The sequence below is a fragment of the Pseudovibrio sp. Ad5 genome (genome assembly GCF_001623095.1).
Lineage (GTDB): Bacteria > Pseudomonadota > Alphaproteobacteria > Rhizobiales > Stappiaceae > Pseudovibrio.
The window spans coordinates 56650-111661 of the sequence record NZ_LMCH01000006.1; the positions used below are offsets into that span (position 1 = coordinate 56650).

The 55012-nt window shown below is 50.7% G+C and carries 55 protein-coding genes and 3 tRNA genes (2 of these 58 running past the window's edge); 29 read left to right on the forward strand and 29 right to left on the reverse strand.

Annotated elements, in window-relative coordinates; genetic code table 11:
• Window positions 1–422, reverse strand: the 5' end (the start) of a protein-coding gene (locus PsAD5_RS03735; protein WP_063291138.1) for a lipopolysaccharide biosynthesis protein. 1000 nt of this gene lie to the left of the window's left edge; 422 of the gene's 1422 nt are visible here — the first part of the coding sequence; its start codon is at window positions 420–422; the stop codon falls past the left edge of the window.
• A gap of 224 nt (window positions 423–646) precedes the next feature.
• Here PsAD5_RS03735 and PsAD5_RS28435 point away from each other — a divergent pair, with 224 nt between their 5' ends.
• The 4 genes from PsAD5_RS28435 (at window position 647) to PsAD5_RS03755 (ending at window position 6945) form a co-directional block, all read left to right on the forward strand.
• The gene (locus tag PsAD5_RS28435) at window positions 647–1603 is read left to right on the forward strand and encodes an ImuA family protein (RefSeq protein ID WP_063291139.1); all 957 of its coding nucleotides are present in this window, start codon (window positions 647–649) and stop codon (window positions 1601–1603) included.
• Window positions 1500–3056 carry a DNA polymerase Y family protein gene (locus PsAD5_RS03745; RefSeq protein WP_244272058.1) on the forward strand — a complete coding sequence of 519 codons (1557 nt, stop codon included), beginning with the start codon at window positions 1500–1502 and terminating at the stop codon, window positions 3054–3056. The genes PsAD5_RS28435 and PsAD5_RS03745 overlap by 104 nt, the downstream gene beginning before the upstream one ends.
• A gap of 69 nt (window positions 3057–3125) precedes the next feature.
• Window positions 3126–6479: an error-prone DNA polymerase gene (locus tag PsAD5_RS03750; protein ID WP_063291140.1), complete on the forward strand. Its 3354-nt coding sequence runs from the start codon at window positions 3126–3128 to the stop codon at window positions 6477–6479.
• A gap of 106 nt (window positions 6480–6585) precedes the next feature.
• The gene (locus PsAD5_RS03755) at window positions 6586–6945 is read left to right on the forward strand and encodes a TfoX/Sxy family protein (protein ID WP_063291141.1); all 360 of its coding nucleotides are present in this window, start codon (window positions 6586–6588) and stop codon (window positions 6943–6945) included.
• A gap of 77 nt (window positions 6946–7022) precedes the next feature.
• Here PsAD5_RS03755 and PsAD5_RS03760 read toward each other — a convergent pair whose 3' ends face one another.
• Together PsAD5_RS03760 and PsAD5_RS03765 are read right to left on the reverse strand one after the other, a co-directional pair.
• Window positions 7023–7451, reverse strand: a complete 429-nt coding sequence (locus PsAD5_RS03760) for a hypothetical protein (protein ID WP_063291142.1) — start codon at window positions 7449–7451, stop codon at window positions 7023–7025.
• A 572-nt stretch (window positions 7452–8023) separates the two neighbouring features.
• Window positions 8024–8503: a YchJ family protein gene (locus tag PsAD5_RS03765; RefSeq protein WP_208981591.1), complete on the reverse strand. Its 480-nt coding sequence runs from the start codon at window positions 8501–8503 to the stop codon at window positions 8024–8026.
• 102 nt (window positions 8504–8605) lie between these two features.
• Between PsAD5_RS03765 and PsAD5_RS03770 the strand changes: the two genes are divergently transcribed.
• Entirely contained in the window at window positions 8606–9718 is a 1113-nt protein-coding gene (locus PsAD5_RS03770; protein ID WP_063291144.1) for an FAD-dependent oxidoreductase, read from the forward strand.
• Window positions 9719–9793: 75 nt separating this feature from the next.
• Here PsAD5_RS03770 and PsAD5_RS03775 read toward each other — a convergent pair.
• Together PsAD5_RS03775 and PsAD5_RS03780 are read right to left on the reverse strand one after the other, a co-directional pair.
• A tRNA-Gly gene (locus PsAD5_RS03775) sits at window positions 9794–9868 on the reverse strand.
• 48 nt (window positions 9869–9916) lie between these two features.
• A tRNA-Gly gene (locus tag PsAD5_RS03780) sits at window positions 9917–9991 on the reverse strand.
• 775 nt (window positions 9992–10766) lie between these two features.
• Here PsAD5_RS03780 and PsAD5_RS03785 point away from each other — a divergent pair.
• From PsAD5_RS03785 to PsAD5_RS03805, 5 genes are all read left to right on the forward strand, one after another.
• Window positions 10767–11831, forward strand: coding sequence for a cytochrome-c peroxidase (locus PsAD5_RS03785; protein WP_063291145.1), 1065 nt, complete (start codon window positions 10767–10769; stop codon window positions 11829–11831).
• A 141-nt stretch (window positions 11832–11972) separates the two neighbouring features.
• The gene (locus PsAD5_RS03790; RefSeq protein WP_057463536.1) at window positions 11973–12500 is read left to right on the forward strand and encodes a prolyl-tRNA synthetase associated domain-containing protein; all 528 of its coding nucleotides are present in this window, start codon (window positions 11973–11975) and stop codon (window positions 12498–12500) included.
• Between the two features lie 120 nt (window positions 12501–12620).
• On the forward strand, window positions 12621–13619 hold the full coding sequence (trxA, locus tag PsAD5_RS03795; protein ID WP_063291146.1) for a thioredoxin: 999 nt from the start codon (window positions 12621–12623) through the stop codon (window positions 13617–13619).
• Window positions 13620–13662: 43 nt separating this feature from the next.
• On the forward strand, window positions 13663–14343 hold the full coding sequence (locus PsAD5_RS03800; RefSeq protein ID WP_063291147.1) for an LON peptidase substrate-binding domain-containing protein: 681 nt from the start codon (window positions 13663–13665) through the stop codon (window positions 14341–14343).
• A 33-nt stretch (window positions 14344–14376) separates the two neighbouring features.
• Entirely contained in the window at window positions 14377–14568 is a 192-nt protein-coding gene (locus tag PsAD5_RS03805; protein WP_057463533.1) for a Trm112 family protein, read from the forward strand.
• A gap of 66 nt (window positions 14569–14634) precedes the next feature.
• Here the strand turns inward: PsAD5_RS03805 and PsAD5_RS03810 are convergent, their stop codons facing one another.
• The 3 genes from PsAD5_RS03810 to PsAD5_RS03820 form a co-directional block, all read right to left on the reverse strand.
• The gene (locus PsAD5_RS03810) at window positions 14635–14955 is read right to left on the reverse strand and encodes a DUF167 family protein (RefSeq protein ID WP_063291148.1); all 321 of its coding nucleotides are present in this window, start codon (window positions 14953–14955) and stop codon (window positions 14635–14637) included.
• A 3-nt stretch (window positions 14956–14958) separates the two neighbouring features.
• On the reverse strand, window positions 14959–15249 hold the full coding sequence (locus PsAD5_RS03815; protein WP_057463531.1) for a YggT family protein: 291 nt from the start codon (window positions 15247–15249) through the stop codon (window positions 14959–14961).
• Window positions 15250–15494: 245 nt separating this feature from the next.
• Window positions 15495–16613, reverse strand: a complete 1119-nt coding sequence (locus PsAD5_RS03820) for an NAD(P)/FAD-dependent oxidoreductase (protein WP_063291149.1) — start codon at window positions 16611–16613, stop codon at window positions 15495–15497.
• Window positions 16614–16682: 69 nt separating this feature from the next.
• Between PsAD5_RS03820 and mnmD the strand changes: the two genes are divergently transcribed.
• The gene (gene mnmD / locus PsAD5_RS03825) at window positions 16683–17384 is read left to right on the forward strand and encodes a tRNA (5-methylaminomethyl-2-thiouridine)(34)-methyltransferase MnmD (RefSeq protein ID WP_063291150.1); all 702 of its coding nucleotides are present in this window, start codon (window positions 16683–16685) and stop codon (window positions 17382–17384) included.
• A 4-nt stretch (window positions 17385–17388) separates the two neighbouring features.
• On the opposite strand, the gene PsAD5_RS03830 is transcribed toward mnmD, so the two are convergent.
• Window positions 17389–18804, reverse strand: coding sequence for an L-serine ammonia-lyase (locus tag PsAD5_RS03830; protein WP_063291203.1), 1416 nt, complete (start codon window positions 18802–18804; stop codon window positions 17389–17391).
• A 443-nt stretch (window positions 18805–19247) separates the two neighbouring features.
• Between PsAD5_RS03830 and PsAD5_RS03835 the strand changes: the two genes are divergently transcribed.
• Together PsAD5_RS03835 and PsAD5_RS03840 are read left to right on the forward strand one after the other, a co-directional pair.
• A complete protein-coding gene (locus tag PsAD5_RS03835) occupies window positions 19248–20030 on the forward strand; it encodes a MipA/OmpV family protein (protein WP_063286087.1) in 783 nt (260 codons plus the stop codon).
• Between the two features lie 363 nt (window positions 20031–20393).
• Entirely contained in the window at window positions 20394–20777 is a 384-nt protein-coding gene (locus PsAD5_RS03840; RefSeq protein ID WP_084404294.1) for a L,D-transpeptidase, read from the forward strand.
• 571 nt (window positions 20778–21348) lie between these two features.
• Here PsAD5_RS03840 and PsAD5_RS03845 read toward each other — a convergent pair.
• Together PsAD5_RS03845 and PsAD5_RS03850 are read right to left on the reverse strand one after the other, a co-directional pair.
• Window positions 21349–22389, reverse strand: coding sequence for a patatin-like phospholipase family protein (locus PsAD5_RS03845; protein WP_063291152.1), 1041 nt, complete (start codon window positions 22387–22389; stop codon window positions 21349–21351).
• 53 nt (window positions 22390–22442) lie between these two features.
• Window positions 22443–23225: a 3-hydroxybutyrate dehydrogenase gene (locus PsAD5_RS03850; protein ID WP_063291153.1), complete on the reverse strand. Its 783-nt coding sequence runs from the start codon at window positions 23223–23225 to the stop codon at window positions 22443–22445.
• A 371-nt stretch (window positions 23226–23596) separates the two neighbouring features.
• Here PsAD5_RS03850 and ispG point away from each other — a divergent pair, with 371 nt between their 5' ends.
• Genes ispG through PsAD5_RS03865 form a run of 3 tightly spaced genes read left to right on the forward strand, consistent with a single transcriptional unit; the run spans window position 23597 to window position 26531 of the window.
• Window positions 23597–24874: a flavodoxin-dependent (E)-4-hydroxy-3-methylbut-2-enyl-diphosphate synthase gene (ispG, locus tag PsAD5_RS03855; protein WP_063291154.1), complete on the forward strand. Its 1278-nt coding sequence runs from the start codon at window positions 23597–23599 to the stop codon at window positions 24872–24874.
• Window positions 24875–25792, forward strand: coding sequence for a pyridoxal kinase (gene pdxY, locus PsAD5_RS03860; RefSeq protein WP_082596893.1), 918 nt, complete (start codon window positions 24875–24877; stop codon window positions 25790–25792). It abuts the gene before it with no gap.
• Window positions 25785–26531, forward strand: coding sequence for a DUF429 domain-containing protein (locus PsAD5_RS03865; protein WP_063291155.1), 747 nt, complete (start codon window positions 25785–25787; stop codon window positions 26529–26531). Before pdxY ends, PsAD5_RS03865 begins: the two co-directional genes overlap by 8 nt.
• Here the strand turns inward: PsAD5_RS03865 and PsAD5_RS03870 are convergent.
• From PsAD5_RS03870 to PsAD5_RS03885, 4 genes are all read right to left on the reverse strand, one after another.
• Window positions 26528–27352, reverse strand: a complete 825-nt coding sequence (locus PsAD5_RS03870) for an FkbM family methyltransferase (protein WP_063291156.1) — start codon at window positions 27350–27352, stop codon at window positions 26528–26530. The two genes, PsAD5_RS03865 and PsAD5_RS03870, sit on opposite strands and share 4 nt — an antisense overlap.
• Window positions 27353–27426: 74 nt before the next feature.
• Window positions 27427–28596 carry a L,D-transpeptidase family protein gene (locus PsAD5_RS03875; protein ID WP_063291157.1) on the reverse strand — a complete coding sequence of 390 codons (1170 nt, stop codon included), beginning with the start codon at window positions 28594–28596 and terminating at the stop codon, window positions 27427–27429.
• 242 nt (window positions 28597–28838) lie between these two features.
• Complete coding sequence (locus tag PsAD5_RS03880; protein WP_063291158.1) at window positions 28839–29795, reverse strand: acetyl-CoA carboxylase carboxyltransferase subunit alpha; 957 nt, start codon at window positions 29793–29795, stop codon at window positions 28839–28841.
• 177 nt (window positions 29796–29972) lie between these two features.
• Window positions 29973–30836, reverse strand: a complete 864-nt coding sequence (locus tag PsAD5_RS03885) for a DUF3108 domain-containing protein (RefSeq protein WP_084405906.1) — start codon at window positions 30834–30836, stop codon at window positions 29973–29975.
• A 339-nt stretch (window positions 30837–31175) separates the two neighbouring features.
• Here PsAD5_RS03885 and rpmB point away from each other — a divergent pair, with 339 nt between their 5' ends.
• On the forward strand, window positions 31176–31463 hold the full coding sequence (gene rpmB / locus PsAD5_RS03890; RefSeq protein ID WP_057463517.1) for a 50S ribosomal protein L28: 288 nt from the start codon (window positions 31176–31178) through the stop codon (window positions 31461–31463).
• Between the two features lie 69 nt (window positions 31464–31532).
• Window positions 31533–32135, forward strand: coding sequence for a VUT family protein (locus PsAD5_RS03895; protein WP_057463516.1), 603 nt, complete (start codon window positions 31533–31535; stop codon window positions 32133–32135).
• A gap of 105 nt (window positions 32136–32240) precedes the next feature.
• On the opposite strand, the gene PsAD5_RS03900 is transcribed toward PsAD5_RS03895, so the two are convergent.
• The 4 genes from PsAD5_RS03900 to PsAD5_RS03915 form a co-directional block, all read right to left on the reverse strand.
• The gene (locus tag PsAD5_RS03900; protein WP_063291159.1) at window positions 32241–33362 is read right to left on the reverse strand and encodes an esterase-like activity of phytase family protein; all 1122 of its coding nucleotides are present in this window, start codon (window positions 33360–33362) and stop codon (window positions 32241–32243) included.
• The gene (cobT, locus tag PsAD5_RS03905) at window positions 33359–35248 is read right to left on the reverse strand and encodes a cobaltochelatase subunit CobT (RefSeq protein ID WP_057463514.1); all 1890 of its coding nucleotides are present in this window, start codon (window positions 35246–35248) and stop codon (window positions 33359–33361) included. The genes PsAD5_RS03900 and cobT overlap by 4 nt, the downstream gene beginning before the upstream one ends.
• Before the next feature lie 10 nt (window positions 35249–35258).
• Entirely contained in the window at window positions 35259–36245 is a 987-nt protein-coding gene (gene cobS, locus PsAD5_RS03910) for a cobaltochelatase subunit CobS (protein WP_057463513.1), read from the reverse strand.
• A gap of 85 nt (window positions 36246–36330) precedes the next feature.
• Window positions 36331–36951, reverse strand: coding sequence for a J domain-containing protein (locus PsAD5_RS03915; RefSeq protein WP_057463512.1), 621 nt, complete (start codon window positions 36949–36951; stop codon window positions 36331–36333).
• A 131-nt stretch (window positions 36952–37082) separates the two neighbouring features.
• On the opposite strand from PsAD5_RS03915, the gene PsAD5_RS03920 reads away from it, so the two are divergent.
• Window positions 37083–37346 carry a BolA family protein gene (locus tag PsAD5_RS03920; RefSeq protein WP_057463511.1) on the forward strand — a complete coding sequence of 88 codons (264 nt, stop codon included), beginning with the start codon at window positions 37083–37085 and terminating at the stop codon, window positions 37344–37346.
• Between the two features lie 182 nt (window positions 37347–37528).
• Here the strand turns inward: PsAD5_RS03920 and PsAD5_RS03925 are convergent, their stop codons facing one another.
• From PsAD5_RS03925 to PsAD5_RS03935, 3 genes are read right to left on the reverse strand one after another with little or no spacing between them, the layout of a single operon-like run.
• Window positions 37529–38827, reverse strand: a complete 1299-nt coding sequence (locus PsAD5_RS03925) for an HlyC/CorC family transporter (RefSeq protein WP_057463510.1) — start codon at window positions 38825–38827, stop codon at window positions 37529–37531.
• Window positions 38824–39948, reverse strand: coding sequence for a 3-dehydroquinate synthase (aroB, locus tag PsAD5_RS03930; RefSeq protein ID WP_063291160.1), 1125 nt, complete (start codon window positions 39946–39948; stop codon window positions 38824–38826). Before aroB ends, PsAD5_RS03925 begins: the two co-directional genes overlap by 4 nt.
• The gene (locus PsAD5_RS03935) at window positions 39945–40568 is read right to left on the reverse strand and encodes a shikimate kinase (RefSeq protein WP_153041339.1); all 624 of its coding nucleotides are present in this window, start codon (window positions 40566–40568) and stop codon (window positions 39945–39947) included. Before PsAD5_RS03935 ends, aroB begins: the two co-directional genes overlap by 4 nt.
• 299 nt (window positions 40569–40867) lie before the next feature.
• Between PsAD5_RS03935 and PsAD5_RS27975 the strand changes: the two genes are divergently transcribed.
• Window positions 40868–41008: a hypothetical protein gene (locus PsAD5_RS27975; RefSeq protein WP_167550253.1), complete on the forward strand. Its 141-nt coding sequence runs from the start codon at window positions 40868–40870 to the stop codon at window positions 41006–41008.
• 7 nt (window positions 41009–41015) lie between these two features.
• Complete coding sequence (locus PsAD5_RS03940; protein WP_063291162.1) at window positions 41016–41939, forward strand: site-specific tyrosine recombinase XerD; 924 nt, start codon at window positions 41016–41018, stop codon at window positions 41937–41939.
• 70 nt (window positions 41940–42009) lie between these two features.
• Here the strand turns inward: PsAD5_RS03940 and PsAD5_RS03945 are convergent.
• A tRNA-Leu gene (locus tag PsAD5_RS03945) sits at window positions 42010–42094 on the reverse strand.
• A gap of 263 nt (window positions 42095–42357) precedes the next feature.
• Here PsAD5_RS03945 and PsAD5_RS03950 point away from each other — a divergent pair.
• On the forward strand, window positions 42358–42936 hold the full coding sequence (locus PsAD5_RS03950; RefSeq protein WP_057463507.1) for a YqaA family protein: 579 nt from the start codon (window positions 42358–42360) through the stop codon (window positions 42934–42936).
• A gap of 113 nt (window positions 42937–43049) precedes the next feature.
• The gene (locus tag PsAD5_RS03955) at window positions 43050–43577 is read left to right on the forward strand and encodes a disulfide bond formation protein B (protein WP_063291163.1); all 528 of its coding nucleotides are present in this window, start codon (window positions 43050–43052) and stop codon (window positions 43575–43577) included.
• 86 nt (window positions 43578–43663) lie between these two features.
• On the opposite strand, the gene ppa is transcribed toward PsAD5_RS03955, so the two are convergent.
• A complete protein-coding gene (gene ppa, locus PsAD5_RS03960) occupies window positions 43664–44200 on the reverse strand; it encodes an inorganic diphosphatase (RefSeq protein ID WP_057463505.1) in 537 nt (178 codons plus the stop codon).
• A 135-nt stretch (window positions 44201–44335) separates the two neighbouring features.
• Between ppa and PsAD5_RS03965 the strand changes: the two genes are divergently transcribed.
• The 3 genes from PsAD5_RS03965 to PsAD5_RS03975 all read left to right on the forward strand — a co-directional run bounded on the left by PsAD5_RS03965 (window position 44336) and on the right by PsAD5_RS03975 (window position 47143).
• A complete protein-coding gene (locus tag PsAD5_RS03965) occupies window positions 44336–44932 on the forward strand; it encodes a hypothetical protein (protein ID WP_063291164.1) in 597 nt (198 codons plus the stop codon).
• A 471-nt stretch (window positions 44933–45403) separates the two neighbouring features.
• A complete protein-coding gene (locus tag PsAD5_RS03970) occupies window positions 45404–45808 on the forward strand; it encodes a DUF2794 domain-containing protein (protein ID WP_057463503.1) in 405 nt (134 codons plus the stop codon).
• A gap of 99 nt (window positions 45809–45907) precedes the next feature.
• Entirely contained in the window at window positions 45908–47143 is a 1236-nt protein-coding gene (locus PsAD5_RS03975) for an MFS transporter (RefSeq protein ID WP_063291205.1), read from the forward strand.
• A 99-nt stretch (window positions 47144–47242) separates the two neighbouring features.
• Here PsAD5_RS03975 and PsAD5_RS03980 read toward each other — a convergent pair whose 3' ends face one another.
• The 4 genes from PsAD5_RS03980 to PsAD5_RS03995 form a co-directional block, all read right to left on the reverse strand.
• Complete coding sequence (locus tag PsAD5_RS03980) at window positions 47243–48355, reverse strand: cystathionine gamma-lyase (protein ID WP_063291165.1); 1113 nt, start codon at window positions 48353–48355, stop codon at window positions 47243–47245.
• A 232-nt stretch (window positions 48356–48587) separates the two neighbouring features.
• Window positions 48588–49868, reverse strand: a complete 1281-nt coding sequence (locus PsAD5_RS03985; RefSeq protein ID WP_063291166.1) for an MFS transporter — start codon at window positions 49866–49868, stop codon at window positions 48588–48590.
• Between the two features lie 109 nt (window positions 49869–49977).
• Complete coding sequence (locus PsAD5_RS03990; protein ID WP_057463499.1) at window positions 49978–50835, reverse strand: CPBP family intramembrane glutamic endopeptidase; 858 nt, start codon at window positions 50833–50835, stop codon at window positions 49978–49980.
• Window positions 50836–51018: 183 nt separating this feature from the next.
• A complete protein-coding gene (locus PsAD5_RS03995; RefSeq protein WP_063286064.1) occupies window positions 51019–51387 on the reverse strand; it encodes a group I truncated hemoglobin in 369 nt (122 codons plus the stop codon).
• Between the two features lie 370 nt (window positions 51388–51757).
• On the opposite strand from PsAD5_RS03995, the gene PsAD5_RS04000 reads away from it, so the two are divergent.
• From PsAD5_RS04000 to PsAD5_RS04010, 3 genes are all read left to right on the forward strand, one after another.
• Window positions 51758–52228 carry a DM13 domain-containing protein gene (locus tag PsAD5_RS04000; protein WP_063291167.1) on the forward strand — a complete coding sequence of 157 codons (471 nt, stop codon included), beginning with the start codon at window positions 51758–51760 and terminating at the stop codon, window positions 52226–52228.
• A gap of 363 nt (window positions 52229–52591) precedes the next feature.
• Window positions 52592–54418 carry a DNA helicase RecQ gene (gene recQ, locus PsAD5_RS04005; RefSeq protein ID WP_063291168.1) on the forward strand — a complete coding sequence of 609 codons (1827 nt, stop codon included), beginning with the start codon at window positions 52592–52594 and terminating at the stop codon, window positions 54416–54418.
• A gap of 118 nt (window positions 54419–54536) precedes the next feature.
• Entirely contained in the window at window positions 54537–54830 is a 294-nt protein-coding gene (locus PsAD5_RS04010; RefSeq protein WP_063291169.1) for a hypothetical protein, read from the forward strand.
• Here PsAD5_RS04010 and PsAD5_RS04015 read toward each other — a convergent pair whose 3' ends face one another.
• Window positions 54831–55012, reverse strand: the 3' portion of a protein-coding gene (locus PsAD5_RS04015; protein WP_063291170.1) for a permease. Its footprint extends 733 nt past the window's final position; only the last 182 of its 915 coding nucleotides appear in the window; the start codon falls outside the window, past its right edge; it ends in the stop codon at window positions 54831–54833.

The window sequence follows — 55012 nt, forward strand, 5'->3', positions numbered from 1 at the left end:
ATGGCTACACTGATTACTGCAATGGTTGTTGAGCTGAGCAATACAAGGAAACGGGCACTGAAGAGCAAGCCATTGAGAAGCTCGTGTTGCTTCTTCTCCAGATACTCTGGAATGAAACGCAGAAGGGAAACAGAAAACCCGAGCCCTGAAAATACGCTCAGTATGATGACGACCGTCCAGACAACAATGAAGATGCCGTATTCAGAGGCGCCCATCCAACGAGCCAGAAAGACCTGCATGATGTAGGCGAGTGCTGCGCTCCCGATGCGTAAGGCAAAAACGATCAATGCTGAGCGTCGTGCTCCTCCAGCCTCGCCTTTGCTGAAGAGAGTGCCGAGTATTTTTCCAAGAAGCGGCAGCAGTTTTGCATGAGTGCTGCGAGGTAAAAGCACTGCTGACCATTTGAGGAGGAGTTCTTGCACGCGATACGCCTTAATTATTTCTGGTCAATTATTACTAGTATGAAAATTAATATTTTCGGAATGCTGTTTTGTGGTGTTGTCGTGTTGATTGGTCCTTGAGTTAAAACAGAGGCTTAGCTGGGCCTTGAAGGCTCAGAAGCTTTTGTTCTGATACTCTCGCAGTTTTTGATGCTTGACTCCTGTGCGATTTGACGGAATCAATATTAGAACATATAGAGAACAAAATGAAATTTACCGAGAGTGATATGAACGCGAAAACATCGCAAATTGCAGAGCTGCGCCACCGCCTCGCGGTGTTAGAGGGACGCCTCCCTTCTACCGTGCAGCTTGCGCCGGTCCCTGCATCCGCCCAAACTGAGCAGGGACCGGCTCCTCTTGGTGAGGTGCTGAACGCGCACGCTATTCAAAATGATGTAACTGCTCAGAGAATTTTACTAGGCATTCCTAAGTTGGATGGATTATTTGGAAGAAAAGGTCTTCAGTGCGCTTCATTGCATGAATTTTATGCCAGTGAAATGAGACTTTCCGGGGCATTATCCGGTTTTTTGTGTGCTCTCCTGAGTTTGATGAGCAGGCAAAGAGATGGTGCTGTGCTGTGGGTTATTGATAGGGCTGTTCAACGAGAAACTGGTATTCCACACGCTCCGGGACTTGCTCAATTTGGTGTTGACCCAGCTCGTATTGTCTTTGTGCGCCCCAGAAAAACTGAAGAAGTTTTATGGGCGATGGAAGAAGGGGCGCAGTGCTCAACGCTGTGTGCTGTGGTTGGAGAGGTTGCAGGTTCTTTTAGGAGTTTTGATCTGACGGTTACGCGGAGGTTGGTTCTACGTGCAGAACAAACTGGCGTGCCTGTGTTTTGGGTGCGGCATGGTGCCCAAGCTGACCCAAGTGCTGCTTTAAGTCGTTGGCATATTGCGCCTATAGCCTCTCGTTTCTCAGGGGCAGTTCGTGCTCGGAAGGTTATGCCTTCTCGTGCTTTTGTTGGTAATCCAGGCTGGCGGGTGACCTTGGAGAAAAACAGAGATGGCCAATTAGGCTTCTGTGACTTGGAGTGGAACCATGCAAAACGCTGTTTTAATGAAGCGTCAACGTATTCTATGCCTGTGGTTCGCCGAATTAGCAACAGACCGAATTTGTCGGAGAGAGATAGGCGAGTTATGGCTTTGCGAACATGCAGCTAAGCCAATTGTCGCTTACCACAAAATTAAAAATGGTTACCGGCTGAGCTGCGTGAATATTGCAGCGGCGCAGGCTGGTTTGTCTGTGGGAGAGGCGCTTAGTGATGCGAGGGCGCGTGTTTCCGATGTGCAATGTGAAGAGGATATTCCAGAAGCGAATGAAGCGTTACTATCAGCATTGGCTGACTGGTGTGATCGCTATACGCCATTCGTGGCTACTACTGATCCAGATACGTTGTTGCTAGACATTTCCGGCTGCTCCCATCTCTTCAATGGAGAAGAGGCAATGCTCGAAGATTGCTTTAGTAGACTGAGAGTAAAAGGCTTTACTGTGTCTGGCGCAATTGCTGATACTGTTGGCGTTGCATGGGCTATTGCCAGAAATGGGGGAGGTGTTATCGAGCCTGGAGGACAACGGAATGCTTTGGAAACTCTGAGTGTTGAGTTGTTAAGAGTGGAAGAAAGTGTTGTGGCTGCTCTTTCACGTGTAGGTTTAACTGTAATTGGTGATTTATTAGGCAGGCCGCGAGCGCCTTTAGCAAGTCGTTTTGGTACAGACTTGGTTAAGCGATTAGATCAAGCTCTGGGGATGGAAGGGGAGCCAATCTCTCCCAGGCTCTTTACGCCGGACCTTGTTGTTGAAAGACGGCTTTTGGAGCCGATTGGACAGGAAGACAATGTCATTGCCGTTATTCAGTCACTCTCAGAGAACCTGCAGAAGGCCTTAGAGAAGCGTGAAGAAGGAGGACGGGCCTTTGAGCTGGTGTTGTTTCGAGTAGATGGTGTCGTAAACCGTCTTTCTGTTGGAACAAGTGGTCCGATACGTGCACCTGCTCTTATTCTGCGCCTTTTTAAAGAAAAACTGAAGACGGTTGGTGATGAGTTAGATGCCGGATTTGGTTATGATCTTATTCGATTGAGTGTCTTGGAAGCCCAATCATGTTCTGCCGCACAACTGAATTTAGAAGGCCGAAGTAATCAAGACGATGATCTTGCTGAGTTAGTTGATCGACTTAGTGCGCGTTTGGGCATAACTCAAGTTAGCTGTTTCTTACCATGCAACGAACACTTGCCTGAGGTGCAAAGCGCCTTGGTACCTGCGGCTACCGTCTGTGAAAGTGCTCTTTATTGGGCTGAAGCTGAAAATGACTCGAATAGTGACGTTCCGCTAGAGCATCCTTTGAGGATGTTGCCTCATCGGGAGCCTGTCGAGGCTGTTGCTATGGTTCCAGAAGGCCCTCCATTGCGCTTTCGTTGGCGTAAAGCTTCCTATGAAATTTCTCAGAGTGAAGGACCGCAAAGGATTGCTCCTCCTTGGTGGCGTAGTGAAGCAGGCATTCGTGATTACTATCGCGTCGAAGATCGAGAAGGTCGTCGTTTCTGGCTTTACAGAGAAGGTTTGTATGGCGAGCAGAATGAAGTACCTCGCTGGTATCTACAAGGTTTGTATGCCTGAGATGTGAGGCTGTTGAACTGTCATCTTTTGAAGCTAACTTTATATGGTGTCATCATGAGATCTCCCTTGATGCGCAGTTCCGGATATGCGGAGCTTTGCTGCGCGACGAATTTTTCATTTCTACGAGGTGCCTCACAACCTGAAGAGCTTGTTTTTACCGCTAAAAATATAGGCTTAACAGCTCTTGGTGTGTGTGACCGTAACTCATTGGCTGGTGTTGTGCGGGCTCATGTGGCTGCTGATACTGCAAAACTTCGTATGGTTACCGGAGTGCGCCTGTGTTTTGTTGATGGCTCTCCTGAAATTCTGTGTTGGCCAGTTGATCGTCAAGCTTACGGCCGTCTGACTAAATTGCTGACTGTCGGCAAACGCAGAGCTCCGAAGGGAGAATGTTATTTGCGCCTTGAGGATCTTCTGGCTCAGGGAGCGGGTTTTGTTATTGCTCCTATTGTGAAACAGTTGAAAAATGAAGCCAATCTTTTGAAGCTTAGAGCAGTATTGAAAGCATTATTCTCTGTTTTCGGGGAACAGGTTCGTCTCGCCGTTGCATTGACATACGGTGCGAGTGATAGGCGGTTTTTGTTGCAAATGATGGAGCTTGCTAATGAATGTAACATCCACATTCTTGCAGTGAATGATGTACTTTACCATGAAGCTGACCGACGTCCATTACAAGACATTGTGAGCTGTATTCGCCTGCACGAAACGCTGGGGAGTGCTGGTCAAAAATTAGAATCTAACGCTGAGAGATATCTGAAAACTTATGAGGAGATGACATATTTGTTTCAGGATTGTCCTGAAGCTCTAACGGAGTCTTCGAGAATTCTAGATGAGATAGATTTTAGTCTTTCAGAGTTGCGATATGACTACCCCAAGGAAGAAATAGCTTCAGGATTATCTTCTCAAGGAGAACTTGCGCGCTTAGCGGAGGAAGGTGCGCAGAAGCGATATCCTGATGGCATTCCTAAAAGTATAAGAGAGTCAATCGATTATGAGCTGAACTTGATCGATGATCTTGATTATGCCCCATATTTTCTGACAGTTCATGATATTGTAGAGTTTGCTCGCTCTAGGGGTATCTTATGTCAAGGGCGAGGTTCGGCAGCAAATTCTGTGGTGTGCTTTTGCATTGGAATTACAGAGGTCGATCCTAAGCGAGCTGGCTTATTATTTGAACGATTTATCTCTCCGGAACGTAGAGAGCCTCCTGATATTGACGTTGATTTTGAGCATGAGCGACGCGAAGAGGTCATTCAATATATTTATCAGAAATATGGGAGAGAGCGAGCAGGGCTTGCAGCGACTGTGATTACATACCGATCTCGTTCTGCTTTACGGGAAGTCGCTAAGGTTTTTGGCTTGTCAGAGGATGTGGCAGGAACTTTGTCCGGCACGATCTGGGGACGCTCATCTGGGGGCGGTAAAGAAGAGCAAGTGCGTGAGGCTGGTCTCGATCCTCAAGAAGCCGTTGTTGCTCAAGTGCTTAAATATGCCAAAGAATTGATTGGTTTTCCGCGTCATCTTTCTCAGCATGTTGGTGGCTTTGTTATTACTCACGGGCGGTTGGATGAGGTCGTTCCGGTGATGAATGCGGCAATGGAAGATCGGACTACCATTGAATGGGATAAGGATGATCTTGAAGCTCTTAGACTTTTGAAGATTGATGTGCTCGCTCTTGGAATGTTGACTGCTATCCGTAAGGCACTGGATTTATTGAAGGAAAAATATAATCGAGATCTAACAATAGCGACTCTCCCTCCTGAAGAGACAGATGTTTATGATATGATTTGTCGAGCAGATACCCTAGGGGTATTTCAGATTGAGAGCCGGGCTCAAATGAGCATGTTACCTAGGTTAAGGCCGCGTTCGTTTTATGATCTGGTAATCGAGGTTGCAATTGTACGACCTGGCCCAATTCAGGGTGATATGGTGCATCCATATTTGCGGCGAAGGCAAAAGAAAGAAGCAGTTAACTACCCCAAGGAAGAGCTACGAGATGTATTAGATAAGACACTTGGAGTTCCGTTGTTTCAAGAGCAGGCAATGAAAATTGCTATCGTTGCTGCTGGATTTACCCCAGGGGAAGCAGATCGCTTGCGACGCGCTATGGCAACATTCCGCCGTGTCGGAACTATTCAGACGTTTCAAGACAAGATGGTCGATGGAATGGTTGCTCGAGGCTATGAAAAAGATTTTGCAGAACGATGTTTTAAACAGATTGAGGGATTTGGTGAATATGGTTTTCCTGAGAGCCATGCGGCCAGCTTTGCGCTGCTGGTTTATGCCTCTTGCTGGTTAAAAGCGCGATATCCTGATGTGTTTTGTGCTGCCCTGCTTAATTCTCAACCATTGGGATTTTATGCCCCGGCACAATTGGTGCGAGATGCACGTGAGCATGGTGTCGATGTGCGTGAGGTGGATGTCAATCTCTCTGACTGGGATGTTGTTTTGGAGCCTGATGTGCAGGCATGGAGGCGTTTGCATCCGCGACATAAAGAGATGCAGGGCACTATTAAATCTGATCACGCAGTGCGGTTAGGTTTTAGAAATGTCAAAGGCTTAGCCGAAGCTGATATGAAGAAGCTTGTAGCTGCACGAGGTCGTGGATATGATTCTGTGCGAGATCTCTGGTTGAGGACTGATTTGTCGCGTTCCGTCATTGCCAAGCTTGCTGAGGCGGATGCGTTTCGGTCGTTGGGCTTGGATCGACGAGATGCTCTGTGGGCTGCGCAAGGGCTAGAAGCTGGTGGAGCAGCTGAAAGATTGCCTCTTTTTGATTGTGCCGACCTGCATGAATTGCGGCTGGAACCCGATGTTCATTTGCCGCCGATGCTGCTGGGAGAGCACGTTATGGCTGACTATCAAAGCCTTACGCTCTCCTTAAAAGGTCATCCGGTCGGTTTCGTACGGAAGTCGCTTGTGCAGTCTTGCGTTATTTTGTGCGATGAATTGAAAGATTTACGTGCTGGATGCAAGGTTTCTGTAGCTGGGCTCGTTCTTGTGCGACAGCGTCCGGGATCAGCGAAAGGAGTGACCTTCATGACGCTGGAGGATGAGAGCGGCATTGCTAATGTGATTGTCTGGCCTAAATGTTTTGAGAAGTATCGTGCATTAATATTGGGAACGCGATTTATAAAAGTCACGGGCCGACTTCAAAATTCAGAAGGCGTCATTCATGTAGTCGCGGAGCATCTAGAAGACATGACAGATTTGCTTGGGCAACTTTCAGCTGCAAAGTTTGACGATGCTGGCCTTGCTCATGCAGATGAAGTTCGTCGTCCAGTGATTGAGCTTGCTGCGAAAATCCAACCTGGACGAGGTTTGGCGGAGCTGGTGCGGGAAGTGCCTGAAGTGGCAAAAGATTATGCTGAACTTGCGCAAAAAGTGCGACGTACTTTGCCGAAAGGTCGAAACTTTCACTAAGCTACTTATCCTCTTCGCTGAAAAAGGGGGTATTTATGGAGTGAGAGGATCTGACTGCTTAATATTTTAGGGATGAGCCAAGTCGTTATTCAGGAGTAGAAATCTAGTGGCTTATGATGAGGAACTTGGTGATCGGCTTCGTGAGGAGTTGGAAGGCATTATGGGGATTTCGGAGAAGTGGATGATGGGTGGCCTGTGCTTTTTTCTGGATGGAAACATGCTGGCCGGGGCGCATCGTATTAAGAGTGAAGAGGCTCGCTTCATGTTTCGTGTTGGAAAAGACAATGAGGCTGAAGCGCTCGGCCGAGAGGGGGCTGAGATTGTTGAGCTTGGTGGTCGCCGAATGGGGGGATTGGTGTTTGTGGCTGCTGAGGTGTGTGATCAGGCGGCGCTTAGAGAATGGATTTCGCTCTGTATGAGTTTTGTCGCTGGACTGCCAGCCAAACAGTTGAAAGGAAAAGGCTGACGCAGGTTGATCATAATCTGATCGCCTTCAATGTCAGCGCCTTCATATGAGCGTCACAGCTTTGTCGGTTGCTGTTCTTATAGACGCGGGTCTTCGCAAATTTGGACGTCGCCTTTTAGTACTTTTTTGATTTCGTTGAAGGCTCGTTTCATGGTTGTGCCCTTGATCCAGCCAACGACCAACAACCGTAACCCAGGGTTCTTAGGGTGCTTTCCTGCGATGACTTTAACAGCCCAATATCGCCGTCCTGCAAAGCCAGGTTCAACGAGTTTGTAGGCGCGGAACTGTAAGTACTGGATTTCTGATAGGTTTTTTTTAGAAAAACTTTGTAATAGTGTTGTGCAATCTTGATTGGGCTTGCTAATTAGGACTAAAGATCCATCGTTTAAGTGTAGCTCCTTAGTAGATTCATAAATTTCACATCCGGATCCTACAGTATTAGGTGTGTTTTGTATTAGTGATCTCCACTTCATAAACTCCATTCTGTTTGCGTGAACTACGTTCATTTAGATGTTTCCTGATCGATACTCATATTTGTGTGACATACACATATGTACCGATAGTTTGAAATAGTTTTTTTTCTAATTTTAATAAGTTTGGATGTAACGAGGCTTGTCTGAACCTTATCGGCGTTCCGCTAACCCGTTACGCGAAGGCGCCTTTTCCCTACGGAATGTGATTGTTAATGAAGCAACTTAAAGATGTGGGAAACTCGTGCTGACATACCGGGAGTATCGCAGGAATATATGGAAACGATGTTTTCTTGTGTTGGCATCTTATGCTGCTAGCTGATGCAAAATATCTTGGTAAGCCTCAGGTTAGGTTCAATCATTGGTATGATGAGCTGAAAAGGGCTTGTGTGCAGTCGGTGAATGATAAGTCTGAGATCTCTGCTTTTAGACTTTCACGGAGAAGTTTGCCGACCTGGGTGAGGATCGGAACTTGCTTGTAGGGGGAGGTAAAGCCTTATCTGCATCGTGATATGGTTGTTACTGATGTAAGGCGCAGAGAAGTTGACTGTTGCTCTCGCAGCAAGACTGTTTTTACGCTCAGTCGATTTTGGATCAGGCTGTGAGGTTTAGAGGCGGCTGCCTTCTGCCATCGGTTCAACATAATACCAGCGGCCCTTGCGTTTTTTGAAGAGGCTCAGTTCTCTCTGTTCTCCGACTTGGCCATGGGCGAGGTATTTGGCGCAGAAGAGGACGCTGCCTTTTGCATCACCTAGTTGCCCCTTATCGGTGCCCAGAATCTCAAGCCCTATCCATTGAGTTTGGGCAGCATATTCTGCGACCTCAATTGAACTGAAGGTTTTTTGGTAGCGGGGCCACAATGTGTCTTTCAGGTAATCAATGTTTTTTGTGGCATAAGCGCTGTAACGTGAGCGCATGAGCTGCTCTGCAGTCTCGGGTAGGGCCTTGCCTTCCAGAAAAGGCTGGCAACAGATTTCAAAGTCTCTTCCTGATTTGCAAGGGCAAGGTGTTGTCATTGAATACCATCCTTTAGAGCTTGGAAGGCAGCTAAACGACAATTTTAAAGCCAGGTCAAGAAGGGCAAACAAGCTCCTCCAAGAGTGATTAAAGTTCGCCTTACTGGTTCAACGCTCCAACAGCGTCTTTTGCATAAGCTTGCAACAACAAGCCCTGTGTACGGTAGGATGGTAATGCAAAGAGGACGCATTCTGATTGTTGGGGCAGGGCCCAGTGGGTTGACTGCCGCAATTGAGCTGAAGCGACGCGGCTTTACGCCTCGTATCATTGATAAGAACTCGCGCCCTCACGCTCAATCTCGTGCCCTTGCCATTAATCCCCGCACCCTCCAAATCCTGCAGCCATCTGGTGTGGCAGACAAACTGCTGCAAAAGGGATGGCGGATGAATCATGTCCACTTTTGTGGACCAAGTGATGAGCTTTTAGAAGTTGATCTCTCAGACTTAGATGGGCCTTATAATTTTATGCTGGCCCTGCCGCAATATGAGACTGAAACTGTTCTTGAACGACATCTGACAGAGCTGGGAATACCGGTCGAGCGGGAGTGTGAACTCGTCAAGCTAGAGCAGAAGGATGAGGTCGTCACTGCAGTTATACAAACCAGTAGCGGTGACGAAGAGGTACTTCACCCACCCATGGTGATTGGGGCAGATGGTGCACACTCAATTGTGCGTTCGCAAATGGGGTTCACCTTTTCAGGCAGTTCGTATCCGCAAGATTGGGGGCTGGCAGATGTGGAGTTGGAACCGACGCTGACGATGGATGGGCCGACGATGTTTGACAGGTCACCAAATATCTTCGGTGTCATTCCCTTTTCTGCGACACGGGCGCGCATTGTTGCCGATCACTCTGATCCACTTGAGACTATGCCGCCGATTTTGAAAGTTATCAAAGTCAATTGGAAGTCGTCTTTCCGGATCTCTCACCGATTGGCCAATCTCTATCAGAAAGGGCGGGTCTTTCTGGTGGGAGATGCTGCGCATGTGCACTCTCCCTTTGGAGGCAGAGGGATGAACTTAGGGATTGAGGATGCTGCGTGGCTGGCGTGGCAAGTTTCTACCGGGCATACGCATCAATATATGTTGGATCGACGACCCGTTGCTGCGGAAGTTTTGAAGACGGTTGATACCGGCACACGGTTTTTAGCGTCAAACAACACAGCGATCCGTCTGTTCAGGCAAAAGTTTCTGCCGGTGTTGGGACGCACGGATTATTTCCAGGCCCGGTTCATGAATATTATGTCTGCTGAGAACACACCATTTCCTCCTTGGCTTGAAGAGGAATAGTTCGCCTAAAGCTCTGATAGAAATGAAGAACTGCAGATAACAAAAAACCGCCTTGCGGCGGTTGTTTTGTTTTTTTGGAGCGGGCGAGGCGATTCGAACGCCCGACCCTAACCTTGGCAAGGTTATGCTCTACCCCTGAGCTACGCCCGCATATCCAAAAAATTCCAACTTCGCGAAAACTCAGTTTCTTAGAGAAACTGGAGCGGGCGATGAGATTCGAACTCACGACCCTAACCTTGGCAAGGTTATGCTCTACCCCTGAGCTACGCCCGCATCTGTTTCGCTAGAGCCGTTTGTTGCGGCCCCGTCGGTGAGGTGGGAGCTATATGACAAAAGCTCGGGGTGAATGCAACAAGGAATTTGAAATTCATTGTGGGGTTTCTCAGAGCTTGTGGATGTGGAGGTCGTGAAGTTCCTCATAAAAAATATTATATAACAATAAGATAGATGGTTTTTTAGAGTTGTTTGATCGTTGTGGAAATAATTGCACTCGAGTAAAATAACCTATGTGATTTACTCCGAGGTCGTGGATGGGCTGCATGAAACAGAAACAGGTTCCCTCATATATCTCAATAAGATCAGGAATTTTTTTAATCACATTCAGAATGAGCATTAGCGAGCGTGGCTAAGAACAACATCCAGACGTCGTCAAGATCACAATTTGTAATTGGGGGCAGTATGTCGCAGTCGTGTATTAGTATATTCTAAGAGAATGTTTTGAGGGTGAAGTACATGCCCTTGAGAAACGTAAGTTGCACGCGGTCAAAGCTCTCAATTTTTTGTCTATATTAGAGTTATTCTAAGTGTATGGAGGGACGCTTCGTGTATGTCTTGTGATTATAATTCTCGATATTTGTAGTATTAGTAAGTATCGGTGGAATTCGTATTTCAAGTATTTTTTGTATATCTCAATATATTAGATGATGACTTTGCGTTTTAAGCTGATGAAATTTTTGATATCACCATAGTAAATGTCAAGCGGTTGCATCAATGTGCTTTTGTTTGTAGTGATTCTAAACTCCATTATCTCGTGATGATGGAGGATTTCATGCGAGCAATAATTAAGACATTGATTGGCGCATCTGTTTTCAGCATGGCTGTTCAGGGAGGAGCTTTTGCTCAATCTGAGTTGCTGGAAGAGGCGCGTTCTTACTTCAAGCCGATCCCGCACGCTGTACCCAGTGTTAAAGACAACACGATTACCCGCGAAAAAATTGATCTTGGGCGACAGCTCTTCTTTGATCCGCGATTGTCGCTTTCGGGATTGCTGTCGTGCAACAGTTGCCACAATCTCGGCATGGGTGGGGATGATAATCTGGAAACATCCATCGGCCATGGATGGCAAAAGGGGCCTCGTAACGCACCCACCGTGTTGAATGCTGTGTTCAACCTTGCCCAGTTCTGGGATGGTCGTGCAGAGGATCTGAAAGAGCAAGCCAAAGGCCCGGTGCAAGCTGGTGTTGAAATGGCTAGCACGCCAGAGCGGGTTGAAGCTGTTCTGAACAGTATGCCGGGATACACTGAGCAGTTTTCAAGAGCATTCCCAGGTGAGGAGTTACCAGCGAACTTCGACAATATGGCGAAGGCAATTGAAGCGTATGAGGCAACTTTGATTACGCCTGCTTCCAAGTTTGATCTGTTCCTTGAGGGTAATGAAAATGCTCTCAATGCGCAGGAAAAGCAGGGACTGCAGGTGTTTATGGATACCGGGTGTGCCGCTTGTCATGGCGGTGTGAACATTGGTGGTGAGGGGTACTATCCATTCGGCGTGGTTGAAAAGCCGGGTGCAGATATTCTTCCAGTCAATGACAAAGGCCGGTTTGCTGTTACTCAAACTGCCGAGGAAGAATACGTTTTCCGTGCTTCACCGCTCCGCAATATTGATCTGACAGCTCCTTACTTCCATTCTGGCAAGGTTTGGGATTTGAAGCAGGCGGTTTCTATTATGGCCAGCTCTCAGCTTGGTGCTGAGCTGAGTGAAGAAGATATTGATGCAATTACTGTTTTCCTGAAGACCCTTACCGGAGAACAGCCAAGCGTTGAGTACCCAATTCTGCCAGTTCGGACCAACACCACACCACTCCCTGATCCGTCAGTCATGACGGCTCACTAAGCAAACTATTCGCCCTCGGTTTGCTAGAGGCAGGCGGTTCTTATGGACCGCTTGCCTTTTTCTATAGGTGGCTTAAAACGGTGCAGCATTTATGTGGCAAACACTTGGTTTGCCTCAGAGACTTGGGAGAGGTCGTTCTACATGCCAGCAAGCCGTTCACAACTGATATCTTTCTTGGAAGACTTGAACATTCCGGTTTCTACTATTGATCATGAACCGGTTTTTACGGTTGCTGAATCTGCTGATCTGCATGAGCGTATTCCAGGTGGGCACACCAAGAATCTCTTCCTTAAAGACAAAAAGGGTAATCTCTTTTTGGTCGTGGCCCTTCATGATGCTACGATAGATCTCAAGAAGATTTCGAGCATCATTGGTGCATCTGGTCGTGTTTCTTTCGGCAAAGCTGATCTTCTTGAAGAGGTGCTGGGTGTTACTCCAGGGTCCGTCACGCCGTTCTCTCTGATCAATGATCGGGAAGCACAACGCGTGTCCGTGGTGTTTGATGCAGATATGATGGAGCAGGAGGTTCTGAACTTCCATCCATTGCTAAATAACGCTTCAACGGCGATTTCAGCGGAAGGTCTGATGGTGTTTGCCAAGGCATGTGGGCATGATGCCAATGTGCTTGCGGTTTCTGCAGAGGCGCAGAAAGTCACTGAAGATCTATAAAAACTGGGTGATCGCCAATTGTAATTGGTCTCATCTAAGACCATTTTAGGCAGCAGTTAGAGATTTTGATATGAGGAGCGCTGGTATGAGCAGCTCCCGGTTCAGTAAAGGGTCAAAATAATGAGTGGATCCGGTTATTCCGTAGGTGGCAGCTTTGGTGGCTCCCTTGGCGGTGGATATGGCGGCGGTTATCAGACCAACACACAGGCTGGCGCGGCATCTCCATCTGCAGCTCCGGCAGCCAATGCTGCTGACTTGATTGTTGATACGACCACTCAAACCTTTGTGCAGGACGTAATTGAGGGCTCCCGTAATCAGGTGGTCCTCGTTGATTTCTGGGCGCCTTGGTGTGGTCCTTGTAAGCAGCTTACGCCGACGCTTGAGAAAGTCGTCAAGGAAGCGAATGGTGCTCTCAAGCTGGTGAAGATGAACATCGAAGATTATCCGGAAGTTGCCGGTCAGATGGGTGTTCAGTCGATCCCGGCAGTGTTTGCGTTTAAAGGTGGCCAGCCTGTTGACGGGTTTATGGGTGTGCAGACCGAAGGTGAAATCAAAAAGTTTCTCGATCGTATTGGCGTAAACATTGGTCCAAGTGATCTGGAAGTGATGCTTGAGAAGGCTGATGAGCTTCGTGATGCTGAAGGGTATCCAGAAGCTGCACAGCTTTACGGTAGCGCGCTTTCTATCGACGCTGGCAACGTGCAGGCGTTGTGTGGGCTTGCTATGTGCTATCTGGCGCTTGGTGAGAAAGACCATGCAAAACAGATGCTCGATATGATTCCGGAAGATGAGCAGAACTCCCAGCATTTTGCAGCAGCCAAGGCTGCGCTTGAACTCGCTGAGCAATCTGAAGGGCTTGATGACCTTGCAGAGTTGCGTGAGCGTGTAGAAGCCAATGCAGATGATCATCAGGCTCGTTTTGACCTTGCGCTCGCTTTGGGTGGCAAAGGGGATAAAACTGGTGCTGTTGATGAGCTGATTGAGATTATTCGCCGTGACCGTGAGTGGAATGAAGATGGCGCGCGCAAGCAGTTGCTGCAGTTTTTTGAAGCCTGGGGCTTCAAAGATGCAGGTTCTGCTTATGGTCGCCGTAAACTCTCCTCAATTTTATTCTCGTAATCTAGGCCTAATGATAAGAGCGGAGAGCACTTAAGTGGCCTCGATGACTGTTGGAAATGCGACCTACGCAGGTCTGGATGATCTGCCGCAGGTTGTGCCGTTGTTTGTTTTGCCGGGAGCTATCTTGCTCCCGCGCTCCCACATGCCTCTCAATGTTTTTGAGCCGCGCTATACGTCGATGATCGACAGTGCTTTGCGTACTGATCGCATGATTGGGGTAATTCAGCCGCAGTTTGAAACCAGTGATGATGAATTGGCCGGTAGGCCAAAACTTTGCACTGTTGGCTGTATGGGGCGCATTACAGGGTTTCAGGAAAGTGGCGATGGCCGCTATCTGATTACGTTGTCTGGCGTTTCTCGCTTTGTGCTTCGTGGTGAACTGGAAGAGCGTGCCCCGTTCCGTCGTGGTCACGTTGATGCGACCCGCTTTGCTGGTGATTTGACGACCGGTATCGGAGAAGATGATGTCGATCGAGATCTGCTGCTTTCAACGCTCAAAGAATATTTGAGTGTGAATGACCTTGAAGCGGACTGGGATAGCGTCAATTCTGCCTCGACCGAGGTATTGGTCAATGCGTTGTGCATGATGAGTCCTTATGGACCGAAAGAGAAGCAGGCTCTGTTGGAAACAGAGAATCTGAAAGTGCGCGCGGATACGCTCATTGCGCTGGCTGAAGTTGAGCTGGCACGTGGCAATGGTGGTACTGGCAGCACGCTTCAGTGATGCAGGTAACGACAAAAGATGAATGAGGGCTCTATGAGCGAATTTGAAGCGCCACAGCTGGACCGTCGGCTTTTGGAGCTGTTGGTTTGTCCTGTGACGAAGACAACGCTTGAGTACAATCCTGAGAATCAGGAGCTGGTCTCCCGCGCTGCAAAGCTGGCCTACCCAATTCGGAATGGAATTCCGATTATGTTGGAAGAAGAAGCGCGCAAGCTTGAAGACTAAAACGTATCCATGAGAACTGATGTGGGTTCTCTGATCGGGGTTACGTACAGAACTTATCTTTGAAGGCTAGGAGAGATGATCTTCTAGCCTTTTTTGCAGCTCTTGTGGTTCGCCGTGAACACGTAGTGTTTTTATGCGGGCGGTGGAACCTGCAATCACTTCTGCCGATGATTTGGGAACAGAGAGTGCTTTCGCAAAAAGGGTAGCAACGGCTTTGTTTGCAGCGCCTTTTTCTGGCACTGCGCGAACGCGCGCCATCACGAGTGGTCGGCCATCGGACTGCTCGCCTATCTTTTCAATTTGATCTTTGGAGGATCTGGGGGTGAGGCGGACGGTAATGAGAATTCCGTCAGCCTGCAGTTTCCAAGGGCGTTCTTGTTCAGCCACTACTTAAAATACGTAGGGATAAACGTAGAGGCCGATGATGCGCTCAATAAGGAAAATGCCGAGCAGCAGCACAATCGGAGAAAGATCCAATCCACCCATTGCTGGTAGGAACCGGCGGATAGGGCGCAGGAGCGGTTCGGTCAGATTGTAAAGTGTCTGACCGATCATCGCGATGAACTGATTGTTTGAGTTCACCACGTTGAACGCATAGAGCCAGGAGAAGATCACATTCGCAATAATGACCCACGTGTAAAGATTTAGGATGATGAAAACGACATCAAGAATAGCGCGCATGGACTGGTTAAACTCCAAGTTTGCGAAGATGAACTAGCTGAATTGCTTCCCTGAAGACAGAGCTTGGGAAACAGAGTTGTTCCTCATGTAACTTTGAACTGAGGCACCTGCAAGGTCCAGCATGCCTCATTTTTCTATATTTTGAGCTAATTTCACGAAGCGGTACCTGAAAAAGTACCAATTAGCAGGGGGCGTTTGCCCTGAAACTGATAGGGCAAACAATTTTTGTTCTTATCTCGCATGCTCTAGCCAAAATGGAAGGCTGGCTTAAAGCTCTCTGGCAAGTGGATTGTCTGGTCTTGTTCAGGGAACATTTCCTGCATGAGGCAGGCGGCTATGCGGTGAGAAATGGCATAGGAAATTTTGAAGCCACCAGTTGCCACCCATGTTTTGTCTTTGCCTGGAATGAGGCCGACCAAAGGGTCCCGTTTTTTACATTTTGGACGGATCCCTGCCCAACGGGTGAGGATTGGCGCGTCTTTCAATGAAGGGCAAAAGCCAACTGCCTTGGAGAGCATGGTTTGAATGTCTGCCTCTACTGGTTCTTTACTGGTCCACTCCTGCTCGGAGGTGGAGCCGATAGCAACAGTGCCATTGGCATGTGAGACAACATAAATTCCGTTGTCATAGATAACCGGGAGAGGTTTGTCGGCCTTATATTCGAGCAAAAGGGATTGACCTTTCACACCCATGCCGATGGGTTTACCTGCGATCTTACTGAGTGGTTCGAAACCTTCATAACCTGCTGACAAGACAACGCGATCAGCACTCAGGCTTTCACCATTGCCGAGTGAAACGGTGCCTGTAGTCTCATCAAAGCCGAGATACTCGGTGTGTTCCATGATGTCGATGCGTGTTTCCAGAAGGGTTTTGAGAGCTGCAGAGACAAGACGCGGATTGGCCCGTGCTGCCAAGGTGTCCCAGATGATGCCAAGTGGAGCGGCTTCTGGTGTGAGCCAGTCATTGAACGGTGTTTCTTTCACCACATTGAAGGTGAAGCCAGTTTCATCGCTTCTCCAGCGCTGCTTGCTTTCTTCAACGCGGGAGAGAGCATGTTCGAGCTTGGGTTCGGTGTAAAGCGGGATCAGGCGACCAGCACGGCTGTAGCCAACAGAAAGGCCCGTAGCCTCTTCCAGCTCTTCCACGATATCGGAGAGTTCGATCAGTGCATCCAGCTGGAACTGCTTCTTGTCATTCCATTTACTCGGTACATGGGGCATCAACGCACCAACAAGGCCAGCGCTGGCGCCCGATGCGATGGTGTTTTTTTCCAGAAGAGCGACTTTCAAGCCTTTTCCGAGTGCGGCTTTGGCGACGCTAAGTCCGAAAATTCCCCCTCCAACAACAACTATATCGTAGGTCATGTTTTTTTATTTCCCAGGTTGGGGTATAAGCCCAGACCGATTTTTACGTTAGAGATTTGGCTTAGACATATGACAGAGCGCCCAAAATTGGAATGGGATGATGCGAATGTGCCTTATGCGTCGCAGTTTGGAGATACTTATTACTCCAAAGCCGGTGGATTAGGCGAAACGCGCTACGTATTTCTGCAGGGTAATCAACTCCCTGAACGCTGGGTGGGTGCACAGTCTTTTACTATTGCTGAACTGGGATTTGGAACCGGGCTTAATTTTCTCGCCACGTTGGAATTACTTCTGAGTTTGCCGGAAGCAGAGCGGACCAAGCTGACTTACGTTTCGTTTGAGCTGTATCCGATGGAAGCTGCGGAGATTGAGAAAGCGCTGTCGCCATGGCCCGAGCTCAAAGGGCTTAAAGACAAGCTGTTGGCTGCATGGAAGCCTCAGCCGGGTTGGAATCCAATCACCATTGATGGTGTGCGACTGCTGCTGGGTGTTGGGGATGCTCGTGAGATGTTGCCAACCCTGTCTATACCCGTTGATGCCTGGTTCCTTGATGGCTTTAATCCGGCACGGAACCCAGAGCTTTGGGGGCGAGATCTTATGCTTGCTGTTGGAGAGAAAACCGCTATTGGCGGGACTTTCGGGACATACACCGCGGCAGGTTGGGTGCGCCGAAACCTGCAAACGGCAGGTTTTGAGGTTGAGCGTATCAAAGGCTATGGCACAAAACGCCAGATGATGGTGGGGCAGAAAACTGCCACCACCGCAACCTGAGTAATCAGCATTCTGGCAGGTTGACTGCCAGACCACCTTTGCTGGTTTCTTTGTATTTGTCGTTCATCTCCACGCCAGTCTGGCGCATGGCTTCAACGCAGTTGTCCAGCGGCATGTAGTGGGAGCCATCTCCACGCAGAGCGAGTGAAGCTGCTGAGACTGCCTTGATAGCGCCGAGGCCATTGCGCTCGATGCATGGCACCTGAACGAGGCCTCCGACCGGATCACAGGTCATGCCAAGGTGATGCTCCAGAGCGATTTCAGCGGCGTTTTCAATTTGCTCGTTGGTGCCGCCAAGAGCTGCGCAGAGACCTGCTGCTGCCATTGCTGCGGCGGAGCCAACTTCGCCCTGACAACCAACTTCAGCGCCGGAAATAGAAGCATTGTGCTTGATTATGCCACCAACAGCTGCTGACGTGAGCAGGAAGGTTTTGATGCCTTCATCGTTGCTGCCCGGACAATGCTCGCGGTAATACTTGACGGTTGCCGGGATAACACCTGCTGCACCGTTTGTTGGTGCAGTGACAACTTTGCCGCCCGCTGCGTTTTCTTCGTTTACGGCCATTGCATAGACTGAGAGCCAGTCGTTGGCGACGTGCGGCATGCTCATGTTATTGCCGCGTTCGTCTTCCAGCTGTTGTTTGATTGCAGCTGCGCGACGCTTGACTGTAAGGCCACCTGGTAGCTCGCCTTCAGTATTCAGGCCGCGCTCCATGCATGCGTTCATCACATCCCAGATCTGCCAGAGCTTGCTGTCCAGTTCTTGTGGATCCAGAGAGGTGATTTCGTTGGCGCGCTTCATCTCAGCAATGGTTTTGCCGGATTTTTGTCCCATCTCCAGCATTTCTTGCGCTGTAGCAAATGGATAAGGCATGCCTTTAATTTCGTCGGGAGCCTGATCACCTGACGCTTCTGCTGCTTTCAGGCGGTCCAGTTCTTCTTCGGTCAATACGAACCCGCCACCGATGGAATAGAATGTTTCCTGAAGGTGCAGGCGGTCTTGGGCATCGTAAGCTTCGATCACCATACCATTTGCGTGGCCTGGCAGGTTTTTCTCGAAATCGAAGATAACGTCTTTATCGGGATCGAAATCCAACTCTGGCAGGTCAGCAAGATGGAGCTTCTTTTCTGTTGCGATCTGTTTTTCGAGCGCCTCTGCTTCATCCGGGTCCAGAGTTTCAGGCGTGCAGCCTGCAAGTCCCAGAATAACAGCTCTGTCTGTGGCATGGCCTTTGCCTGTCCAGGCGAGTGAGCCATGAAGAGTGCAGCGCAATCTCTTAGGTGCACCTGCGCCGGGCCATATGCGCCGGCCGTCTCTCAATTCATCCAGGAAACGTGCGGCGGCGGTCATCGGTCCCATTGTGTGGGACGAAGACGGACCTATACCGATCTTGAAAATTTCAAAGACGCTGAGAAACATGTGTTTGGCACCTTTCAGATGGCTGGGGCGTTGTTTTTGTTTCATTAGGATAGAGAACAGCCACTATCACTGAATTTTCTAGGAATAATCGTCATAGCCTCTGAAACCAAGAGGATTATTTTTCCGGATATTTGAAATTGACGTTGCGTTTGTCCCGATACTGCAGAATTTATCTGTTCTGCTCGGAGGCTTATTGATTCAAAAAGATTTTTTTGGCACCGATTTACTGAAAGGATTGAAGAAAACGCTTTGGTTTCACGGGGAATTGATGGACTTGTTTTACTCAGTCAATGTGAATTGAGATGAAAAAACTACTAGTTGTTGAGTTTTATGATGCCAATGGGCAACAGTCTGTAGAAAACTCCTGAAACTGCAGGTCTCCAAAGTGACTTAAAACGTATATCATAGGTGGTAATTGCTTTTTCCCGATCAAGGCTGCACCTATGACCGCCTCTCTTCGTATTCTCGCAGGCTTAGCGCTTGCTTCCGTTTCCAGTCATGCGCTGGCAGAAGATAGTTTTACGCCTGGTGATTTGACTGAGGAGCAAGCCAGCAAGAGATATGTCGTTGATATTGGCGTGGCTGGTTTTGTGAATCCCAAGTATGACGGTGCGGATGAATACATAATCTATCCGCTGCCACTGATTGCGTTTTCGCGGTTTTACCTGCCGGGCTTCGGTCAGGTGAAAGAGGGCGAAACACAGGGCCTCTTCATCTATCCGTCTTTTGGTTTTGTGGGTGAGCGTAATCCTTCAGATTCTTCCTCTTTGACAGGGACAACTCGTGTGCCTTGGGCTGGTGAGGTTGGTCTTGGTGGTGGCTTCCGTCATGATTGGTTCCGTGCATTCATCGAAGTGCGCCACGGTTTTAACGGTCACCGCGGCTTTGTTGGGCGCGCTGGAATTGACGTGATCACCGAAGTTACAGATCGCTTGACGTTTGTATTCGGTCCGCGCGTTGATGCTGCTGATGGTTCATACATGAACACCTATTTCAGCGTTGCAGCAGGCACTCCATTCGGTCCATACACCGCAGAAGGTGGTTTCAAGAGCGTTGGTGGTGTTGCGCGTGCGAGTTATGCGCTGACTGACAGCATTGGGCTGCACCTACAAGGTGGCTATGACCGTCTGATTGGTGAAGCTGCAGATAGCCCGATTACGCAGAACGACAATATGTGGTCTGTTGGATTTGGTGCGACCTATCGGTTTGCTTGGGATATGTTCTAGGTAACCAGAGCATCGAATAGACTTGATGAATGAAGCCCGGAAGGATCTCCGGGCTTTTTTATTTGCTGCATGCACTGTGAGTTCTCATTGACTGTGCCGTGAATAAAGCAATGTTTGAAGTGAAGCTTTGTGTATATTCATGAATAACAAAGTATGCATGATGTATTGGTATTGAGAGTTATATTACCTCAGTATTGAAGTATCCCTTCTGTGAGATCGTTAATAATACCCTTAGAATAAGTCGATGACAGACTCCTGCGGGTGCGCATGCTAATTCACCTAAAGTATTGCGTTGAGTGAGGGGGCTTCAGTATGCGTACAATAATTACTATATCAGGACTTCTGTTTATCTGTTTATTGCTTATGGTTCCGGCCAAGGCATCCTCCACTAAAGTGTTGGCTAAGATTGATATTTCCGAGCAAAGGATGCGGATCTTCGTGGATGGGAAGGTTCAGCATTCGTGGCCTGTTTCGACGGCCCGGCGGGGATACAGAACGCCAGTGGGCACCTTTAAGCCAACGCGAATGCACAAACGGTATTTCTCCCGTAAGTATAACGGGGCACCGATGCCTTACTCTGTGTTTTTCTATAAGGGGTATGCCATTCATGGAACGGATGTGGTTAAGCGCTTGGGTGCGCCTGCCTCACACGGTTGCGTGCGGTTACATCCGAAAAACGCCAAGAGATTGTTCAGTTTGATTCAGGCAAATGGCCGATCAAACGCAAGGATTGTAATTGTGAATTAGTGAACACGCTTTACGTGCAGCGCTGAACATGATGTGATATCGGTCAAATAAGGCCCTTTACCCTTGCGAGCGCGTGGGTTCCTTACTAAATCAAGGGCTAAGAGATGTGCTTGAAGGCTTGTGAGCGGAAGAAGCAAGTCGGGTCGCAAACGCCTGCTCCTTCCGCTGTAGCGCTGAATACGCATAACTCAACAATCAGCGTGTCTTTCCTAACGCTAAAATCTTGCCAAAAGGTTGGCACGCTGATTTTTTTGAAAGACTTTTTTAGGGATAAAACGATTTTTTCTGAGAGTTGTGTGTCGGGAGGATGCATTGCCCAAAGAAAAAGAGGGCTTTGAATACACGCTCAAAAACCCTCTTTATATTCTCTAAAGCTGATTACGCAGTACCTTGATATCAGCTGCTTATTTAAAAGCAAAAGCTGTGCCAGTTTTGCGATAAATTTTTGGCACAATATCTGGGGTGGCTGCGCTTCGTCTCTCCAACATGCGGGTTAATTTAACAGGTTGCTTACCTATGCTGCGTCGCAATTTGCAATGCGGTTTGGGAGTGTTAACCTTTGCGTTCAGGTCTAGTTAAACTCGTGGTCCAGGTTCAGCGTGCTTCGTTTGCCAATGCTGTCGTAATTGTCGTGCGCCCACTTCTTTGCAGCCTGGCGCCCAATGTCGTGCAAAAGTTCTACAAATTCCCACTGGGCGTTTACCTTGGATGAAGCTCCGAAAGGGGCGAGATCTTTTGTTGCTTCTATTCTGTGCATGTAAACGCGGGTGTATTCGTTCGAATCAAGACGACCTTCATCAATGAGCCGTGTCACAAACTCAATTGCGCGAAGCTCGCGCAGCAGAGTTGAGTTGAAGGTGATCTCATTCATGCGCTCTGAGATTTCCTGAGCGGTGTGCGGAAGTTCAACTCTCTCAACCGGATTGACCTGAATAAGAAGTACGTCGGTAGAGCCACCGTGTTGGAATAGTGGAAACAAAGGCGGGTTGCCCATAAAGCCGCCGTCCCAATAGGCCTCGTCGCCAATTTCTACCGCTTGATACATATGCGGCAAGCAGCCTGACGCCATGAGTGAATCAAGGGTGAGTTCTTCCTTTGCAAAAACTTTGATTTTTCCGGTTCGAACATTGGTCGCGGCGACATAGACCTGCATCTGGTCGCAACTTCGCACACGTTCGAAGTTGATTTGCTCAGCAACGAGGTCGCGGAGTGGATTATAGTTGATTGGGTTTAGTTGGTAGGGAGACATGACGCGAGAAAGCAGGTCCCATGCCAGATATGTCGGAGAATTGTCCATGCTCCAATTGCCACAATAAACATCCATTGGGCTGCGTTGGAACGGACTGGTCTCTGCAGCTGTGCTGACGGATTTCCAAAAGCGGGCGAGGGCATCTCTTGCGCCTTGCTGCCCGCCTTCAACGAGGCCATCGGCCATGACGGCTGCATTCATGGCACCTGCGCTTGTGCCTGAGATGCCAGTGATCTCCCAATCTTCGTTTTCAAGGAGCCAATCCAGAACGCCCCAGGTAAAGGCGCCGTGTGCGCCTCCACCTTGTAAGGCCAGATTGATTTTCTTTCGTTCTTTTTTCGCTGTCTTCCGAGTAGTCGCCATATGGACCTCCATGGGCCGCTTGGAAAAGAAAACTCCGGGAAATCATCTGAGCGTTATTGTGCTGTCCAGCCGCCGTCCATTGGCAAGAGAGTGCCGGTGATTGAAGCGGCTGTATCAGAGCACAAGAACACGGCTAGGCCGGCAACCTGATCGACTGTCACGAACTCTTTGGTTGGCTGAGCAGCGAGCAGGACTTCTTTTTTCACCTGCTCCTCAGTCATATTACGAGCTTTCATGGTGTCAGGGATTTGCTTTTCGACGAGCGGTGTCCAGACATAGCCGGGGCAAATGGCGTTCACTGTGATGTTGTTTTCTGCAACTTCCAGTGCAACGGTTTTGGTTAAGCCAGCGATGCCGTGCTTTGCAGAAACGTATGCCGACTTGAATGGAGATGCTACCAATGCGTGAGCGGACGCGGTGTTGATGATGCGACCCCAGCCTGCTTTGCGCATGTAAGGCACGGCGGTGCGGATTGTGTGGAATGCGGAGGACAGGTTGATCGCGATGATGGCATCCCATTTGTCGACCGGGAAATGCTCAATGGCTTCAACATGCTGAATGCCTGCATTGTTGACGAGGACATCGACTGAACCGAGGGATTTAACCGCATCGTGGATCATTGCGTGAATTTCATCAGGCTTGGTCATGTCGGCTGATGAGTACACGCATTTTACACCGAAGTCGGATTCGATTGCAGCGCGCTCTTTCTCAATGGCATCGGCATCGCCAAACCCATTGATCATGATGTTGGCACCTTGCTCTGCCATTGCGCGAGCGTAAGCAAGGCCGATGCCTGATGTGGACCCAGTGATTACAGCGGTTTTTCCTGAGAGCATTTCGAGTCTCCTGCCCAAATGTATTGAAAAAAGAGTTGGTGTGAGCTTGCGCCACTTTTTAGTCTGGTTGCATTAGCAAAAAGCATAGTTGTTTAGCGTGCAGTGCAAAAAGGTCAAAACTGACCGCCGATCTGTCTTTTGTCCTTAATGGAAGGTTAGAGATGAATGCATTGCGTCAAAAGTCGCTGGCTATTTTCAGTAGGCTGATGATGGAGTGGACCTAGCATCATTCTGAGGAGAGGTTTATTGTGAAATCTTGGGGTGCATGATGGCATCTTGAGATGACATCAAACTGAATTGAGCGTGCGCTAAAAAGTTGACAGCGCGGGCTGCATGCTGCACTTGCTTGCCTAAAGATTTATCCCAGTGGAATGATCATGACTGACAAGAGCCAAACCTATATTTCTTCCCCGTTTCCGCGCCGTCGTTCTGTGGCTGTAGACGTTGGTGGGGTTATTGTTGGCGGCGAAGCGCCTGTTGTTGTGCAGTCCATGACGAACACCGACACCGCTGACATAGATTCAACGGTTGCGCAGGTTTCTGCTCTGGCGCGTGCCGGGTCCGAGCTGGTTCGTATTACGGTTGATCGTGATGAAGCTGCTGCAGCTGTTCCACGTATCAAAGAGCGTCTGGACCGGATTGGGGTCAATGTTCCGCTCGTCGGAGATTTTCACTACATCGGACACAAGCTGCTGGCAGATCATCCTGATTGTGCTGAAGCGCTTGATAAGTACCGGATTAATCCGGGAAATGTTGGCTTTAAAACTAAAAAAGACAAGCAGTTTGGCCAGATCATCGAAATGGCGATGAAGCACAATAAGCCTGTGCGTATTGGTGTAAACTGGGGCTCTCTGGATCAGGAACTGCTGACACACCTGATGGATAAAAACCAGGAGGAAGGCTCTCCGCTGACCGCGCAACAAGTGATGCGCGAAGCGATTTGCCAATCTGGTTTGTTGTCTGCTCAGCGTGCTGAGGAATTGGGGCTTGGTCGCGACAAAATCATTTTGTCTGCGAAAGTCTCACAGGTTCAGGATTTGATTGCCGTTTATACGGATCTGGCACAGCGTTGCGATTATGCCCTTCACCTTGGTTTGACTGAAGCTGGTATGGGCACAAAGGGCATCGTGGCGTCCTCTGCTTCCATGGGTATTCTGCTTCAGCAGGGCATCGGCGACACCATTCGTATTTCGCTGACACCTGAGCCGGGTGGGGACCGCACGCGTGAAGTGCAGGTTTCTCAGGAACTGCTGCAGACAATGGGTTTCCGCAGTTTTGTGCCTATTGTTGCTGCGTGTCCGGGGTGTGGACGTACGACCTCCACAGTCTTTCAGGAACTGGCTCAGGACATTCAGGCGCATATCCGCGAGAGTATGCCGAAGTGGCGTGAGCAATATCCGGGTGTTGAAGAACTCAACGTTGCTGTCATGGGCTGCATCGTGAACGGTCCTGGTGAGTCCAAGCATGCTGACATCGGTATATCTTTGCCCGGTACTGGTGAAACACCTGCTGCACCTGTGTTTGTTGATGGTGCTAAAACTGTTACTCTGCGTGGGCCGAACATTGCTGATGAGTTTAAGGCGATGGTTCTGGATTATATCGAGAAACGTTTTGGTACTGGCGTTTCATCTGAACACGAGATTTCCTAGATGTCGCTTGAGCGGTTTGTCAAAAAAGTAGAACACAAAATCAGAGAAAGCGCTCCGAAGGAAAAGCCTTCGGTTCTGGTGATCTCTTCACAGGTTGTCAGCGGATGTGTTGGCATGCGCAGTGCTGTTTTTGCACTGGAGCGCATGGGCTTTAATGTCTGGATGCTGCCTACGATTGTTCTGCCATGGCATCCGGGACAAGGTGCTGGTGAACGTATTTCGGCCAGTGAGGAAGCTTTCGAGCATATCGTTGAACAGATTTGCGCTAGTGATCGTTTGAGCACTGTGAAGGGTGTTATTTCTGGCTACATGGCAAATGCGGCTCAGGTTTCTGATGTTGCGAAGATTGTGCAGGAAGTGAAGGCTCGTAATGATGATGCGGTCTATCTGTGCGACCCGGTCATTGGTGACAAAGGTGGTCTTTATGTTGCCGAGCCGATTGCTGAAGCTATTCGTGACCAACTGTTACCGCTTGCTGACGTGATTACGCCAAACCGTTTTGAGCTCGCTTGGCTCAGCGGGTTTGGTACTGAAATGGAAAATGAAGCTGTTGCGGCAGCGCGGACGCTGCAAGTGGAGCGGACGATCATTACATCGTCGCCAGCAATCCGGCGTAATTCCATTTCCAATTTGCTGGTTGGGCCGCGTGGTAGCCTTGCGATTGAACATGCGGAAGTGCAGGGCGCACCGCATGGCACTGGTGACTTGTTGGCAGCGCTTTATCTGGCTCGCAGCCTGAGTGGGCAGAGTGATGAAGAGGCATTGAAGAAAGCGACAGCTTCAACGTTTGAGTTGGTCGCGCGCTCTGTCAAAGTTGGTTCTGATGATTTGCTTTATGCTGAGCACCAAGATCCGCTTATCCAACCTATGGCGCTTGTGAACACTCGCCGCGTGGTAGAGGCGCCTGAACGTGCCTGAAGCAGTGGCAGTTGATCCCGTCTGTGTGGCTGGGGTTGACGGTTGCAAAGCAGGTTGGATTGCCGTTTTCCGCTGGGTTGCCTCAAACCGTGCAGCTGAAGTGCAGATCTTTCCTCATTTTGCAGATTTGCTGGCCTCTGAGCATGAGCCGCATAAAATTGCGGTCGATATGCCGATCGGGCTGCCGGAGAAGATTGGCAGCAATGGTCGTGGGCCTGAGAAAGCAGTTCGTCCTCTTTTGGGTATGAGGCAATCAACGGTGTTTTCCATTCCCGCCCGGGCTGCGATCTATTGTGAGGATTATCGCGAGGCTTGCTCTGCTGCACTGGCGCATTCAACACCACCCAAAAAAGTATCCAAGCAAGCGTTCCATATCTTCCCAAAAATTCGGGAGATTGATCAGCTCATGACGCCTGAGTTGGAAGCGCGGGTGTATGAAGTTCATCCTGAGGTGGCATTCTGGCGCTTAAACGGGCAGGAGCCCATTGCTATTCCTAAGAAGGTCAAGGGAAGCAGCTATCCTGCGGGCTTAGATGCGCGGAGAGATTTGCTTGTGCAGTTTGGCTATGTAGCGAGCTTTTTGGACCAAAAACCGCCCAAAGGTGCCGCTCGGGATGATTTGATGGATGCTTCTGTGAATGCAGTTATTGCTGAGCGGTTGCTGTATGGCCATGCAGAGCCATTTCCGGCTGACTTCGGGCGAGATGAACGCGGTCTGCGCATGGCAATCTGGGCTTAGGTGTCGTCAGGTTCACGGCTTGCCAGTACGTCCAAACGTGGTTCATGGCCAACTCTCTTAAAGCTTTTGAACCCTTGCTCCTCCAGAAGGTTTTTGAGCATGTTTGGATCAGACCATCTGACATCTCTCTCATAGAAAATTGATTGAACTCGAGGAAAGAAGCTTGTCTTGATGAGCTCTTTAATCACGGTTTCTTCATGCCCTTCAGCATTGAGTTTGACCACGATGTCGATTTCATCGGTGATCATCTCATCTAACTGCTGGGCAGAGATGGTTTGAATTTCTTCGGTTTTTTCGTCTGAATGCACGGTGTTCTGGCTGAGGGATGCGCCGCCGCTATGGGTTTTGCTGAGGAATATCTTAGCTTGGCCAGTGTGGTCGGAGACTGCTGCCTGCACTGCCTTTATGCGAGATGTAGCAAGGTTTAGCTCAATGTTTTGTTCCAGTAATTGGAATGTGCTGGCAACAGGCTCGAAAGCTATGACTTGCTTGCAGTTCGTATTTTGAGCTGCAAGCAGGCTGAAGAGGCCTTGATTTGCGCCGATATCCAGCATGATGAAAGGTTTTTCATAGTCGACAAGATAGCTGGTGAGGAATGTGCCGTAACCACCTTCGCAGCACATGCGGAATGTGGCGTCGAAGACATTGGGTGTGAGTTCAACACCATACCTTGTCAGAATGCCAGAGGAGAGGCCTAGTCGCACACCCCAGGACATTGGAATGTACTTTATGTAATAGCCAAGGAGCCCACGTAAGTGGCGGCGTTCGTTGATGTACTCTTTGCTGTGGTACTTTCCAAAGAAGGTTTTTGAGCCTGGCATTTGCCTAACCTGACTTGTTGATCTTCATTGAGACCAGCGTACATAAGTCAGGCTAGGTTTCGATTAACACAACGTCACAATTGCGGTTTGATGCGTGGTGCAGGGGCGGCTGGGTATGGATTTACGACCTCTGCAACGATCTTCTTCTCTTCACCAACACGACTGTTAGAGAACAGGGATGTGAAGTAGCTGAAAGCACGTTCTGATTCAGAAGCTTTTTGCGGTGCTGGGGATGGTTCCTCAGATGCCAGCGCTAAAACTTTTGCAGCTTCTACATTCACAGGCGTTGCGTTTGGTGCTTCTGCTTTTGCGACGTCAGTTGTTGAGGTGCCACCAAAGAACGCTGCAATCTTTTCTTTGCGGCGTTTACTGCTTTCCATAGCGATCTGGATCTCAGCGGTTTCGCGTGCATCCCGGGTTTGCTTTTCTGCTACTGCCACCGCGATGTGCTCAGGCACTGTGTAGGCAGGGCAAGCGCCGCGTGCATTGAATTTGGTTCCGCGTGTGTCTGCCTTCGCGTTGAAGACATATTCTTTTTCACATACTTCAATGGATGGTGGGCGTTTGGTGACTTCAAAGTGATCATAGCCACGCTTCAGCATACGCCAGAATTCATAATGCTTGGAACTTGCGTTCTTGGCCATGTTGTCCGGTGTCATGCGGAATGGGAAGGCCTGAACCTGAAACTTTCTCTGACCGCCAAGGAAGCTATCGCGACCAAGAGAGTAGATATCTGCAATCTGCTCGTCCGTCATGGCGTAACACCCGCGAGAAGAGCAGGCACCATGGACCATCAAGTTTGAGCCTGTGCGGTCATGCGCGCGGTCAAACTTGTTTGGAAAGCCAAGATTGAATGCGAGATAGTAAGAGGAAAACGGGTTCATCAGGCCCGGAGTGACTTCGTAGAAGCCTTCTGGTGCCTGCCGGTCGCCTTCCTTAATCTTCGGGCCGAGTTTGCCAGACCATTTGCAGATCTCATAGGTTTCCAGCAAAGCATACTGGCCTGATTTGGTCTGTTTCCAGATCTCCAATTCAGACTCTTGCTTGAACAGACGAACCATGATTGGAGACTTGAGCTCCATATCCTTGGATTTCATTCTGTTGGAAAGGCTTTTGCTCACAGGTTGCTGATGCTTCTCAGCGCCAAACTCTGTTCCCTGACAAGCGGCTAGCGTTAAAGCCAGCGCAAGCGCAGCAGCACGCTTTACGTTCTTGCCAGTCTCTCCCTGAAACACTCTAATCATGTGCTTGACCCACCATGCTGGGGCTAGTTTGCCCGAACCCCAATCTCGACTCGATACTAAGACTATCTGGGTTAAGGTTGATCGAATCTTACCACAGATCATTCTCTCTGAGATTGTGGGGTATTCCCCAAGATGCACTTTCCCCCGAGTTTGATTGGATCAAACAAAAAAGGCATCAGATATACTTCTGATGCCTTTTATAAAAAATTTAGTGGATACCCACAATAAATCCTAGGTTCGAATCAACCGAGTTCACGACCTATGCGTAAGAACTTCTCGCGACGCTGCTTCTTGAGCTCGTCTGCAGAGAGACCAGCCATCTTACTCAAAGCGGTTTCAATCGAGTTGCCTGCGCGATCAATTACGATCTCTTTTGCGCGGTGAGCACCACCGATTGGCTCTTTGATGATCTCATCAATGACGCGGAAGCTGGAGAGGTCTTCTGCAGTGATCTTCATGTTGGTTGCCGCGTCTTGTGCACGGGTGCTGTCGCGCCAAAGAATGGATGCGCCTGCTTCCGGTGAGATCACGGAATAGATGGAGTGCTCCATCATTGCTACATGGTTGGTGGTTGCAATTGCAATCGCACCACCAGAGCCACCTTCACCAATAACGATGGAGATGTTTGGAACGCCAAGACCGAGGCACATGTCAGTTGAGCGTGCGATCGCTTCTGCCTGACCGCGCTCTTCAGCGCCAATTCCTGGGTATGCACCTGCAGTGTCCACAAAAGAGACAACAGGGATGTTGAAACGGTTTGCCAGTTCCATAATGCGGACGGCTTTACGGTAACCTTCCGGACGTGCCATGCCGAAGTTATGCTTCAGGCGGGTCTCGGTGTTGTTACCTTTTTCCTGACCAAGAATAGCGACTGACTGTCCGCGAAAACGGCCGAAACCTGCAATAATTGCGCAATCCTCGGAGAACTTCCGGTCACCGGCAAGAGGTGTGAAATCTGAGATCAAGGTGTCGATGTAGTCCAGCGCATGCGGACGGTCTGGATGGCGAGCCACCAGAGTTTTTTGCCAAGGCGTCAAGCGGGAATAGATGTCGCTGAGTGCCTGATCTGCTTTTTCCTGAAGACGGGCAATCTCGTCTTCCACATCAACCGCTTCCCCACCTTCAGCCAGGATTTTCAATTCCTGTACTTTACCTTCAAGGTCAGCAACTGGTTTTTCGAATTCGAGGTAACTGCGCATATTGGATATTCACTCGTAACAATCAGCGGGCTTGACCCGCCGACTAAAAGGCGTTGGAGCGCGCTATAATTTTGGCGCGACACTGGCGACAGCTGGGTCATCTGTCAAGGCTTTGCATCACAAATGTGGGTGTTTGAACCCCTTCAGACAAGAAGGTTTGGGATTAAAGTGCAAATCCTATCTGGAAGCTGTTTTTTTGCGAAGTCCTGACGTTTGCGGCATATTGAGTTCTGCTGCTTCCAGGACAAGTGTACCTGTCGATGTCGGAATGGAGACCTTGTAAGGAATAAGAATACGGGTGTTTCCGATCGGTGCGAGCCATGTCTCAATGTTTGCGTTTTTGGCCAGATACTGAACAGCCTTTTTCTCTGGACGATGTCCAGCAACAGGCTCCCAGCGTGCGGAACAGACGACAACCGGACCGTTGTAGCCTTTGCCTGAGACTTCACGCACTTCTTTGAACTTCATATTGATATTGAAGCGCGCCCAGCCATCATAAATTGGCAGTTTGCGATTACATACTGATGGATCAAGCACTTTTGAACGGGACGGTGCGCGTACAATCGCTGCACTTAACGGGTCCATCGCATTGAGCTTGTGCTTGCCAGTGACCTTAACGCGGGTCTTGGACGGTTTGTATTTTGGAGTGACCTGGGTTGTGCGGACATGGCCAGACCCCTGACCGAGATTGACATAAAAATCTCGGTTGGATGCACGAGAGGCCATGGTGTAGGTGCTTGGAAGGACTTTTGCGCCTTTCATCCACCCGGTCGCGTGTGCGCCGCCTTTGCCTGTGGAGAAGAGGGTTCCAATGCCAGCTGGCTCCATACCCACTTTTGCGGAATAGGCGTTCTCTCTGAGGATAAGCGATAAGGAGCCTTTTGCCACAGTGAAGCCTGCATAAGAAATATTGTAGACACCGCCGAGGCGCTCTGTTTTCCCCAGAGCAGCTGTGGATAGTGTGCCAAATGAAAGTGCTGCGACGGCTATTACGCTCGATTTGCCAAGAAAATTGCAAACCTTAGAAACTGTTACTCGCACGATACTGTACCTCCGCAGCCGCAGACATTCGCGCCTGACAGCCTGAGAACTCAGGAAACTGAACAAAAAATTCAAACTCATTGAAATATGAAACTACCTAAACATGGTAACACGGTGGTTAAGAGATGTGAGTTTGTTCGAGTTTTGATTGAAAAATGGGCTTCGAACAGGCAAATAGGCAGCAAAGCCTTGACGAATTCTGCTGTACTAATTATAGCAAGCCAACTTTTCCGTACAGGGCCGGAGGTGGTTCCGCGTGACCGTGGTGTCCGCGACCTGCCGGTTTTAACAGAATGCGCCCAAAAATGAGGGCGCCTACAAATTAAAAGGGTGACCCTCATGGCACGCCGCTGCGAACTTACCGGTAAAGACGTGATGACCGGCAACAACGTGTCTCACGCAAAAAACAGGAGCCGTCGTCGGTTCTTGCCAAACCTTTGTAATGTTTCCCTGATGAGTGAAACTCTCGGCGAAACTTACAAACTGCGTATCTCTGCACACGCTCTGCGTTCTGTTGAGCACCGCGGTGGTTTGGACGCATTCTTGGCGAAAGCAGTTGAAGCTGAGCTTTCTCCTAAAGCGCGTTTGCTGAAGACCGAAATCAAGCGTCGTCAGGCAGCTGCTTAATCACATCATTCTTGAAAGGGATTGAACGTGACTAAGTCGAATACTGCTCGACCACTGGCTCTTGCCATTATGGCAATGACCACAGTGGTCGTTGCTTCGAATTACCTTGTTCAATTCCCTGTTCAGGGAATGTTCGGGGCTGTTAATCTAGCAGACCTGCTTACTTGGGGTGCATTCACTTATCCAGTGGCATTCCTTGTAACTGATTTGATTAACCGACAGTTTGGTCCTGCTGCTGCACGCAAAGTCGTGTACGCTGGCTTTGCTGTTGCAGTTGCTCTTTCTATCGTTTTGGCAACACCACGCATCGCAATTGCGTCAGGAAGTGCATTCCTGATTGCTCAGTTGCTGGACGTGACTGTGTTCCATCGTCTTCGTGATGGTCGTTGGTGGAAGGCGCCTGTCGTCTCTTCTACACTCGGCACCATGCTCGATACCGCGCTGTTCTTTAGCCTTGCTTTTGCTACACAGTTTGCGTTCTTGGGTTATCACGATGCGTTTGCGGTAGAAGTTGCACCATTGTTTGGTGTGTTTGCTCTGGAAGTTCCTCGTTGGGTTTCCTGGGCGATTGGTGACTTCAGCGTAAAGATCATAGTTGCGATGAGCATGCTTGTTCCATACCGCATCGCATTGGGAGTAATCGGCGCGGTACCTGCTTCGCAGCGCGGATAAGCTGTTCGTTTGAAAAGAATTTTAAAAGGCATCGGATTTGGTTCCGGTGCCTTTTTTTTGTTTTTGGGATTGAATGTCGGTGCAGCTTACAAAGACAGTAGTCGTTTACCGAGGCTTCGGTTTTGGCGCTGGGACGATCTTTGCCTCTTTGGGCGCACGAACGAATGGCTCTCTGAAAGGTTCGTTGTCCGTCAGGATGAAGCGCAGCAGCAAGGTGCGCTGCAAGAATGAGCGGTTATCATCTGACATGAGGGACAGGACTGTCTCTCCAAAAGCGTTCATGTGAACGCTCAGAGCTTCCATATTATCAATCTGATAACTGAAATCAGCGGTCAGGAGCGTTTTGCCAGTATGGAGATGGTCTGGTCGCAGGTTGGCGCCATCCAGCTGCCTGATGCGCATCCCAAGGCCTTCTGAGAGGTTGAACAAACGCTCCAGGATCAAGAGATCGCCATTGGGAAGAAAGGCAGCATCTGTAACATCGTAGTTGCCTTGTTTTCCTATCCAGAATTTCCCCGGTCGCGGGCCACCGATGATCCACGCTGGTCTGTTGTGCTTCAGAGACTTCCCGCGTTCGGCAATAGTTATGATAGCGCCGGAGAGTGGAGAGTTGGGAGGGGCGACGGCCACAGATTCAAGGCTCTTGTTCTTTGCCAAACCTCGGATCTCTTTGGGAATCAACAGGTGCTTAGCGCGTTCTTCGCCTGTTTTCAGGTTAAGCGGGTATGACATGATCCCGCCTTTTCCTTCATGGCTGACGAAAATGCGAGGTGTGTTGGCTGAGCCGCCAATGCTCAGACCTTCTGTGTCGGCTCTGTAGGTGCGTTTGAGCTTTCTGCCCTTGCTATCCAGCAGGGTTGCTGTTTCCGCGCCCAGCAGCTTGAGAGGCTTTCCTCGGCTGGTCTGGGATAGTTCGCCGCGCAGCCAGTGGCCGCGATCTGAGATAGCAATGATGTCTGAGCCACTGTTGAGCGTCAGCAAGCCGGAATAGCCGCCGAAGCGACCGTTTGAGCTGCTGAGTTCAAGGCCACCAAGAAACATGAGGGGGCCGTATTGCTCTGCTCGGGTACCAGAGAACTTGAAGCGGTTGATTTCCTTGGAGCGGACTTTCATTGGCTGAAAGCCGCTCTGCTGTGCGGTGCTCTCGCTGAAAGGCAAAGAAGCAGCGACTGCGGTTGTTACCGCTGCCGCTGCTCCTGTTAGCAAAATGCGTCGTGTTAATTTCATCGGCGTCCGTGACGTCTACCGCGATCCTGACCGCTGTTTTCATCAAACAAATCAGCAAGCTGATCAGTCATCGCGCCAGCCAGTTCTTCGGCATCTACAATTGTTACCGCACGTTTATAGTAGCGGGTCACATCGTGGCCGATACCGATTGCGATCAACTCGACCGGAGATCTGTTTTCAATCTCAGCAATCACGCTGCGCAGGTGTTTCTCCAGATAGTTGCCTGGGTTCACTGAAAGCGTGCAGTCATCTACTGGTGCGCCATCGGAGATCATCATCAGGATGCGACGACGTTCCGGACGTGCAAGCAAACGCTTGTGTGCCCAGTCTAAAGCCTCTCCGTCGATGTTTTCCTTTAGCAGGCCTTCGCGCATCATCAGGCCGAGATTGCGTTTGGCGCGGCGCCAAGGGGCATCTGCGGATTTGTAGATGATGTGGCGCAGATCGTTCAGGCGTCCCGGATTAGACGGTTTGCCATCCTTGAGCCAAGCTTCACGAGATTGGCCGCCTTTCCACGCTTTGGTGGTAAATCCGAGGATCTCCACCTTCACGCCGCAACGCTCAAGTGTACGTGCCAGAATGTCGGCACATGTGGCTGCCACGGTGATCGGACGACCGCGCATAGAGCCGGAATTGTCGATCACCAGAGTGACTACGGTATCGCGGAACTCGGTGTCGTTTTCCCATTTGAACGCAAGCGGCTGTAGTGGATCTATGACTACGCGATGGAGGCGGGCACTGTCGATAATGCCTTCTTCCAAATCAAAATCCCATGACCGGCTCTGCTGCGCCATCAGTTTACGCTGCAGGCGGTTGGCTAGTCGGGACACCGCACCAGACAGAGAGGCCAGCTGCTTATCGAGGAAGCCGCGGAGACGATCCAGCTCTTCCTGATCGCAGAGGTCTTCTGCTGCAATGATCTCGTCGAAAGCTTGTGTGAAGATGTGATAGGCATCAGCAGACGGCTGATTGCTGAAGGGATGGTCCCGGCGTTCCTGTTCGCCCGGCTCTTCAGCCTGATCGGACATATCCTCTTCGGACATATCCTGCATCTCGCTGTCGACGCCTTCGGTTTCGCCGCTTTCCTGCTCTTCGCCGGAAAGTTCCATCTCTTCAGGAGCGCCTTCTTGCTCACCCTGATCTTCCTGCATGTCACCAGAGTTATCAGAGCGATCATCCTGGTCCTGCTGGCTTTCGTCGTTGTTCTCGTCGTCGTCCTCTGGTTCTTCTCCCAGCTCATCAGCCATATCGAGAGAGGTGAGAAGATCACGCATCTGCTTGGCGAACGCGATCTGGTCATCCATGCGGGTGACGAGTTTGTTCAGATCATGATCAGCTTTTTCTTCAACGAAAGGTCTCCAGAGGTCCACCATGCGCTGTGCGCTTTTGGGGATCTCGCGGCCCGTCAGACGTTCGCGTACCAACAAAGCGATGGCATCCTGCATCGGAGCTTCGTCTTTGGTGGTGACTTCTGCGAAGTTAGCTTTGAAGTAACGATCCTCAAGCATGGCGTCGATGTTGTCGCCAGCGCCCGGCATACGGACAGCACCAAGGGCTTCAACGCGGGCTTGTTCGACCGAGTTGAAGATAGCGCGTGCGTTTTCGCCTTGAGGAATGTGCTTGGTGTGAACAGCTGGATCATGACAAGCAAGGCGCAGAGCCATGGAGTCACCCAAACCGCGGGTAACGGCGACTTCTTCCTTTGTCATCGTGCGGGAAGGTTCCGGCAGACGGATGCGTCCGCTGGTCATTCCCGGTTTATCCGGTGAAAAAACAACCTCCAGCTCAGGCTCGCCTGCGATGGCTCTGACTGTAGAGCCCATCGCTTGCTTGAATGGCTGGCTGGCAGGTTTGTTCTTGGCTGAGGAGTTGCTGGTACCTGCCATGTAACTCCCCTTAACTCATGACGATGTTTGCCGCTGATTCAGGAAGATCTTCCCCGAAACAACGCTGGTAGAACTCAGAAACCAGCGCTTGCTCGGTATCGTCACACTTGTTCAGGAAGGTCAGGCGGAATGAGAAACCGATATCGCCAAAGATTTCAGCGTTTTCTGACCATGTGATCACTGTACGTGGGCTCATCACAGTGGAGAGCTCGCCGTTCATGAAAGCGCTACGGGTCATGTCTGCAACACGAACCATCTTGGAAACGATAGAGCGACCTTCTGCACCACTGTAGTGTGGAGACTTCGCCAGAACGATCTCAACTTCGTTGTCGTGAGGCAGATAGTTTAGCGTGGTCACGATAGACCAGCGGTCCATCTGGCCCTGGTTGATCTGCTGCGTACCATGGTAGAGGCCGGATGTATCACCAAGACCGACGGTGTTCGCGGTTGCGAACAGGCGGAATGCCGGATGTGGATTGATCACGCGGTTCTGATCGAGGAGGGTCAAGCGCCCGGAAACCTCAAGAACACGCTGGATCACGAACATCACGTCTGGACGGCCTGCGTCGTACTCATCGAAGACAAGCGCGACATTGTTTTGAAGGGCCCAAGGAAGGATGCCGTCCTTGAACTCGGTGACGGTGTGACCGTCCTTCACAACGATTGCGTCTTTACCAACAAGGTCGATACGAGAGATGTGGCTGTCGAGGTTTACGCGCACACAAGGCCAGTTCAGGCGGGCTGCGACTTGCTCGATGTGAGTTGACTTACCTGTTCCGTGGTAGCCGGAGACCATCACACGACGGTTTTTTGCAAAACCTGCCAGGATTGCGAGAGTCGTTGCGCGATCAAACAGATAGTCTGGATCGATATCAGGGACATGTTCGTTTGCTTCAGCGAAGGCTTGCACTTCCATGTCGCTGTCGATGCCAAATACTTCACGTACAGAAATTGTTTCGGTCGGTAGGGTTTGAGCGGTTTGCATCGTATCTATCATTTTTCCTCCGCGGCCCCACGTCGAAATCGGGGTAATGAAAATCTAAAAAATTCTAAGAGATCCGGGAACTGGTCAAACGTATGACCTAGCAATAACCGGATTTCTTGAGCACGTTGTAGGCCTGAATAATCTCGCGCAAGCGGTCTTCCGAAGAGCGGTCGCCACCATTGGCATCAGGGTGATGAATCTTTACCAGCTCTTTATAGCGAGTTTTTATCTCGGCGCCACGGGCGGTTACCCGAAGGTTCAATGTTTCAAATGACCTTTTCTCAAGTGCCAGCACCTTACGTTGCGGTTCCTGAGGTTGGCTGCGTGCTCCGGTGGCGCCAGCGAAGATGTTGTGCGGGTCGTTGACGTCTTCGCCACCGATGTTTGTACGGCTTCCATCGCGGGCATTCGCGGCGTCTGCCTGCGAGTTTACGCCCATTTTCCAGGTGGGGCGATGTCCTGTCATGCTGTCGCGCTGGTAGCTGCGAACACTGTCATCGTCCATGCCGGAAAAATAATTATACGATTTGTTGTAGGCCTTTACGTGGTCTACGCAAAAATGAAAGTACTGGCCTTCCCGATCGCGACCTTTCGGTGCTTTATGGGTGCCGGGCTGGTCGCAACCGTCCCATTCGCACTTTGGGCCTTTTGAGCTTGTGGTGCGTTCTTTGCCGGGTTTTACGCGAATGCTGTCGAAAATGGAGGATGCTTGCTTCATTTTTCGGTTTTCAGTTGCCTTGCGATTGGGTTAGCACCTGCCATAAAGCAGGTAGCCGACATAAATAGAAAAAAGTGACCCTGTTAGGCAAGGCCTTGACGACGGTTTCCTACGTGAGAGATATAGAAAACATGAGCACAAGAGACATCATGATCACTAAACTGGAAGCCGCGTTTAAGCCGCAGCTTCTTGAAGTCACCGACGAATCCGAGAGTCACCGCGGTCACGGCGGCTGGCGCGAGGGTGGACAAACCCACTTCCGGATCAAGATCATATCCACAGCCTTTGAGGGTATGTCCCGCGTCGCTATGCATCGTGCAGTAAACGAATGCGTGGCTGAAGAGATCGCCGGAGGCATTCACGCGCTTGCCATTGAAGCCAAATCTCACACGTAATTGGTTCTTACAGTAATTGGTACATTGGCACAGCTAAATCAATGCGGCAAATGGCTAGTACGTTGCAGGTGCTCGTGTTTTACCCGTTTGCGTTGTTATGTGCGTTGATTTGAGCGTTTTACGATAATTTTGCGTTCTTTAAGGGACTGCAGAAAAGGAAATGGGCCCGGCTGGGCCCATTTTTATTTGCTGGCTTTTTTCGCATCCTGAAGCGGGCTGAGCGCCATCATGCGCAAGCGCGTGATGCGGTTCTTTTCCCGGCTCAGGACTGTGAAGCGGAAACCGTGGAAAGTGAAGATCTGACGTTCCTCGGGGATCATTTTTGCTTCGTGAATGACGAGACCTGCGATGGTTGTCGCTTCGTCGTCTGGCAGGTTCCAATCGGTCGCTCTGTTGAGGTCGCGAATCGGAACTGAGCCTTCGACGATCACAGAACCGTCTGCCTGTGGTTTGAGGCCGGGCAGTTCGATGTCGTGTTCGTCTGCGATCTCACCGACGATCTCTTCCAGAATGTCTTCCAGCGTGACGAGGCCCATCACTTCGCCGTACTCGTCTACCACGAGAGCGAAGTGGGTTTTGCGCTTCAGGAAGGCGTTGAGCTGGTTCTGAAGGCTGGTGGTGTCCGGTACGAACCAAAGCGGGCTCATAACCTTATCCAGCTCGAACTTCTCCATATCGCCTTTGAGGTTTGCGATTGCACGCAGAACATCCTTGGCGTGGAGCAGGCCGACCATATTGTCGGGATCATCACGCCATAGCGGAATACGGGTGAACGGGCTGGCCAGCACTTCTTCCACCAGCTCTTCCGGTGGCAGGTCGGCATTGAGTGCGAACAGCTTGGTGCGATGAACCATCACGTCAGACACTTCAAGCTCAACCAGATCCAGCAGGCCGCCAATACGGTCTTTATCCGCTTTGATCAGGCCGCCTTCTTTATGCTGAAGGTCCAATGTGCCGCGCAGCTCTTCGTGTGCTGACAGGACGGCTGTGGAGTCATCAATGCGAATGCCGAAGATGCGCAGGACGAGGCGTACAATTACCTCGATGGCGGCAACGATCGGTCCAAAGACAATCACCAGCACGCGAACAACAGGTGCAACGCTGAGTGCGAATTTCTCTGCGTTTGCGATTGCCCAGGTTTTTGGCAGTACTTCAGAGAAGATCAGGACCAGAAGAGTCATGACCAGCGTTGCGTAGGCGACGCCTGCGTCTCCGAAGAGCTTCAGGAACAGGGATGTTGCGAGTGCAGAGGCCAGAATGTTGACAAGGTTGTTGCCGAGCAGCAGTGCGCCGATGAGGCGCTCTCTGAACTCGATCAGTCTTGCAACAATAAGCGCTCTTTTATTACCGGATTTGACCAGCGCATGCATACGGGCGCGTGATGCTGCTGTCAGGGCAGTCTCCGACCCGGAAAAAAAGCCCGAAAGAACGAGCAAAATTACAATAGCGACAACGGAAGCCCAGAAAGCGTAGTCCGTCATTTGCCGAGTTTCTCCTCAAGAAACGCGCGGAGGGGTTCCGCGCTTACAGTTTTATCGACATAGGAAGTGCCGATGCCTTTTGTAAGGATAAAAGTGAGCTGACCACGACTTACTTTTTTGTCCTGTGCAATCAAGTCCATAAAAGTGTCGATTGGTGGCAGCTGACCGGGGATCTGATCAATACGCGTTGGCAGGCCGACGGCTTCCAAATGCGTGATGATACGCTTGGTGTCTTCTGCCGGGCACAGGCCAAGCTGCTCTGAAAACTCATGGGCTAATACCATGCCGATGGAAACGCCTTCTCCGTGCACCAGTCGTTCAGTCTCATAGGCAACGGCACCTTCCAGCGAATGGCCGAAGGTGTGACCGAGATTGAGCAATGCGCGGTTGCCGGATTCCAGCTCGTCCGCGGCAACAACAGCTGCTTTGGCACGACAGGAATGGGCGACTGCGTGTTCTCGTTCAGGCCCGCCAGCGAAGATACCTTCCCAATTGGCTTCCAGCCATTCGAAGAAGTCCGGATCATTGATCAGGCCGTATTTGGCAACTTCTGCATAGCCAGCGCGGAAATCACGCGGGCTGAGCGTATCCAGTACGGATGTATCTGCCAGTACCAGAGCGGGTTGGTGGAACACACCGAGCAGGTTTTTGCCATGGCGGGAGTTGATGCCGGTTTTGCCGCCGACAGAGCTGTCGACCTGAGCGAGCAGGGTGGTTGGGATCTGAACGAACTTCATGCCACGGCGAACAACACCGGAGACGAAGCCGGAAAGATCGCCAACAACGCCGCCGCCTAAGGCGACAACAGCATCGCCGCGCTCAAGGCGCAGGGCGAGAATATCATCGCAGAGACGCTCGAAGATCTCAAAACGTTTGGTTTTTTCGCCTGCTGGCACAACAAGTGTGCTGAACTCAACACCTGCGGACTGGAAGCTTTCTTCCAGTGCCTTCAAGTGGAGTTTCTTGACGGTCTCATCTGTGATGATGACTGTTTTGGCACCTGGGAGACGGCTGGAGACTTCTTCTCCAGCGCGTTTGATCAGGTTGCGGCCAATGAGGATTGGATAGCTACGGTCGCCCAGATCGACATTGACGAGCGTGGCGTTATTTTCTTCTGTCACTTTCCAACCTCGTTATTTTTAGGTGCCTCATCAGAGAGAGGCGGTAGTCCTTTTTCCAGAGCGATCAGGATTTCTTCCATAACTGCTTCATGGGTCACATCGCGCGACCAGATTGCCATGTCCGCTTCTTCATAGATCGGATAGCGCTCATCCATCAGCTTTTGCATGGTTGCCTCAGGATCCGCAGTCTGCAGCAATGGCCGGGTAGGGCGCTTGCGCACGCGGGTCATGATGACAGACAGCTCAGCCTTCATCCAGATGGAGATGCCCTTTTCCTTGATGCGGGAGCGTGTCTCTTCATTGATGAAGGCACCGCCACCTGTTGCGAGGACTTGTGGTCCTTCGTCCAACAGGCGTGCAATGACACGCTTTTCACCTTGCCGGAAATAGCTTTCACCGTGTTCAGCGAATATCTCTGAGATAGAACGATCTGCTGCTTTTTCAATCTCTGAGTCTGCATCAATAAAATTGAGAGCGAGATATTGAGCCAAACGGCGACCTACTGTGGATTTGCCACAGCCCATAATGCCAACAAGTACAATTGGCTTAGTGCCGAGGCGCTTCAAAATATCTTGCTGTCGTTGACGTTTTTTGTCTGACTTTGTGTCGTTTGCAGTCACGCCACGCCCTCGCCGATTCATCTACTCTTACTTACGCTTTGACATTATCACACCTTGTCCTGTCAAGGTTCTAGACCAAGAGTGTTTGCCAGCATTTAACTGCTAATTTTCTACAGAAACCGTAGGTGCCCCTTCACAGGCCTGGAGGATATCGCAAAATACGCGGTACACTGGGTGCCTTCGGGTTGAACCTTCACAGTGAAACGGTCTATTTTTGATTGTGAAGTATACTGCTACACCCCACCATCTGCGGGTGATCTAGGGGTATCCAGATTTATACGGGAGCATCCGGTTCTGCCATGCCAACATTGATGCGATTGCTGTCTATCATAGGTTTGATCGTTACTGGCGCTGTGCTGAGCATGTATCTGCTTGTCAGCTACGTTGAGCCGGAGCCACGTGAAATTATCGTCGAAATCCAAAAGGAAGGCTTCGAATAGGCTTTTTATGCGTCGAACTCTTGAGACTGAACGCTTTTTTGAAATGTTAAGCGTTGAGCGCGTCAGTGCGTTCAATACGTTAGAAAGCTACCGAACTGACCTGGAAGATTTTGATAGTTTCCTGAGTACGCAAGGTGTGGATCTGCTTGCTGTGCAGGTCACGGATGTCCGTGCCTATCTCTCTGACCTTACTGACCGCGGGTTTGCGGCGTCCTCTCAGGCGCGGCGTCTTTCGGCTCTTCGGCAGTTCTACCAGTTCTGTTATGCCGAGGATATTCGTGATGATGATCCAACCCGAACCGTCGCTTCTCCGCGTAAAGCCTCCATTCTTCCCGGTGTGTTGAGTGAGGAAGAGGTGGATCGGCTGATCGGCAAGGCAGAACAGTTGGCTACTATCACGCATGATAGTGATGCAAAGCAGATCAGAGCTGCGCGTGTCTATACATTGCTGGAAGTGCTTTATGCTACGGGTCTGCGTGTTTCCGAGCTTGTTTCTCTGCCAGTGTCAGCGGCTATTCGTGACAGCCGTCTTATCACCGTGAAAGGAAAGGGCGGTAAGGAACGGGCTGTTCCGCTGTCTCCCCGCTCACAGAAGGCCATGGTTGAGTATGTGCGGCTGCGTGCATCTTTAGGGGCTTATGCGGACAGTGTTTGGCTGTTTCCCTCTCACGGTGAGAGCGGGCACTTTACGCGTCAGGCGTTTGGGCGAGACTTGAAGGCGCTTGCATTGGAAGCGGATATTGACCGCAACAAGGTTTCTCCGCACGTACTCCGCCATGCCTTTGCTTCGCACCTGTTGCAGAACGGCGCTGACCTGCGTGTGGTGCAGCAGCTGCTGGGGCATGCGGACATCTCAACAACACAGATTTATACCCACGTGTTGGAAGAGCGTCTGCAGAAGCTGGTAGAAGACCATCACCCGCTGGCGTGAGCTTCGCAGATAGCTCAAGACGCATGTGTGGCGTTGGATAAAAGCGCTTAAATTTTGGGGAAGAGAAGAGTGGTGCCCCCGGCCAGACTCGAACTGGCACTTCCGAAGAAACCGGATTTTGAATCCGGCGCGTCTACCAGTTCCGCCACGGGGGCAACGGTTGGTAAGGGCGGAATATATCGAGATGGGGTGCGACGTCAATATTTTGATTCAGCTAACCACAGCATTTGTCAGCCTATACTTATATATATTTACGGGGGATAAGGGTGGTGAGGTCATATTTCCGGCCATAATCCTGTGATTGCTGCTGATGATTGAGGTAGGACTCCAGCGTGGGGCTGTTATTGAATGTTACCGCATTGCGAAATGAACCATATTCTTCGCTTGAATGAATGATTGTTTGGAGCATCGCTGACTTATGTTGCGTCGCCTTTATGACTGGACACTTTCCCTTGCTGCGGGACCACGTGCACCCCATGCGCTGAGCGCTGTCGCCTTTGTGGAAAGCTCTGTCTTTCCGCTTCCGCCTGACCTGCTTCTCATCCCCATGTGTGTGAGCAAACGTCAGCGATCCTGGTTTTATGCTGCGCTGTGTACTGTGGCTTCTGTTCTGGGTGGTTTGCTGGGGTATCTCATCGGTGCTGTCTTGTTTGAGGAAGTGGCGAAACCGATCCTCGCGTTTTACGGTTACATGGATAAGTTTGACCAGTTTAAGCAAATCTTTGAGGACTGGGGCTGGTGGTTTGTGTTTATCGCTGGTTTGACGCCATTTCCGTACAAAGTAATAACTATTGCGAGTGGTGTTTTTGCTCTGAATCTCCCAGTATTCATTGCGGCGAGCATCGTCTCCCGTGGAATTCGGTTTTTTGCGGTCGCAGGGCTTTTGTACCTGTTTGGACCAGCAATTCGGGATTTCATCGAAAAGCGGCTGGGGCTGGTGTTCACTGTGTTTGTGGTGCTGCTGGTTGGTGGTTTCGCTCTGATCAAGTTTCTTTAAAGCGGCTGTCGTTTCTTTGAGAATGGGACAGTTGCTTTAATCTGTTTTGTGGCGCGTGTTCTTTGGAGTGCTGGTTTGGAGCCTCGGGAATGCGCAGGAGAGGTTAACTGGAAATGCTAGGACGCTTTTTTGCGCTGCTTCTGAAAGATCCGCTCACCTCTGGTGCTGCGCTGGTGACACTGGGTAGTGCCACAGCGTTGGCGACCGCGTGGGGTTTTGAGCTTATTGGTGGTTTTAAGCCATGCCCACTGTGTCTCATTCAGCGTAATCCGTACTACGCTGGTCTGGTGCTGGGTATTCTGGCGCTGATCTTTACCCGGACCGAGAAGCTGCGTTGGGTTTCTGTGCTGGCGCTGCTGGGTGCGGCTGGTGGTTTTCTGTATGGCGGCGGTGTTGGCATCTATCAGGCTGGCGCAGAGTGGGAACTCTGGCTTGGGCCGAATGATTGTGCCGCTGGTGGCAGCATGGAGCTGGGATCTGCTTCCAACATGCTGCAGAGCCTTGCGACCACTAAAGTTGTGAGCTGCTCTGTTGCACAGTTCCGCATCTTTGGTCTGTCGTTTGCCGGACTGAATGCGATTTATGCGAGTGTGATGGTGTTCATTACGTTGTGCGGGCTGGTGCTTCCTCGTAAGAGCTGAGGTTCCAGCGCTTTGTTTTGATATGAAAAAAGCCCGGGGCTCTACGCAGCTCCGGGCTTTTTTGTGTCAGTTACAAAGAGAGGGGTTTAGCCTTCTTCTTTGTTGTAGCGCTCGATGCTTTCTACGATCAGACGCTTTGCTTCGTCCGCACCGTGAATGCCAGTGATCTTCACCCATTTGTTTGGCTCAAGATCTTTGTAGTGCTCGAAGAAGTGCTCAATCTGTTTGATGGTGATTTCAGGCAGGTCTTCGATGTTGTGTACGGATTCGTAACGACGGGTCAGCTTGCTGCTTGGGACAGCGATGATTTTCTCATCCTGACCGGACTCGTCTTCCATGACCAGAACGCCGATCGGACGGCAGCTCATGACGGCGCCTGGAACGATTGGGCGCTGGTTCACAACAACTACGTCGATTGGGTCGCCATCACCGCACAGGGTGTGTGGAACGAAGCCGTAGTTGCCCGGGTAACGCATAGGGGTGTAGAGGAAGCGATCGACGTACATTGCGCCGGATTCTTTTTCCATCTCGTATTTGATCGGCTCACCGCCAACTGGAACTTCAATAATGACATTGACGTCCTCAGGTGGGTTCTTACCGACAGGAATACGATCGATACGCATTTATGTATACTCCAATTTCATTTGCTGCCTGTATTACAGGGGCATCGGCCTGTTGCAAGATATATTTCGCAGTCGAGCTTGCGTAATTCGTTCAAGTAATTCCTGACGAATAACTCTGGGATAAGTGGGTGCTTAATGTTGAAGAATTTTCAGTTCCTCATTGTTGCCATGACCGGAATTTTTGTTTGCACCACCGCTTTGGCCGAGAGTGTTTATTCCACGCTGGATTTAAACGAGACATGCGAGCTTCAAGACACCCCCGAAAATACAGTGGGCTCTGCTGTGTGGATGTGTCAGGGGTATAACGGTATCCCCGTTTACGTGGCTGAGGGTGATTTGCGGTTCTTCGTCAGTTATGGCGAGCAGGCGCGAGTTGAACCTGCGGCGACGCAAGGCCTGAGTCCGTGGAACCGGCTTGGCTCCACCATTGAGTGGGTGCTGGAAGGTGGTGAACCCGTGGCGACGATTTTGCGTTGGCATACGGACATTCCGGCGGATGTTGCGGGGGATGACAAAGCGGATGCGGATGGATTTTATCGCGGGCAGGTGCTGGTGATTACTCAGCTGGGGCAGGGTAAGACTTGTCACGTCGGTTACGTGGATGCCCGTGCGACCAAGAATGCCAATAAGCTGGCGCGGGATGCTGCGGGGCTTTTGGCCGGGATTTGGGATTGTACCAGTCAGCCGAAACTACTTGGAGGTGGTGGCCTGTCCCTTGGTCTCACTGAATAAGACCTAACGGTTTCTCGCAGCGATAAGTTGTAGGGGGAAGCGGTTCGGTTCTCCTTCAGCACTGTGACGAGTGGGTCAACGGGGGGTAGGGGTGAGAGTCTTCACCACAGCTCCACAGAACCGAACCTGCTTGGGCAACAACGATAATTTGGCTGGCATTCGTGGCTCCTCAATGACCCAATTGGGGCGAAATAGAGAAACTACTGTGACAATTTTAGCGTGTACTCTGAATTCTCACGGGGTCCTTTGCCGGGCAGCAAAAGGAGGTTCCCTTGCGTTCTTTCAGGCTTTGCCGCAGGATGGGCGGATTATGTGGTAAAATGGGGTTGCCGATGGCTTAGCGTGCGTCGCGGATTTTCAAATTCACGCTGCGTGCTCAACCAGATTGCCTCGGCGCATTCGCGATGCGAGAGCCGATATTCTGCTTTCTCCGGGATGCCCAACCACAGGATCTGAACGCAGGAGGCCTTCATGAGTGAAGGAGATGATATTGCAATAGTGTCCGGGAGCGTTCGCTCTCTTGATGGTGGCGCCAACAGCGCAGCCGTTCAACAAAAACCGAACCTCCCGAAACCGATAGTTGCTTTTCATCGAACGGAACTCGATCAGATCCTCAGGCTGTACGGACGCATGGTTGCCAGCGGCGAGTGGCGTGATTACGCCATCGGCCACGGAACAGACAAAGCGATCTTTGCCATTTTCCGCCGTGCCAGCGAAATGCCGCTCTACCGTATTGAAAAAGACCCCAAACTTGCCCGCAAACAAGGCGCCTACTGCGTCGTTGGCACCGGCGGCATGATCCTCAAACGCGGCCACGACCTAGCCAACGTGCTGAAGGTGCTTGAGAAGAAGAAGCACCTGCGCGTGGTGGAGTGAGTTGGCGGACGGTTGGTCCGCTACCGGATAGCTCTGGTGAGCATCTGATGATTTTCAGAATGATGCTTTGCTGATGTGAAGCGCGAAAGGCGTGAAGCGATGGGGTGGTCTCGAATTGCATTGCTTCTCCTTGTCCTTGTGGATGTTATGGGGCAAGGGCTGATTTTTCCGATCGTCAATAGCCTTGTGATGGTACCCGGCAGTACCTTTGTTCCCCTTGGAGATTCTCTTGCTATCCGGGAGATTGATTTCAGCCTTTTGACCGGAGCGTTCTACATCAGCTGGTTTTTTGGCGGCGCCTATATTTCCAAGCTTTCGGATTATATCGGGCGTAAGAAGGCCATCCTTATTTGCCTGTTTGGTGCCTTGTTCGGATATGGGCTGGCAGTTGTTGCGCTGCTTTGGTCAAACCTGGCTTTGCTGGTGCTCGCGCGCGCAATTACCGGGTTCGCCGCAGGCAATCAGCCAATCGCACAAGCTGCTCTTGTTGATCTCAGCTGTACGGGCGCAGAAAGAAACCGGAATATGGGGTATGTGACAGCAGCCATTGCCATTGGCTTGATTGTTGGGCCGCTATTTGCGGGAGTGCTCAGTGATCCCTCCATCATGGGCAGTTATGCTTCGCTTGAACTGCCTTTTTATGCAGCGCTGGTGCTGATCCTGATCAACATTGTTCTGATCATTGTTTTCTTTGAGGAAACAAACCAGACACGCCGCAAGATAGATTTTGGCCTGTCAGAGGTTTTTCTCGTTCTTTGGCGGGCACATTCAAGGCCTACAATTTTGAAGCTGTGTGCTGTTTTCCTCTTTATAGAGGTCGGGCTGAGCGCCTTTTATATTTATCTCAATAACTACATGGTGTTGCGCTTTGGGTTCGATACGCTTCAAAACAGCATTCTCCTGATCATTTTTGGATCGGTTCTGGCTCTTGTAAGTGCGCTTCTGGTGGGGCCAATATCCCAACGATTTTCTAAGGTGGCGACGATTGCTGTGAGTGTGACTGTGATGGGAGTTGGGCTCCTGGCCTTTACTGTGAATGATGTGGCCTGGCTCTCCTATCTCCTGACAGTGCCAATCGTAGCGGCCTTTGCGCTTACCCTGCCTCTCATGTTTTCCTTGTTCTCTGCTGCTGTTGATGAGAGCGAACAAGGCTGGATCATGGGGATCACCATATCGAGCTCGACGGGAGGTCAGTTCCTGCTTGCTATTGCTGGTGCCTCTTTAATGACCGCTAACATTCATGGCGTGTTTATCGCGGGCATCGCCTGCTTTGCCATTGCCTTGGGGCTTATTTTCGTTCTGTGGCGCCAACCGGATATTCGAGCTTTGGATTAGGGATAGATGTTGGAATGGATTGAGAGGGAGGCGAGGACTGTGATGAGGATGTGGAAGACGGGCAGTCTGAGAAACTGCCCGTCGTGGGTTGATCGTCTCTTAAGAGACTTGCTCTAGGGCTTCAGAGAAGGCCTGCCAGAGTTCCTCTACCGGCTCGCATCCCACAGATAAGCGGATGAAGGCAGGATCTACTGCGTCTCCCCAGCGGGCGCGGCGTTCTGCTGAGCTGTGAACGCCGCCAAATGAGGTGGCAGGGCGCAAGAGGGTGCATGAATTGATGAACTGTTCAGCCTGGGCTTCTGTTTCAAGCGTGAGGGAGATCAAGAACCCAAACCGTGTTTGTTGCGCTTTGGCCAATGCATGGGCTGGGTCCGTTTCCAAGCCCGGAAAACGAATAGACTTTACGGCTGGATGATTTGCAAAACGCTCTGCGAGCAGAGCTGCGGACGTACACATCCGATCATAGCGCACATCCAGCGTTTCGAGGCCTCGATGCAACAGCCATGCTTCTTGTGGGCCGGGGATGCAGCCGGAAAACTTTCGCCACTCTTCGACAGCTTTTAAAATCTCAGTGTTTCGGCTGGCGACATGACCCATAAGGGCGTCGGAATGGCCTGCCATGGATTTAGTGTCTGAGGAGACGACAAGGTCTACACCAAAATCTAATGGACGCTGACCAAGTGGTGTCAGGGTTGTGTTGTCGCAAATCGTGATACCACCTGCGGCGTGTACAGCAGACGCAATTGCTGTTAGATCCAGCAGGTCGAGGCCCGGATTTGAAGGTGTTTCCAAGAACACAACGTTAAAGCCATCAAAGCCGCCTGTGGTGAATTCGGCGGTGTCGCGCTCAACGACTTCAACGCCGAACTTAGCGAGAAACTGGCTGGAGAGGATGCGGGTTACATAATACCCATCTGCCGGGACCAGTAGCCGATCTCCTGCTTTGAGCGTTGCGAAGAGGGCTGCTGAAATTGCCGCCATTCCAGAAGGAAAACATAGGCAAGGCGCTGCTTCGAGATGAGCGAGCGCATGTTCAAGCTGGGTCCATGTCGGGTTGCTGACACGACCATAGTTTGGAAAGTCCTCAGGTAATCCTGGAAGATGGTACATTGAGCTCTGCACCAAAGGTAACGCAATCGGTTCACCCTTAGACAGGTTCTGACCACGTAGATGCAGGAACTCGCCCATGTTTGGTGAAGTGCGTTGTGTCATGCGGAATCTCCCATTGGATCGTATCAGCGCGCGCTCCGCACTGAGATGTTGTTTATGCTGGCCTTTATGAGGGGGGCTCAACGGTCATTACAGTGATGGTAATGTACGCGTAACGGAGATGTCTATCTTCCTATCAAATAGGAGAAAGTATCCCTTTGGTGAGCGGCGCATTTTCAGCTTAACACATTACTTTTTGCATTAGGGGGCTCGCTTAAACATGAGGTGCTGAACGTTATGCCAAAGCGTTCTGCAGCCGTGTTGTGGCAATCAGTTTGGGCAGACGCCAGATGATTGGGAGGGAGATGAGGACTGCAATGAGGATGTAGTAGACGGGGGCGTAGTCCTTGCCGGTCTGGGTTACCAGATATGTGGCGACGATTGGGGTGGTGCCGCCGAAGAGGGCCATGCTTAGATTGTATCCGAGCGCGACAACGCTGCAACGCAAATGGTCTGGTGCCATTAGGGTGAGGGCTGTGATGGAGAGTGCCCACCCGACTGTGCTTGTTAAGGTGAGACCGAACTGCCCAAGAAAAACGGATGTGATGTCCTCTTGAAGCATAAGCCACCAGCAAGGGCCTGCGAGGATGAAGGTTGCCAATGCCCCTGTGAGAAAAGCTGGCCGTAACCCAAAACGGTCCGCAGCTAGTCCGCAAACCGGAATAAACAGAGCCATAACAATCAGGTTGAGTGTTGTGACATTGAGAGCCGTGGATGCGCCAAAACCTGGCTCCGCGCTTAAATATGAGACCGCATAGACGTAAATTACAAAGTAAATCACAGCGGTTGGAATGAGTAGCAAAATCATTTGCCCGATCAAACCAGAATGATCTCGCAGGCTTTGCCAGACAGGTGATGAGTTATCCGCTGGGTCTTCGTCCAGCACTGTATCGGTGATATTTCGCCTGATGACTGCGCTGAAGATTGCGACCAGCGTGCCGAAACCAAAAGCCAGACGCCATCCCCAATCCGCCATCTGTTCGGCAGAAAGAAGGAGGCTAATGCCGGCTGGAACAGCCGAGCCGACAAGGCAGCCGGAAATCATGGCGCATGCAATCCATGCTCCTGTTAATGCCCGGCGTTCCGGCTCTGCTTGTTCCACCAGGAGGACGCCAGAGGCTGTGTATTCTCCGGCCACGGCAATGCCCTGAACAATCCTCACCAAGACCAGAAGTATGGCTGCGGCGATCCCAATTTGATCATATGTGGGTAGCACGGCAATCGCGAGAGAGCCTCCGCCCATCAGCAGGACGGAGATCATCATGGCCGTCTTTCGGCCCACACGGTCTCCAATATGGCCAAAGATTACACTGCCGATAGGGCGCGCTGCATATCCGACAGCCAGCACGGCGAATGCAGAAAGCAGTGAGGCTACTCTGTTTTCTAGCGGGAAAAACTGGGTGGCAATCGTTGCTGTGAGGAAGCTGTAAACGGTGAAGTCATACCATTCCAGAACGTTTCCACTCGTTGCAGCGATGATTGAACGTGGTGTTAGCCTCGTTTGCGATCTGGACATTCAGCCACCCTTTGTTCCGAGAGCTCGAGGCCTTGAAGTGCGAGCACGTTACAGAGCAATGTTTAGCAGCATTCCCTTACGGAAAATGTATCGTGGGTGGTTGCCTGCCTTACTTCGCCAACATGGGGTAGGTGAAAAAGAGGATGTGGGTAAGGTTGACGAGGAAGTGGACGCCTATGGCGGCTTCTACACGACCTGATTTCCAGAAGGTGGCGCCGTAGAACAGCCCGGCGACGAAGGCAAAGGCTGCGTAAGGCAGGCCGCCATCCAGATGGTAGTAGGCGAAGTGGAGTGAGGAGATTACGAGTGCCGCGGTGCCTGCCCAAAAGCTGCGCCCGAGCTTTTCCATCAGCTGGCCCATGATGAACTGGCGAAAGAAGACCTCTTCTGCCACGCAGGTGAACAGCAGGTTCGCAAAGATCCAGATTGGTAAGAAGGGCACCAGTTTCGGGTCGAACACCACTAGCCCTGCGGCGTAGGTTGCGCCGATCAGTACTGCCGCTGCCGGAATGAAGAACAGCAGTGTTATACGCAGGCTGCGGAGCCAATCTTTGGCTGTGCGGATGCGGGGGGCTGCGAAGAGAAACAGCAGGAAGCCCAAAGCTGCCTTATCGAAATTGAGGTAAAGCGAGTATGGCACAGCATCCGGGCTGGTTTTTGCACCAGACAGGACCTGAAGATTGTGAAAGCCGGGAGCTTCATGCGTCATCACCAGATGCCCTGCCAGCAACAGCAGACCAACCATCACATAATAAAGCCAGACAGGGTGCTTTTGCTGGAAGAGGACCGCACAGACCACAGCCCAGCTGAGAACGAGCAGGAGCCCGGTTGCATTCAGTACGCCTGCGGTGACTGCAAGAACCAGCGAGAGAGCGAATAAGGTGAGCGGCACCCATCGCTGTGTGATGAGCGGGACGCTTGCAATAGCTAACCCGAGACTAAGATAGGCACTCAATGAAAGCGGCATGATGAAACTTTGTGGGTGTCGCAATGGGCAGAAAAATGAACTCTCTGAAACTGTGAGGTAAAGCTGCCGCTAAGTCAAATGTGCAATGGTTGGGTTGCGCGTAAGGAAGCATCACCCGGCCTGAACTCAGCGGCCAGATACCGGGGGATGCGCGTTTAAATGCTCTGGAAAATAATCGGGGTGCTAAACCAGAATTTCCTCTTTCAGGCTGCTCACGAAACCAACGGTGTCGTTGAACTCAGCTTCTGGCAGGCTGAAAGCTTCCAGAGTGGCTTTCAGGTGGGCTAAAAATACGTCCCAATCTGCTTCGGTGATGCCCATGCCAGTGTGTGTGATCACCATGTCGCGGCCTGTGTAGTACAAAGGTCCGCCGGCGCTGTTTGCCAGATAATCAATCAGGAGCTGCTTTTCTCTGGCGATCCCATCATCACCGCGGTTTTGCCAGAAGCGCCCAAGCAGCTCATCGCTCTGTAGGCGTGGGAGGAGGTTGTTGACGACTGCAGAAATCGCGTCATAGCCGCCGAGGCGTTCGTATAAAGTTTTTTCGCTCATAATTCAGACCTTTTGTCCTGGGGGTTAAAGGGCTGAGGCTAAACATCATTTAGGTAAATCTACTTGATGAATGTTAAGTCTGCATATTTCATGGATAAACAGGCTAAGGCCTCTGATCTGGTTAGAGTGGATAGTGTTAACCTGTTGAAATTGATGGTATTTTGTGTGTGAGAGAAGGGTGTTTTGAGGTGATATGAGCACCGATTAGGAAACCGTGGGCTCTTCACGGTATTTCACAGTGTTTTGAGATTTTGGGATTGATTACAATGAGGTAGCTTTGTTGCCATCCTCATACGTGGTTGCTAGACACTTTGATGTGATCGCTTTTATGATCATAATGATTTTGACCTTGTAGACTGAGAGAACTCCTATGATCCGTTTTGTTGCATTGCTCGTTTCGCACACCATAGTGCTTGTTGTTGGCTTTGCGCTTGGGATCTACTTCCTGCCTATCCTGACTGCACCGGATTCTCCTGAGACCGCCGTACTGGAGCAGAAAGCTCAGAACGCGCAGTACACTGCGGAGTTCAGCCGCGACCAGCGTGGCAGTGACTTCCTGCATTGGGGTGAGGGCAAGGTGAGTATCTCTCCAGAGATGATCGTTCATCAGGGGCGTCTCGCACCGGGTCCGGATTACAAGGTTTATCTGGTCCCTGAGTTCGTTGAGCATGAAGATGAGTTCCTACCAATCAAAGACAACTCGGTTCTGATCGGTGACGTCAAAACCTTCGACGGCTTCCTGCTGAATGTGCCTGAGGGCGTTGATATTGAGACCTACAACACCGTGCTGGTGTGGTGCGAAACCTTTGGCGAGTTTATTTCTGCTGCGAAGTATCGGTGAGGTGATGGAAGCTGTAGATACGATGTTCTAATCGTTCTTTAGAACCTTCATGTTTCGTGTTACTCGTGGCTGATGAACAATGAAATCAAACAATGTGTAGAGTGTGAAAGTTCATTCTTTGTTGAATCTTCAAAGATGGTGGACCTATGCAATGAATGCTCGCACATTATTCATGGGTACCCGCACTGCGATCATAAGTTCGCTGATGGGGCCTGTGTTGAGTGTGGTTGGGATGGTTCACGTTCTGAGTACACTACGATTTTGATTAAGCGTTACAACATACCTGATGATGAAACTCAGTAATGAGATTTCAAACTATGCATCAAACGTAATCTTCTTACTAAAGTTTTAAGTCTACTGCTCATGACACTCACGCAAGATATTGTTGCCTCGCCACATGATGTTCTGAAAAAAGTATTTGGCTATGACGCGTTTCGCGGCAATCAGCAGGTTGTGATTGATAGCGTAATGGCTGGTGAGAGCTGCTGTGTTCTTATGCCGACGGGGGCGGGTAAGTCGCTGTGCTATCAGGTGCCTGCCTTGTGCCGCCGTGGGGTGGGCGTTGTCGTTTCTCCACTCATTGCGCTGATGCAGGACCAAATTGCGACACTGCGCGAGCTTGGGGTGCGAGCGACGTCTATCAACTCCGCGCTTTCTCGTGAGGACATTCAGGCCGCTTATCGGGATCTTCGGGCTGGGGAGCTGGATCTGCTTTATGTGGCGCCGGAACGGTTGGTGCGGCCAGAGTTTGTTGGTTTGCTGGAAGAATTGAACCAGCGCGGATTGATTGCGCTGCTGGCGATTGATGAAGCGCACTGTATCAGCCAGTGGGGCCATGATTTCCGCCCTGAGTATCGTGAACTGACCAATGTGCGGGCGAAGCTTGAGGGTGTGCCTTGTCTGGCAGTGACCGCAACGGCGGATGAACCGACGCGGAAGGATATTCAAGAGCGCCTTGATCTGCCGCGCCTGATTTCCTCCGGCTTTGACCGGCCTAACATCACTTACACCGTGGGCATCAAGAGTAATCCGAAGCAGCAGTTGCGGCGTTTCCTGAAAGATCGGCCAGCTGGTGAGAGTGGCATCATCTACTGCCTGTCCCGCAAGAAGGTGGAGGAGACTGCCGCGTGGTTGGTTGATGAGGGCTTTGATGCGCTGCCTTATCATGCGGGTTTCGACAGTTCGGTACGTGAGGCCAATCAGGATCGCTTCATCAAGGAAGAAGGCATGATCATGGTGGCTACGGTCGCGTTTGGGATGGGCATTGATAAGCCCAACGTGCGGTTTGTGGCGCATCTGGACCTTCCGAAAAACATTGAGGCTTATTATCAGGAGACGGGCCGCGCTGGGCGCGATGGCCTGCCGTCTGAGGCATGGCTGGTCTATGGTATGCAGGATGTTGTGTTCCTGAACCAGATGATTGACCGAAGTGAAGCGCCAGAGAGCCAGAAGCAGATTGAGCGACAGAAGCTGCGGTCTTTCCTCGCTTACTGTGAGACGGCGACCTGTCGGCGCTCTGTTCTGCTGCGCTACTTCGGGGATGAGTGCGAGCCTTGTGGCAACTGCGATACCTGTTTGAACCCGCCGAAGACTATGGATGGGACTATTGCGGCGCAGAAGCTGCTCTCCTGCATTTTGCGCACGGGACAGAGCTTTGGGGCGAACTATGTGATTGATGTTCTGCTGGGTAATGCGAGTGAGCGGATCATCTCACGTGGGCATGACCAGCTGTCGACGTTCAACATTGGTGGTGAGTTCGACAAGATCAAGTGGAACGCCATTGCCCGGCAACTGCTGGCTGCTGGCCTGATCTATGCTGATCACGATGCTCATGGGGCTTTGAAGATGACGGTGCTGGGCATGGAGTTCTTGAAGGAACGCCGGACAATTGAGCTGAAAGTGGATCAGCTAGCCAACTCTGCGAAGATGGAGCGCCGGGCCAAGACGCCAGCGCGGGCTCAGATTGAGGACATTGCGGATCAGGAGCTGTTTGAGAAACTTCGAGTTCGGCGGATGGAACTGGCGCGAGAGCGGAATGTGCCTCCTTATGTGATCTTCAATGATAAGACCCTGATTGAAATGGCCGTTGAACGTCCTCAGCGGCTTGAAGAGATGCTGGAGATTTCTGGTGTTGGTGAGTCCAAACTGGAACGGTTTGGCCCAGACTTCCTGGAGATCATTCGAGATTAGAAAAAAAACCCACTAACCTGAATGTTAGTAGGGTCTGATTTGCGTGAGTTGTAGCGTTTCTGGTGTCTTCTGGAAGTCCATTGAATGATGCATCGTATAGTCGATGGGATGTTAGGTCATGATCGAGTTCAGAATTACTGATTTTGATTGTCTGTCAGTGGACCAGAGTGGAGAACGTCGCTTCGTTGTCTTTACTGAGCGGCCCATTGAGTTGGGTCGTTGTTGTTTCTTTGACGCTCATGTCGTGCTTTCTGAAACGAAGGTGTCTTATCCCTGCGTCGTTTATACACCAAGGCCCAATGGTAAGCTTGATCCTCCGCATTTCCATATGAGGGCTAAGAAGTCTTTTTGCCTTGATGAACTCATGAACGTTGGAGACCTCCTACGGGTTGAGAGTGAACAACGTCCTTGATCAAAAGATCAGCGAATAGAGCACCCCTGCGCTGACGGCCATTCCCAGGATCACGACTAGGAAGGCGGCGATCATCTGGTTTTTGAAGAGGGACTTGAGCAAGATTACCTCTGTCAGGCTAGCACCTGCGCTGCCGATGATGAGGGCCATGATTGCGCCGAGGCCCATGCCTTTGCCTGCAA

What these genes read in the sequence shown, in the direction of transcription:
- cobS (WP_057463513.1), bottom strand. Translation starts at nt 36,245, where the DNA reads ATGATAGATACGATGCAAACCGCTCAAACCCTACCGACCGAAACAATT.
- rpmB (WP_057463517.1), top strand. Translation starts at nt 31,176, where the DNA reads ATGGCACGCCGCTGCGAACTTACCGGTAAAGACGTGATGACCGGCAAC.
- PsAD5_RS03955 (WP_063291163.1), top strand. Translation starts at nt 43,050, where the DNA reads ATGCTAGGACGCTTTTTTGCGCTGCTTCTGAAAGATCCGCTCACCTCT.
- recQ (WP_063291168.1), top strand. Translation starts at nt 52,592, where the DNA reads ATGACACTCACGCAAGATATTGTTGCCTCGCCACATGATGTTCTGAAA.
- PsAD5_RS03940 (WP_063291162.1), top strand. Translation starts at nt 41,016, where the DNA reads ATGCGTCGAACTCTTGAGACTGAACGCTTTTTTGAAATGTTAAGCGTT.
- PsAD5_RS03880 (WP_063291158.1), bottom strand. Translation starts at nt 29,795, where the DNA reads ATGCGCAGTTACCTCGAATTCGAAAAACCAGTTGCTGACCTTGAAGGT.
- PsAD5_RS27975 (WP_167550253.1), top strand. Translation starts at nt 40,868, where the DNA reads ATGCCAACATTGATGCGATTGCTGTCTATCATAGGTTTGATCGTTACT.
- PsAD5_RS03760 (WP_063291142.1), bottom strand. Translation starts at nt 7,451, where the DNA reads ATGAACGTAGTTCACGCAAACAGAATGGAGTTTATGAAGTGGAGATCA.
- PsAD5_RS03985 (WP_063291166.1), bottom strand. Translation starts at nt 49,868, where the DNA reads ATGTCCAGATCGCAAACGAGGCTAACACCACGTTCAATCATCGCTGCA.
- PsAD5_RS03840 (WP_084404294.1), top strand. Translation starts at nt 20,394, where the DNA reads ATGGTTCCGGCCAAGGCATCCTCCACTAAAGTGTTGGCTAAGATTGAT.
- PsAD5_RS03950 (WP_057463507.1), top strand. Translation starts at nt 42,358, where the DNA reads ATGTTGCGTCGCCTTTATGACTGGACACTTTCCCTTGCTGCGGGACCA.
- PsAD5_RS03995 (WP_063286064.1), bottom strand. Translation starts at nt 51,387, where the DNA reads ATGAGCGAAAAAACTTTATACGAACGCCTCGGCGGCTATGACGCGATT.
- PsAD5_RS03920 (WP_057463511.1), top strand. Translation starts at nt 37,083, where the DNA reads ATGAGCACAAGAGACATCATGATCACTAAACTGGAAGCCGCGTTTAAG.
- PsAD5_RS03895 (WP_057463516.1), top strand. Translation starts at nt 31,533, where the DNA reads ATGGCAATGACCACAGTGGTCGTTGCTTCGAATTACCTTGTTCAATTC.
- PsAD5_RS03900 (WP_063291159.1), bottom strand. Translation starts at nt 33,362, where the DNA reads ATGAAATTAACACGACGCATTTTGCTAACAGGAGCAGCGGCAGCGGTA.
- PsAD5_RS03820 (WP_063291149.1), bottom strand. Translation starts at nt 16,613, where the DNA reads ATGACCTACGATATAGTTGTTGTTGGAGGGGGAATTTTCGGACTTAGC.
- PsAD5_RS03850 (WP_063291153.1), bottom strand. Translation starts at nt 23,225, where the DNA reads ATGCTCTCAGGAAAAACCGCTGTAATCACTGGGTCCACATCAGGCATC.
- ppa (WP_057463505.1), bottom strand. Translation starts at nt 44,200, where the DNA reads ATGCGTATCGATCGTATTCCTGTCGGTAAGAACCCACCTGAGGACGTC.
- PsAD5_RS03990 (WP_057463499.1), bottom strand. Translation starts at nt 50,835, where the DNA reads ATGCCGCTTTCATTGAGTGCCTATCTTAGTCTCGGGTTAGCTATTGCA.
- PsAD5_RS03925 (WP_057463510.1), bottom strand. Translation starts at nt 38,827, where the DNA reads ATGACGGACTACGCTTTCTGGGCTTCCGTTGTCGCTATTGTAATTTTG.
- PsAD5_RS04010 (WP_063291169.1), top strand. Translation starts at nt 54,537, where the DNA reads ATGATCGAGTTCAGAATTACTGATTTTGATTGTCTGTCAGTGGACCAG.
- PsAD5_RS03790 (WP_057463536.1), top strand. Translation starts at nt 11,973, where the DNA reads ATGCCAGCAAGCCGTTCACAACTGATATCTTTCTTGGAAGACTTGAAC.
- trxA (WP_063291146.1), top strand. Translation starts at nt 12,621, where the DNA reads ATGAGTGGATCCGGTTATTCCGTAGGTGGCAGCTTTGGTGGCTCCCTT.
- PsAD5_RS03800 (WP_063291147.1), top strand. Translation starts at nt 13,663, where the DNA reads ATGACTGTTGGAAATGCGACCTACGCAGGTCTGGATGATCTGCCGCAG.
- PsAD5_RS03965 (WP_063291164.1), top strand. Translation starts at nt 44,336, where the DNA reads ATGTTGAAGAATTTTCAGTTCCTCATTGTTGCCATGACCGGAATTTTT.
- PsAD5_RS03815 (WP_057463531.1), bottom strand. Translation starts at nt 15,249, where the DNA reads ATGCGCGCTATTCTTGATGTCGTTTTCATCATCCTAAATCTTTACACG.
- PsAD5_RS03915 (WP_057463512.1), bottom strand. Translation starts at nt 36,951, where the DNA reads ATGAAGCAAGCATCCTCCATTTTCGACAGCATTCGCGTAAAACCCGGC.
- cobT (WP_057463514.1), bottom strand. Translation starts at nt 35,248, where the DNA reads ATGGCAGGTACCAGCAACTCCTCAGCCAAGAACAAACCTGCCAGCCAG.
- mnmD (WP_063291150.1), top strand. Translation starts at nt 16,683, where the DNA reads ATGACAGAGCGCCCAAAATTGGAATGGGATGATGCGAATGTGCCTTAT.
- PsAD5_RS03975 (WP_063291205.1), top strand. Translation starts at nt 45,908, where the DNA reads ATGGGGTGGTCTCGAATTGCATTGCTTCTCCTTGTCCTTGTGGATGTT.
- PsAD5_RS03805 (WP_057463533.1), top strand. Translation starts at nt 14,377, where the DNA reads ATGAGCGAATTTGAAGCGCCACAGCTGGACCGTCGGCTTTTGGAGCTG.
- PsAD5_RS03870 (WP_063291156.1), bottom strand. Translation starts at nt 27,352, where the DNA reads ATGCCAGGCTCAAAAACCTTCTTTGGAAAGTACCACAGCAAAGAGTAC.
- pdxY (WP_082596893.1), top strand. Translation starts at nt 24,875, where the DNA reads ATGTCGCTTGAGCGGTTTGTCAAAAAAGTAGAACACAAAATCAGAGAA.
- PsAD5_RS03845 (WP_063291152.1), bottom strand. Translation starts at nt 22,389, where the DNA reads ATGGCGACTACTCGGAAGACAGCGAAAAAAGAACGAAAGAAAATCAAT.
- ispG (WP_063291154.1), top strand. Translation starts at nt 23,597, where the DNA reads ATGATCATGACTGACAAGAGCCAAACCTATATTTCTTCCCCGTTTCCG.
- PsAD5_RS03835 (WP_063286087.1), top strand. Translation starts at nt 19,248, where the DNA reads ATGACCGCCTCTCTTCGTATTCTCGCAGGCTTAGCGCTTGCTTCCGTT.
- PsAD5_RS28435 (WP_063291139.1), top strand. Translation starts at nt 647, where the DNA reads ATGAAATTTACCGAGAGTGATATGAACGCGAAAACATCGCAAATTGCA.
- PsAD5_RS03770 (WP_063291144.1), top strand. Translation starts at nt 8,606, where the DNA reads ATGCAAAGAGGACGCATTCTGATTGTTGGGGCAGGGCCCAGTGGGTTG.
- PsAD5_RS03830 (WP_063291203.1), bottom strand. Translation starts at nt 18,804, where the DNA reads ATGTTTCTCAGCGTCTTTGAAATTTTCAAGATCGGTATAGGTCCGTCT.
- PsAD5_RS03875 (WP_063291157.1), bottom strand. Translation starts at nt 28,596, where the DNA reads ATGATTAGAGTGTTTCAGGGAGAGACTGGCAAGAACGTAAAGCGTGCT.
- PsAD5_RS03980 (WP_063291165.1), bottom strand. Translation starts at nt 48,355, where the DNA reads ATGACACAACGCACTTCACCAAACATGGGCGAGTTCCTGCATCTACGT.
- PsAD5_RS03745 (WP_244272058.1), top strand. Translation starts at nt 1,500, where the DNA reads ATGAAGCGTCAACGTATTCTATGCCTGTGGTTCGCCGAATTAGCAACA.
- PsAD5_RS03970 (WP_057463503.1), top strand. Translation starts at nt 45,404, where the DNA reads ATGAGTGAAGGAGATGATATTGCAATAGTGTCCGGGAGCGTTCGCTCT.
- PsAD5_RS03750 (WP_063291140.1), top strand. Translation starts at nt 3,126, where the DNA reads ATGCGCAGTTCCGGATATGCGGAGCTTTGCTGCGCGACGAATTTTTCA.
- PsAD5_RS03785 (WP_063291145.1), top strand. Translation starts at nt 10,767, where the DNA reads ATGCGAGCAATAATTAAGACATTGATTGGCGCATCTGTTTTCAGCATG.
- PsAD5_RS04000 (WP_063291167.1), top strand. Translation starts at nt 51,758, where the DNA reads ATGATCCGTTTTGTTGCATTGCTCGTTTCGCACACCATAGTGCTTGTT.